Source organism: Streptosporangium sp. NPDC002607, assembly GCF_053592655.1.
This window is the reverse complement of sequence record NZ_JBSFWD010000016.1, coordinates 115,343-169,881: the sequence shown is the minus strand read 5'-3', so window position 1 is coordinate 169,881 and position 54,539 is coordinate 115,343. Positions and strand designations below refer to the sequence as shown.

The 54,539-nt window shown below is 68.0% G+C and carries 56 protein-coding genes, 4 tRNA genes and 3 pseudogenes (1 of these 63 cut by a window edge); 29 read left to right on the top strand and 34 right to left on the bottom strand.

The genetic code is table 11. The annotated features are described in order from the left end of the window. Positions 1–488 carry the 3' portion of a M14 family zinc carboxypeptidase gene (locus ACWD3H_RS20230; RefSeq protein WP_355567854.1) on the top strand. Its footprint begins 916 nt before the window's first position, so only the last 488 of its 1,404 coding nucleotides appear in the window; its start codon lies beyond the left edge, outside the window; its stop codon occupies positions 486–488. Between the two features lie 159 nt (positions 489–647). Continuing rightward, entirely contained in the window at positions 648–1,538 is an 891-nt protein-coding gene (locus ACWD3H_RS20225) for a MurR/RpiR family transcriptional regulator (protein WP_350958793.1), read from the top strand. Positions 1,539–1,567: 29 nt separating this feature from the next. Here ACWD3H_RS20225 and ACWD3H_RS20220 read toward each other — a convergent pair whose 3' ends face one another. Together ACWD3H_RS20220 and ACWD3H_RS20215 are read right to left on the bottom strand one after the other, a co-directional pair. After that, on the bottom strand, positions 1,568–2,215 hold the full coding sequence (locus tag ACWD3H_RS20220) for a response regulator (RefSeq protein WP_451956061.1): 648 nt from the start codon (positions 2,213–2,215) through the stop codon (positions 1,568–1,570). 4 nt (positions 2,216–2,219) lie between these two features. Further along, the gene (locus ACWD3H_RS20215; RefSeq protein WP_451956060.1) at positions 2,220–3,353 is read right to left on the bottom strand and encodes a sensor histidine kinase; all 1,134 of its coding nucleotides are present in this window, start codon (positions 3,351–3,353) and stop codon (positions 2,220–2,222) included. A 160-nt stretch (positions 3,354–3,513) separates the two neighbouring features. Here ACWD3H_RS20215 and ACWD3H_RS20210 point away from each other — a divergent pair, with 160 nt between their 5' ends. Beyond that, positions 3,514–4,227, top strand: a complete 714-nt coding sequence (locus tag ACWD3H_RS20210; protein WP_451956059.1) for an ABC transporter ATP-binding protein — start codon at positions 3,514–3,516, stop codon at positions 4,225–4,227. Further along, positions 4,224–5,045, top strand: a complete 822-nt coding sequence (locus tag ACWD3H_RS20205; protein WP_451956058.1) for a hypothetical protein — start codon at positions 4,224–4,226, stop codon at positions 5,043–5,045. The genes ACWD3H_RS20210 and ACWD3H_RS20205 overlap by 4 nt, the downstream gene beginning before the upstream one ends. A gap of 130 nt (positions 5,046–5,175) precedes the next feature. Here the strand turns inward: ACWD3H_RS20205 and ACWD3H_RS20200 are convergent, their stop codons facing one another. The 3 genes from ACWD3H_RS20200 to ACWD3H_RS20190 are packed head-to-tail and all read right to left on the bottom strand — an operon-like array spanning position 5,176 to position 7,459. Then, the gene (locus tag ACWD3H_RS20200) at positions 5,176–5,808 is read right to left on the bottom strand and encodes a maleylpyruvate isomerase family mycothiol-dependent enzyme (RefSeq protein WP_355567870.1); all 633 of its coding nucleotides are present in this window, start codon (positions 5,806–5,808) and stop codon (positions 5,176–5,178) included. Positions 5,809–5,834: 26 nt separating this feature from the next. Then, entirely contained in the window at positions 5,835–7,106 is a 1,272-nt protein-coding gene (locus tag ACWD3H_RS20195) for an RNA polymerase sigma factor (protein ID WP_451956057.1), read from the bottom strand. 5 nt (positions 7,107–7,111) lie between these two features. After that, a complete protein-coding gene (locus tag ACWD3H_RS20190; RefSeq protein ID WP_451956056.1) occupies positions 7,112–7,459 on the bottom strand; it encodes a YciI family protein in 348 nt (115 codons plus the stop codon). Between the two features lie 492 nt (positions 7,460–7,951). Here ACWD3H_RS20190 and ACWD3H_RS20185 point away from each other — a divergent pair, with 492 nt between their 5' ends. From ACWD3H_RS20185 to ACWD3H_RS20175, 3 genes are all read left to right on the top strand, one after another. Continuing rightward, complete coding sequence (locus ACWD3H_RS20185) at positions 7,952–8,146, top strand: DUF5999 family protein (RefSeq protein WP_451956055.1); 195 nt, start codon at positions 7,952–7,954, stop codon at positions 8,144–8,146. Next, positions 8,130–8,693 carry an ATP-binding protein gene (locus ACWD3H_RS20180; protein ID WP_451956054.1) on the top strand — a complete coding sequence of 188 codons (564 nt, stop codon included), beginning with the start codon at positions 8,130–8,132 and terminating at the stop codon, positions 8,691–8,693. Before ACWD3H_RS20185 ends, ACWD3H_RS20180 begins: the two co-directional genes overlap by 17 nt. Positions 8,694–9,214: 521 nt before the next feature. Further along, positions 9,215–10,564 carry a phytase gene (locus ACWD3H_RS20175; protein WP_451956053.1) on the top strand — a complete coding sequence of 450 codons (1,350 nt, stop codon included), beginning with the start codon at positions 9,215–9,217 and terminating at the stop codon, positions 10,562–10,564. 185 nt (positions 10,565–10,749) lie between these two features. Here ACWD3H_RS20175 and ACWD3H_RS20170 read toward each other — a convergent pair whose 3' ends face one another. Beyond that, complete coding sequence (locus ACWD3H_RS20170) at positions 10,750–11,220, bottom strand: MarR family winged helix-turn-helix transcriptional regulator (protein WP_355569203.1); 471 nt, start codon at positions 11,218–11,220, stop codon at positions 10,750–10,752. Between the two features lie 75 nt (positions 11,221–11,295). Here ACWD3H_RS20170 and ACWD3H_RS20165 point away from each other — a divergent pair, with 75 nt between their 5' ends. Further along, positions 11,296–13,389: an MMPL family transporter gene (locus tag ACWD3H_RS20165; RefSeq protein ID WP_451956052.1), complete on the top strand. Its 2,094-nt coding sequence runs from the start codon at positions 11,296–11,298 to the stop codon at positions 13,387–13,389. A 110-nt stretch (positions 13,390–13,499) separates the two neighbouring features. On the opposite strand, the gene ACWD3H_RS20160 is transcribed toward ACWD3H_RS20165, so the two are convergent. Both ACWD3H_RS20160 and ACWD3H_RS20155 read right to left on the bottom strand, forming a co-directional pair. Next, entirely contained in the window at positions 13,500–13,997 is a 498-nt protein-coding gene (locus ACWD3H_RS20160; RefSeq protein WP_451956051.1) for a hypothetical protein, read from the bottom strand. Between the two features lie 85 nt (positions 13,998–14,082). Then, a complete protein-coding gene (locus ACWD3H_RS20155; protein WP_451956050.1) occupies positions 14,083–15,213 on the bottom strand; it encodes a NucA/NucB deoxyribonuclease domain-containing protein in 1,131 nt (376 codons plus the stop codon). A 704-nt stretch (positions 15,214–15,917) separates the two neighbouring features. On the opposite strand from ACWD3H_RS20155, the gene ACWD3H_RS20150 reads away from it, so the two are divergent. The 3 genes from ACWD3H_RS20150 to ACWD3H_RS20140 all read left to right on the top strand — a co-directional run bounded on the left by ACWD3H_RS20150 (position 15,918) and on the right by ACWD3H_RS20140 (position 19,114). After that, the gene (locus ACWD3H_RS20150; protein ID WP_451956049.1) at positions 15,918–18,224 is read left to right on the top strand and encodes an ATP-binding protein; all 2,307 of its coding nucleotides are present in this window, start codon (positions 15,918–15,920) and stop codon (positions 18,222–18,224) included. A 267-nt stretch (positions 18,225–18,491) separates the two neighbouring features. Further along, entirely contained in the window at positions 18,492–18,716 is a 225-nt protein-coding gene (locus tag ACWD3H_RS20145; RefSeq protein ID WP_355625729.1) for a type II toxin-antitoxin system VapB family antitoxin, read from the top strand. Further along, positions 18,713–19,114, top strand: a complete 402-nt coding sequence (locus tag ACWD3H_RS20140) for a PIN domain-containing protein (protein WP_451956048.1) — start codon at positions 18,713–18,715, stop codon at positions 19,112–19,114. Before ACWD3H_RS20145 ends, ACWD3H_RS20140 begins: the two co-directional genes overlap by 4 nt. 308 nt (positions 19,115–19,422) lie before the next feature. On the opposite strand, the gene ACWD3H_RS20135 is transcribed toward ACWD3H_RS20140, so the two are convergent. The 4 genes from ACWD3H_RS20135 to ACWD3H_RS20120 form a co-directional block, all read right to left on the bottom strand. Next, positions 19,423–20,022 (bottom strand): methyltransferase family protein, encoded by a 600-nt coding sequence (locus ACWD3H_RS20135; protein WP_451956047.1) that lies wholly within the window; start codon positions 20,020–20,022, stop codon positions 19,423–19,425. Positions 20,023–20,278: 256 nt separating this feature from the next. Next, positions 20,279–20,821, bottom strand: a complete 543-nt coding sequence (gene lepB, locus ACWD3H_RS20130) for a signal peptidase I (RefSeq protein ID WP_451956046.1) — start codon at positions 20,819–20,821, stop codon at positions 20,279–20,281. A gap of 54 nt (positions 20,822–20,875) precedes the next feature. Continuing rightward, positions 20,876–21,337, bottom strand: a complete 462-nt coding sequence (locus tag ACWD3H_RS20125; protein ID WP_451956045.1) for a hypothetical protein — start codon at positions 21,335–21,337, stop codon at positions 20,876–20,878. 192 nt (positions 21,338–21,529) lie between these two features. Next, entirely contained in the window at positions 21,530–21,919 is a 390-nt protein-coding gene (locus tag ACWD3H_RS20120; protein ID WP_451956044.1) for a hypothetical protein, read from the bottom strand. 12 nt (positions 21,920–21,931) lie between these two features. Here ACWD3H_RS20120 and ACWD3H_RS20115 point away from each other — a divergent pair, with 12 nt between their 5' ends. Next, positions 21,932–22,465 carry a helix-turn-helix domain-containing protein gene (locus tag ACWD3H_RS20115; protein WP_451956043.1) on the top strand — a complete coding sequence of 178 codons (534 nt, stop codon included), beginning with the start codon at positions 21,932–21,934 and terminating at the stop codon, positions 22,463–22,465. Here ACWD3H_RS20115 and ACWD3H_RS20110 read toward each other — a convergent pair. Next, a complete protein-coding gene (locus tag ACWD3H_RS20110; RefSeq protein WP_451956042.1) occupies positions 22,426–23,754 on the bottom strand; it encodes an erythromycin esterase family protein in 1,329 nt (442 codons plus the stop codon). The genes ACWD3H_RS20115 and ACWD3H_RS20110 overlap by 40 nt on opposite strands. A gap of 115 nt (positions 23,755–23,869) precedes the next feature. On the opposite strand from ACWD3H_RS20110, the pseudogene ACWD3H_RS20105 reads away from it, so the two are divergent. Next, a pseudogene (locus ACWD3H_RS20105) lies at positions 23,870–23,974 on the top strand (bifunctional DNA-formamidopyrimidine glycosylase/DNA-(apurinic or apyrimidinic site) lyase); the annotation flags it as partial. Here the strand turns inward: ACWD3H_RS20105 and ACWD3H_RS20100 are convergent. Then, positions 23,928–25,121 (bottom strand): annotated as a pseudogene (locus tag ACWD3H_RS20100) (MFS transporter); the annotation flags it as partial. The pseudogenes ACWD3H_RS20105 and ACWD3H_RS20100 sit on opposite strands and share 47 nt — an antisense overlap. A gap of 91 nt (positions 25,122–25,212) precedes the next feature. Between ACWD3H_RS20100 and ACWD3H_RS20095 the strand changes: the two are divergent. From ACWD3H_RS20095 to ACWD3H_RS20080, 4 genes are all read left to right on the top strand, one after another. Then, complete coding sequence (locus ACWD3H_RS20095; protein WP_451956041.1) at positions 25,213–26,115, top strand: LysR family transcriptional regulator; 903 nt, start codon at positions 25,213–25,215, stop codon at positions 26,113–26,115. A gap of 108 nt (positions 26,116–26,223) precedes the next feature. Further along, complete coding sequence (locus tag ACWD3H_RS20090) at positions 26,224–26,703, top strand: hypothetical protein (RefSeq protein ID WP_451956040.1); 480 nt, start codon at positions 26,224–26,226, stop codon at positions 26,701–26,703. 236 nt (positions 26,704–26,939) lie between these two features. Continuing rightward, entirely contained in the window at positions 26,940–27,479 is a 540-nt protein-coding gene (locus ACWD3H_RS20085; RefSeq protein ID WP_451956039.1) for a signal protein, read from the top strand. 294 nt (positions 27,480–27,773) lie between these two features. Then, positions 27,774–28,808, top strand: coding sequence for a hypothetical protein (locus ACWD3H_RS20080; RefSeq protein ID WP_451956038.1), 1,035 nt, complete (start codon positions 27,774–27,776; stop codon positions 28,806–28,808). A gap of 211 nt (positions 28,809–29,019) precedes the next feature. Here ACWD3H_RS20080 and ACWD3H_RS20075 read toward each other — a convergent pair whose 3' ends face one another. From ACWD3H_RS20075 to ACWD3H_RS20065, 3 genes are all read right to left on the bottom strand, one after another. Beyond that, a complete protein-coding gene (locus tag ACWD3H_RS20075) occupies positions 29,020–29,844 on the bottom strand; it encodes an RDD family protein (protein ID WP_451956037.1) in 825 nt (274 codons plus the stop codon). Positions 29,845–30,236: 392 nt separating this feature from the next. Next, positions 30,237–30,611 (bottom strand): nitroreductase/quinone reductase family protein, encoded by a 375-nt coding sequence (locus ACWD3H_RS20070; RefSeq protein ID WP_451956036.1) that lies wholly within the window; start codon positions 30,609–30,611, stop codon positions 30,237–30,239. Positions 30,612–30,727: 116 nt separating this feature from the next. Next, positions 30,728–31,483 carry an SDR family oxidoreductase gene (locus tag ACWD3H_RS20065; RefSeq protein WP_451956035.1) on the bottom strand — a complete coding sequence of 252 codons (756 nt, stop codon included), beginning with the start codon at positions 31,481–31,483 and terminating at the stop codon, positions 30,728–30,730. Positions 31,484–31,553: 70 nt separating this feature from the next. On the opposite strand from ACWD3H_RS20065, the gene ACWD3H_RS20060 reads away from it, so the two are divergent. Together ACWD3H_RS20060 and ACWD3H_RS20055 are read left to right on the top strand one after the other, a co-directional pair. After that, positions 31,554–32,456: a LysR family transcriptional regulator gene (locus tag ACWD3H_RS20060; RefSeq protein ID WP_451956034.1), complete on the top strand. Its 903-nt coding sequence runs from the start codon at positions 31,554–31,556 to the stop codon at positions 32,454–32,456. 488 nt (positions 32,457–32,944) lie between these two features. After that, the gene (locus tag ACWD3H_RS20055) at positions 32,945–34,444 is read left to right on the top strand and encodes an IS110 family transposase (RefSeq protein WP_451956033.1); all 1,500 of its coding nucleotides are present in this window, start codon (positions 32,945–32,947) and stop codon (positions 34,442–34,444) included. A 28-nt stretch (positions 34,445–34,472) separates the two neighbouring features. On the opposite strand, the gene ACWD3H_RS20050 is transcribed toward ACWD3H_RS20055, so the two are convergent. Then, a complete protein-coding gene (locus tag ACWD3H_RS20050) occupies positions 34,473–35,051 on the bottom strand; it encodes a TetR/AcrR family transcriptional regulator (protein ID WP_203956329.1) in 579 nt (192 codons plus the stop codon). 92 nt (positions 35,052–35,143) lie between these two features. Here ACWD3H_RS20050 and ACWD3H_RS20045 point away from each other — a divergent pair, with 92 nt between their 5' ends. Next, on the top strand, positions 35,144–36,364 hold the full coding sequence (locus ACWD3H_RS20045) for an alpha/beta hydrolase family protein (RefSeq protein WP_203956328.1): 1,221 nt from the start codon (positions 35,144–35,146) through the stop codon (positions 36,362–36,364). Then, complete coding sequence (locus tag ACWD3H_RS20040; protein ID WP_451956032.1) at positions 36,361–37,041, top strand: VC0807 family protein; 681 nt, start codon at positions 36,361–36,363, stop codon at positions 37,039–37,041. Before ACWD3H_RS20045 ends, ACWD3H_RS20040 begins: the two co-directional genes overlap by 4 nt. A gap of 181 nt (positions 37,042–37,222) precedes the next feature. Here ACWD3H_RS20040 and ACWD3H_RS20035 read toward each other — a convergent pair whose 3' ends face one another. Continuing rightward, on the bottom strand, positions 37,223–38,134 hold the full coding sequence (locus tag ACWD3H_RS20035) for a hypothetical protein (protein ID WP_451956031.1): 912 nt from the start codon (positions 38,132–38,134) through the stop codon (positions 37,223–37,225). 199 nt (positions 38,135–38,333) lie between these two features. Between ACWD3H_RS20035 and ACWD3H_RS20030 the strand changes: the two genes are divergently transcribed. Beyond that, complete coding sequence (locus tag ACWD3H_RS20030) at positions 38,334–39,260, top strand: hypothetical protein (protein WP_451956030.1); 927 nt, start codon at positions 38,334–38,336, stop codon at positions 39,258–39,260. A 72-nt stretch (positions 39,261–39,332) separates the two neighbouring features. On the opposite strand, the gene ACWD3H_RS20025 is transcribed toward ACWD3H_RS20030, so the two are convergent. From ACWD3H_RS20025 to ACWD3H_RS20000, 6 genes are all read right to left on the bottom strand, one after another. Next, on the bottom strand, positions 39,333–39,509 hold the full coding sequence (locus ACWD3H_RS20025; protein WP_451956029.1) for a hypothetical protein: 177 nt from the start codon (positions 39,507–39,509) through the stop codon (positions 39,333–39,335). Between the two features lie 90 nt (positions 39,510–39,599). Next, on the bottom strand, positions 39,600–39,926 hold the full coding sequence (locus ACWD3H_RS20020) for a hypothetical protein (RefSeq protein ID WP_451956028.1): 327 nt from the start codon (positions 39,924–39,926) through the stop codon (positions 39,600–39,602). A gap of 113 nt (positions 39,927–40,039) precedes the next feature. Beyond that, positions 40,040–40,113, bottom strand: a tRNA-Phe gene (locus ACWD3H_RS20015). Positions 40,114–40,141: 28 nt separating this feature from the next. Then, a tRNA-Asp gene (locus ACWD3H_RS20010) sits at positions 40,142–40,216 on the bottom strand. 106 nt (positions 40,217–40,322) lie between these two features. Further along, positions 40,323–40,395, bottom strand: a tRNA-Glu gene (locus ACWD3H_RS20005). Between the two features lie 92 nt (positions 40,396–40,487). Next, positions 40,488–42,002, bottom strand: a complete 1,515-nt coding sequence (locus tag ACWD3H_RS20000) for a metallophosphoesterase family protein (RefSeq protein WP_451956027.1) — start codon at positions 42,000–42,002, stop codon at positions 40,488–40,490. Positions 42,003–42,037: 35 nt separating this feature from the next. Here ACWD3H_RS20000 and ACWD3H_RS19995 point away from each other — a divergent pair, with 35 nt between their 5' ends. After that, entirely contained in the window at positions 42,038–42,388 is a 351-nt protein-coding gene (locus ACWD3H_RS19995) for a metallopeptidase family protein (protein WP_355555754.1), read from the top strand. Between the two features lie 168 nt (positions 42,389–42,556). Next, on the top strand, positions 42,557–43,852 hold the full coding sequence (locus ACWD3H_RS19990; RefSeq protein WP_355555752.1) for an MFS transporter: 1,296 nt from the start codon (positions 42,557–42,559) through the stop codon (positions 43,850–43,852). Between the two features lies 1 nt (position 43,853). Here the strand turns inward: ACWD3H_RS19990 and ACWD3H_RS19985 are convergent, their stop codons facing one another. Next, the gene (locus ACWD3H_RS19985) at positions 43,854–44,282 is read right to left on the bottom strand and encodes a PspC domain-containing protein (RefSeq protein WP_350927700.1); all 429 of its coding nucleotides are present in this window, start codon (positions 44,280–44,282) and stop codon (positions 43,854–43,856) included. Between the two features lie 119 nt (positions 44,283–44,401). Between ACWD3H_RS19985 and ACWD3H_RS19980 the strand changes: the two genes are divergently transcribed. Next, positions 44,402–45,559, top strand: a complete 1,158-nt coding sequence (locus tag ACWD3H_RS19980; protein WP_451956026.1) for an acyl-CoA dehydrogenase family protein — start codon at positions 44,402–44,404, stop codon at positions 45,557–45,559. Positions 45,560–45,629: 70 nt separating this feature from the next. Here the strand turns inward: ACWD3H_RS19980 and ACWD3H_RS19975 are convergent, their stop codons facing one another. Beyond that, entirely contained in the window at positions 45,630–46,253 is a 624-nt protein-coding gene (locus ACWD3H_RS19975; protein WP_355555748.1) for a 3'-5' exonuclease, read from the bottom strand. 116 nt (positions 46,254–46,369) lie between these two features. Here ACWD3H_RS19975 and ACWD3H_RS19970 point away from each other — a divergent pair. After that, a tRNA-Lys gene (locus ACWD3H_RS19970) sits at positions 46,370–46,445 on the top strand. A gap of 235 nt (positions 46,446–46,680) precedes the next feature. On the opposite strand, the gene ACWD3H_RS19965 is transcribed toward ACWD3H_RS19970, so the two are convergent. Together ACWD3H_RS19965 and ACWD3H_RS19960 are read right to left on the bottom strand one after the other, a co-directional pair. Beyond that, complete coding sequence (locus ACWD3H_RS19965; RefSeq protein ID WP_451956025.1) at positions 46,681–46,926, bottom strand: hypothetical protein; 246 nt, start codon at positions 46,924–46,926, stop codon at positions 46,681–46,683. Between the two features lie 116 nt (positions 46,927–47,042). Continuing rightward, on the bottom strand, positions 47,043–48,101 hold the full coding sequence (locus ACWD3H_RS19960) for an integrase core domain-containing protein (RefSeq protein WP_451956024.1): 1,059 nt from the start codon (positions 48,099–48,101) through the stop codon (positions 47,043–47,045). A 162-nt stretch (positions 48,102–48,263) separates the two neighbouring features. Between ACWD3H_RS19960 and ACWD3H_RS19955 the strand changes: the two genes are divergently transcribed. Then, a complete protein-coding gene (locus ACWD3H_RS19955; RefSeq protein ID WP_451956023.1) occupies positions 48,264–48,737 on the top strand; it encodes a hypothetical protein in 474 nt (157 codons plus the stop codon). 84 nt (positions 48,738–48,821) lie between these two features. Here ACWD3H_RS19955 and ACWD3H_RS19950 read toward each other — a convergent pair. Then, positions 48,822–49,013 (bottom strand): annotated as a pseudogene (locus ACWD3H_RS19950) (MerR family transcriptional regulator); the annotation flags it as partial. On the opposite strand from ACWD3H_RS19950, the gene ACWD3H_RS19945 reads away from it, so the two are divergent. Beyond that, the gene (locus ACWD3H_RS19945) at positions 49,012–49,188 is read left to right on the top strand and encodes a TetR family transcriptional regulator (RefSeq protein WP_451956022.1); all 177 of its coding nucleotides are present in this window, start codon (positions 49,012–49,014) and stop codon (positions 49,186–49,188) included. The pseudogene ACWD3H_RS19950 and the gene ACWD3H_RS19945 sit on opposite strands and share 2 nt — an antisense overlap. Next, positions 49,164–49,628 (top strand): TetR-like C-terminal domain-containing protein, encoded by a 465-nt coding sequence (locus ACWD3H_RS19940; RefSeq protein ID WP_451956021.1) that lies wholly within the window; start codon positions 49,164–49,166, stop codon positions 49,626–49,628. Before ACWD3H_RS19945 ends, ACWD3H_RS19940 begins: the two co-directional genes overlap by 25 nt. Positions 49,629–49,709: 81 nt before the next feature. On the opposite strand, the gene ACWD3H_RS19935 is transcribed toward ACWD3H_RS19940, so the two are convergent. The 4 genes from ACWD3H_RS19935 to ACWD3H_RS19920 all read right to left on the bottom strand — a co-directional run bounded on the left by ACWD3H_RS19935 (position 49,710) and on the right by ACWD3H_RS19920 (position 54,502). Continuing rightward, positions 49,710–50,750, bottom strand: a complete 1,041-nt coding sequence (locus ACWD3H_RS19935) for an LLM class F420-dependent oxidoreductase (protein ID WP_451956020.1) — start codon at positions 50,748–50,750, stop codon at positions 49,710–49,712. Between the two features lie 19 nt (positions 50,751–50,769). Beyond that, on the bottom strand, positions 50,770–52,158 hold the full coding sequence (locus ACWD3H_RS19930) for an MFS transporter (protein ID WP_451956019.1): 1,389 nt from the start codon (positions 52,156–52,158) through the stop codon (positions 50,770–50,772). Positions 52,159–52,426: 268 nt separating this feature from the next. Continuing rightward, positions 52,427–53,323 (bottom strand): SDR family oxidoreductase, encoded by an 897-nt coding sequence (locus ACWD3H_RS19925; protein ID WP_451956062.1) that lies wholly within the window; start codon positions 53,321–53,323, stop codon positions 52,427–52,429. A gap of 615 nt (positions 53,324–53,938) precedes the next feature. After that, complete coding sequence (locus tag ACWD3H_RS19920) at positions 53,939–54,502, bottom strand: integrase core domain-containing protein (protein WP_451956018.1); 564 nt, start codon at positions 54,500–54,502, stop codon at positions 53,939–53,941. Positions 54,503–54,539: the final 37 nt, after the last annotated feature.

Here is a 54,539-nt window from a genome sequence, read left to right as displayed (position 1 = left end):
TCGAGGACTACCTCGGCACCGGTCGCTACGAGGGCAAGTCGAACCGTGAGGCGTTCCTGGTGGCCCTGGAGTACGCGGCGGACCCGGCGGGACACTCCGTGATCACGGGCAAGGCGCCGAAGGGCGCGGTTCTGACGATCACGAAGGACTTCGACCTGTGGACCGCGCCGATCCGGCAGACGAGCACTGTCCTCGACCCGCCCCAGGCGGTCCCCACCCACCTGGAGTCCAGCCTGGTCGCCCCGACCAACGGCAAGTTCACCTGGCACGTCAACCCGTCGGTGCGGCCGGTCCCGGCCTACACCGAGAACGGTGTCGTCGCCACCGGCCCGGGCAACTTCCTCCAGGAGAGCTGGACGCTCACCTGTGCCCGTCCGAACGGTGAGGTCCTTGAGACGGTGAAGGTCACCGTCGACAGGGGCGAGCAGGTCGATGTGCGGCTGCAGGAGTGCAAGACCCGCTTCAACGGCAACGGCCCGAAGCACTGAGCGCGCCCCGATAAGCCGGGCGGTCCCCTGTGGGGGCCGCCCGGCGCCGCTTTCGCCCCACACTCTTGAAGTCATGCGGCCAAAACCCGATCACCTTGCCCGCCGGGCGGTGAGAATCATCGCTGAGTCCGTCACTCCGCGGGGAAGGGAAGTTCAAGAATGGGGCACGCCAGAGAGACCGGCCAGCCGCTCGCCGTGCCGGACGCGTCGCGGATCGCCGCGAACCTGCGCGGGCTCTTCGACGACCACCGGCTCTCCCCCTCACAGCGCCGGATCGCGCGCTACCTGCTTGAGCACGCGCAGGAAGCCGTCTTCTTCACCAGTGCCGACATCGCCGAGCGTGTGGGCGTCAGCCAACCGTCGGTCACCCGCTTCGCCGCCGCGCTCGGATTCAGGGGGTTCCCCGAGTTCCGGGACGCGCTCCGCTCATCGGTGTTCGGCGGCGCACGGCCGGCGCTGCCCGCGGAGAACCTCAACGAGATCCAGGAGCTGGTCAACTCCGAGATCCGCGACCTTGAACGACTGCGGGACAGCCTCCGGGATCTGAGTCAGCTCCGGGAGGTGGCGGGTCAACTGGCCAGGTCGCGCCCTCTCCTCGTGATGGGACTTCGGATCTCCGCACCGCTGGCGCACCTGTTCGGCCATCTCGCGGAGAAGGTGCTCCCCGACGTACGGGTGCTGGACATCGCGGGCTCGATCGCGGAGGACCGGCTGAGCCGGGCGGCGGACTCCGGAGCCGAATGGGTGCTCGCCATCGGGTTGCCGCGCTACCCGCGCGAGCTGGAACAGGGGCTCACCTGGGCGCGTCGGGTCGGGCTGAAGATCGCCCTCATCACCGACCAGCCGGTGGGCCGGCTCACCGAGCTCGCGGACGAGGTCCTGCTCGCACCGGTGAGCTCTGATTTCGCCTTCGACTCCCACGCCGGTCCCACGGTTCTGTGCACCGCGCTGCTCCACACCATGCTGGACACCCTGTCCACCGAAGGACAGACCCGGCTGGAGTCCTTCGACGACAGCGCGACGGAACGCCAGATCTTCCTCCCCTACTGAAGACACTGAACGGGGTCGCTCATTCACGTTCAGCGGAGATCGGCGTCGCGCACCTTCATGGCGACCTGGACACGGTTGTCGGCCCCCAGCTTGGCGAAGATCCGGGTGATGTTCGCCTTCACCGTCGCGACGCTCATGTAGAGACGTTCGGCGATCTCGGCGTTCGAGCCGCCCCGGGCCACCTCGATCGCGACCTCGCGCTCGCGTTCGGTGAGCTTGGCCAGCTCCCGCTGCGCCTCCGCGCGCCGCGGTTCGTGCCTACCGGTGGCAGCGGCGATCACCTGGTGTGTGACGCTCGGCGACAGCACCGGCTCCCCTTTCGCCACGGCGCGGACCGCCTCGATCATCTTCGGTGGCGGCGTGTCCTTCAGCAGGAAGCCGTCGGCACCGAGCCGCAGGGCCCGGAGCACCATGTCGTCGGCGTCGAAGGTGGTGAGCACGAGGATCCGGGGCGGGTCCGGCCGGGCCAGCAGCAGCTCGGTGGTGGTCAGCCCGTCCTGGTTGGGCATCCGGATGTCCATCAACACGACATCGGGCCGCAGGTCACGGATCACGCCCATGGCCTGCAGGCCGTCCCCGGCCTCGCCGGCGAGCTCCAGGTCGGGCTCGCCACCGAGAATGAGACGCAGCCCGGTCCGTACCATCGGGTCGTCATCCACGATCACCAGTCGGATCACAGTGTCAAGCCTCCCATGGCAGCCGGACGTCGAGGACGAAGCGCCCGTTCTGGACGGCATGGCTGATGGTGCCACCGGCCATCCGGGTCCGTTCGGCCAGACCGACCAGCCCCAGCCTCCCGCCGGGGCCTGCGGACGTCCCGGCCGGCGCCGGGTTGCTCACCCGAATTCGCAGACCGTCACCCGGCCGCCCGCCGAGCTCGGCCGTCACCCGGCTGCCCGGCGCGTGCTTGCGCGCATTGGTGAGGGCCTCCTGCACGATCCGGTACGCGTGCCGGCCGGTCTGCGTCGGCAGCAGTTCCCGGTTGTCGATGGTGTCGTCCACCTCGACCTGCTGGCCGGCGGCGCGCACCTCGTCGAACAGGGCATCCACGTGGGCCAGGTTCGGCTGCGGGGCCTCCAGGGCGCCGTCGGACCGGAGCGTGCCGAGCACGCCGCGTAGTTCGTTCAGCGACTGGTGTGCGTTCTCCTGGATGGCCAATGCGGTCTCGCGGGTCTCCTCGGCAGTGAGGTCGGTCCGGTACGCCAGGCCGCCGGCGAGCATCGACAACAGGGAGATGCGGTGAGCCAGGACGTCATGCATCTCCTGGGCGATCTTGGCCCGTTCCGCCAGCTTGGCCTGCTCGATCCGCTGCAGCTGTTCGCGCCCCGCGGCCAGTGCCGCCTCTCGCTGTGAGACGGCCAGGTCACGACGCCCGCGCAGGTACAGGCCGAAGACGATCAGCCCGCCGAGGATGACGGTTCCGGTCACCACGGAGACGACGGTCGCCTGGTTGACGCCGTTCCAGCTGGAACGTGCCACCAGGCACAGCCAGGACACGACCGTGACCGGGATGAACTGGCGCCACCGACGATGCGTTCCCAGGGACACGTACGCGACCTGGGCGGGGCCGGTCGCCGTGGTGGAGAAAACGGTCAGCAGAGCGGTCGCCAGCGCGATCGGCCACGGCCGGCGACGCCGCCAGCGGATCAGAACCAGCCCGATCACGCCGAGCCCCACATCGGCCAGCGCCCATGCGAGCCGGTCACGGTCCCGGGAGACGATCACGACCAGGACGACGCCGTAGAACAGCATCGGCAGCACGGCACACAGGTAGCGCAGCGCGATGCCCAGCTGATTCTCCGTACGGTCGTCCACAGCCCACAGCTTATGGAGCAGCGGGCCGATGCCTTAGCGACCTGGGTCGATATCCAGGTGGCCACAGGTCGAGAACCGGGGAGAGGAATCCGGCCCCGCGTCCGGTGGCCCTCGACCTGGGTTCGATGGCCTGTGGCCGCACATCCGATGGACTGGATCCGTGATCGAATTCAGCCACGTCAGCAAGGTCTACAGAGGTGTCAAGGCACTCGACGACGTGTCCTTCGCCGTCGGAGCAGGGAGCATCACCGGCTTTCTCGGGCCCAACGGCGCCGGAAAGTCGACGGCCGTGCGCATCCTGGTCGGGCTCTCCCGCGCCACCTCGGGCTCGGCCACCGTGCTGGGCCGGCCGTACACCGAGCTGGACTGCCCGGGTTCCCAGGTCGGCACGCTGCTCGACGCAGGCGCCCAGCATCCCGGCCGCACCGGGCGGGAGATCCTGACCCTGGGCGCGATGACGCTCGGCCTGCCGAGGTCGCGGGTCGACGAGGTCCTCGACCTGGTCGGGCTGACCGGCCGGGAGAGCCGGCGGACTGCCGGCGGCTACTCGCTCGGCATGAGGCAGCGTCTCGGCATCGGTCACGCGCTCCTCGGCCGGCCCAGGGTGCTCATCCTGGACGAGCCCGCCAACGGTCTCGACCCCCAAGGCATCCAGTGGATGCGTGGGCTGCTCCGTGGCCTCTCCGGCTCGGGTTGCTCCGTGCTGCTCAGCTCGCACCTGCTGCATGAGGTGGAGCAGGTCGCCGACCACATCGTGATGATCGGCCGCGGCCGCGTCCTCGCCCAGGGCACCGTCGGCGAGCTCGGCCAGGGCCGGAGCCTCGAACAGACCTTCCTCGAACTGACCGCGAACGCCGACCGGAGCCCCGAATGACCTCCTCCCAGAAAGACTCGATGAACGGCACCAGGACGGACGACGCCAGGGGTGTCGGCTCGAAGAGCACGGACGTCCATCGGCCCCGGACACCGATTCCGTTCCGCCGGCTGCTGTCGGTCGAGACCCGCAAGCTCTTCGACACCCGCAGCAGCAAGATCATGACCGCGGGCCTGGCCACCCTGGTGATCGCGTCCATCATCGGTCGCGGCGTCGTCTCCGGTCCGGAGCTGCACACCTTGGTCGGCACCGCCGGAATCGGACTCGGGACCTTGCTCCCCGTGCTCGGCATCCTTACGGTGACCGGCGAATGGAGCCACCGCACCGCCCTGACCACCTTCGTGCTCGAACCCCGGCGCCGGCGGGTGCTGGCCGCCAAGTGCCTGCCGCCGTTGATCACGGCCGTGGCCGCCTCCCTGTTCGCGATGCTGGTCGCGGTGCCGGTGACGGCTGTCATCGCCGGTGTTCAGAACGTCCCGGCCGGCTGGGAGGTCGCGCCCCTCGCCCTGCTCGGCTGGACCGGGACGAACGTCCTCGTGGTCGCGATGGGGCTCGCCGTGGGCATGCTGCTGCTGAACGCACCGGCCGCGATCGTGATCTGCCTGTCGACCCCGATCCTGTGGGCCGTGGTCGGCAGGCTCGGCGCCGTCGGCGAGGTCTTGGTCGAGTGGTTCGACCTGAACACCACCGTCACTCCCCTGATGGCCGGCGACATGACCGGTGGCGACGCCGCTCGGCTGGCCGTGTCGACGATCTTCTGGATCGTCATCCCGATGACGGCCGGCGCGGTGCGCGTGATCCACAGGGAGGTGAACTGACCCAGCGCTGGGTGATCAGCCTGGCTCCGGCCCGGCTCTCCTTCGCCCACCCACCGGCTTCCGAGGTCGGCGGACCCGGACGCTCGTGCACCATGTTCAACCGTCGATACCCGCACCTCGACACGCGTGCCTACAGCGTGGCCGCGATTCGCTCGACGCCCGGCCCGGACAGGCCCGCGAGTCCGGCGGCTCGTCCGGTCGCCAGCAGGAGCAGGTCGGCCGCCGGCCCTCGAACCTCGTCCGGCCCCTCGCCCGCCGACCAGTCCAGGTCGGTGGCGACCGGCCGCGTGCCGCGGAAGCGCTTGCGGGCGCCGTAGAAGAAACTGCGCCAGACGTGATCGAGCGCCGCGACCGTCCGCTCCGCGGGCATCTCCCGCGCCCGCCCGAGCGGTCGCGCGATGTCCTGCCCGTGCACCAGCGCGTCGGTGAGCGGGTCCAACGGGGCGGAACCCGGCGCGCGACGAGGCGAGCCCGCCGTCTCGCGGAACTGCGCGATGAGCTCCGCGGGCCCGAACCGGGCCGCCCGTTCCCGTGCCAGGTCGGCCTCCATCCGCTCCCAGTCGCCGCGTGCCCGGATCATGCCCTTGATCGTGCCGAGGAGCGTGGTGCGCGTGGACAGCGTCAGGTGCGCGGCCACGTCGTGCACGGTCCAGCCGGAGCAGAGGGAGGCCGCCTTCCACTCGTGATCGTCGAGGTCATCGAGGAAGTCGGCGAGGCTGAGCCGTTCGGCCTTCACCCAGGCGAGGATCTCGTCACGGTCCATGTCCAACTCTCCTTGTTCTCCAACCGTCAGGTGTCGGCCGGACCTGCCGTCGTGACCGCGCTCAGCCTGCCCCGCAGGTGGGCACGTTCGGGTTCGGTGCCGGCCAGGTCGAGCGCCTCCCGGTAGGCCGCCGCGGCCTCTGGGAACCGGCCGAGCCGGCACAGCAGATCCGCCCGGGCCGCCGGGTAGGGGTGGTAACCGCGCAGTCGCGGCTCGGCTGCCAACTCGTCGAGCAGCGCCAGGCCCGTCTCCGGCCCGTCGCGCATCGCCACCGCCGCGGCCCGGTTCAGCGCGACGACCGGGGACGGCGCGAGAGCGAGCAGCACGTCGTAGAGCGCCACGATCTGCGGCCAGTCGGTGGTCGCGACGTCCGCGGCCTCGTCGTGCAGAGCGGCGATCGCGGCCTGAACCCCGTACAGGCCGGGTGGACCACCGGTCAGCGCGACGAGTACCAGGCCGCGGCCCTCCTCGATCATCACGCGGTCCCAGCGGCCGCGGTCCTGGTCATCGAGCAGCACGAGCTCGCCGCCCGGACCGCTCCGGGCATCGCGTCGCGCATGGACCAGCAGCATCAGCCCGAGCAGTCCGGCGACCTCCCGCTCGGCGGGTAGCAACCGGTGCAGGATCCGCGCCAGCCTGATGGCCTCCTCGGCGAGGTCGAGCCGCTGCAGATCCGAGCCCGAGCTGGCCGCGTACCCCTCGGTGAAGATCGAATAGATGACCTGGAGCACCCCCGGCAGGCGCTCCGGCAATTCGTCGGCGCCGGGCACCCGGAACGGGATGCGGGCCTCGCGGATCTTCTTCTTCGCCCGCACGATCCGCTGGGCCATCGTCGCGGGCGGGACGAGAAAGGCCCGTGCGACCTCGGACGTCGTCAGGTCGGCCAGGCAGCGCAGGGTCAGGGCCACGCGATCGTCGGCGGGAAGGGCCGGGTGGGCACAGGTGAAGAACAGTTGCAGCCGCTCGTCAGGAAGATCGCTGTTCGCGTCCGCGGATGGGGCGGGGTCCGCCCGATCCGCCTCCACCTGCAGGATGGCGAGCCGGGCGGCGTAGGCCTGGTCCCGCCGCAGCCGGTCGACGGCCCGGCGCCGGGCCGTCGTCAGCAGCCAGGCCCCGGGCCTGGCCGGAACGCCCTCGACCGGCCAGTGCACCAGCGCCGCCTCGACGGCCTCGGAGGCGACCTCCTCGGCGAGATCGAGATCACCGAAGCGGCGGACCAGGGAGGCGAGTAGCCGGCCGTGTTCCTCACGGAACATCGACTCCACGGACGATCTGGCACCGGCGGCCCGCTCGTCCATCGGGGTCAGACCTCGAACTCGGCGACCGGCCGCACCACGACCGATCCGCCGTCGCGCGATCCGGGGCAGCGGGCGGCCCAGTCGAGCGCGACGTCGAGGTTCGGTACGTCGATGATGTCGTAGCCGCCGAGGATCTCGCGGGTCTCGGCGAACGGCCCGTCCGTGGTCACGGTCCGCTCACCTGCCGGGCCGACCCGGACCGTCGTGGCGGTGGTCAGATCCTTCAGCGCGTGCCCGGTGACCCAGATTCCCGCCTCTTTCAGCGCCTTGTCATAGCGCGCCCACTCCTCGAAGTCGCACTGGTCGGCCCCGTCGGTCGTCGCGGCACCGTAGATCAGCAACATGTACTTCATGACCCGACTCTCTCTATGTCCTCGCGCGGCGGGTTGCCGTACAACATGACGACGAATGGGACACGGTCAGATCGACACATCTCCCGAAGTTTTCCGGCACCTTCCGCCCCGGCTCTCCAGGGCAGCGCCGCCTCCGTTCGCAGAACTCCTCTCACCACCGGGATGTTCCGAGAGACACCCCTGACCTAGGCAAACGATCTACCTGGCGACTCGGCGCGCGAACCCGAACCGTCCGTCAACGACAGGACAACGCAGAGTTACGAATCCAGGATGGCGGCAGGCCGCGGACGGCGTATTGCAGTTAGCGGGTATGCCGGGACTGCCGTTGGCACGGGGCCCGAATGGGTGCTGCCAGCGCAGACAACGGACGGCGGGCGCGGCATCGTAGGAAGCGAAAGCAGCTCACTGGACCGGAACGCCGGCGATGACCGTCAAGCCGGAGCCGGTGTCCTTCGAAAACTCCTGCGATCGTCAAGGATCGAGGTAACGGTCATGTGTCAGCACAAGCCTCCGTGCCCGCCCGCGAACGCCCCTGATCACGACGCGGCCCGCCTCGTGTCGTTCCATCCCGAACAGGGATGGGGGCTGCTCTGCAACGGTGTGGTGCTGTTCGACGACACCGGCGAGCTTCTGCCCGACGGGCGCAGCATCCCCGCTCACCGGGATTCCTATGCGCAGGCGGCCTGAACTCGCGTGCCGCCGGTGTCCCGCGGCACCCGGCTGGTCGGCCTCCCCGGCCCGGCCGGGGAACGGCCGTCCGGGGGGATGGCACCGGCTATGGCGGCTCCTTCGTGGACTCGGCGAGCCCGTGGCCCGAGCCGTCCGCACGGCGCGCATCCGGCGGGCCTCATGGACGCTGTCGCCCGACGTCTCGTCAACGCCCATGGCGCGGCATCTCGTCCGCGCCCAGCTCACCGACTGGGGATACGACGGGGAGAGCGACATCGCCGAACTGCTCGTCAGCGAGCTGGTCACCAATGCCCTGCTCCACGGACGGGGGGTACCGGTCATCACCCTTTCCTTCCGGGAAGGCACGCTGCGCTGCGAGGTCGAGGACGAGAATCCGGCCCTGCTCCAGGTGCGCGAGGAACCCGACAACGACGAGGACGGCCGCGGCCTGCTCCTCGTCGACATGCTGTCCCGTTCCTGGGGCACCGACCGCACGCGCACGGGAAGGCCCGGAAAGGCCGTCTGGTTCGAGTTGCCCGCCCACCCGGCGTGCCCGGCTTCTTGACCGGCCATCCGCGATGATGATCGACGGCTCGGGGACCACGGTGAGGGTCCCCCGGCTACCCGCCCTACGCCGGACGGCGCCGTACCCGAGGATACGATTCGCTGAGGCCAGGAGCGAAGCTCCCGCCGGGCGGTACAAGCTGGACGACAGTGATGCGGGCTGGGGTGTCGTCGGCGGGAAGGGGCCGGCGCTCGTCCTGTCGTTGAGTGACGGCCGACGGTTCGTCTACTCCACGCGCGAAGCGGAGACGGCGGCCGCGCTGGTCAACGGATGGCTGAGCAGGCAGCGACATTCGCCAGGGTCGCTCTGCACACCGGAGCCTCCGAAGAGGAAGCACTCGTCGCAGCCCGGAAGACGTTGCTCGCCATGCGAGCCTGAGTGGCAGCCTCCCGCCCCGATACCTCGCACTGCGGCATGGCCGCAGCCGACGACGTCCTCCCCACATGACGAGTTCCAGAGTTCAACTGGCAGCTATCCACCGGTCAGATCCGCGGCAATCTTCGTCGGGCACGCTCGAACACGTGACTCACATCCTGAAAGCCGCACTGTCGGTTGGCACAGTTGCCGCCGCCCTGCTCGCCGCCTCCCCCGCGGCGGCCTTTCCCGCCGTTGAGCATCGGGGCGACCCCGCAGTCGTGACGACGGACAACGAGACGCCTGCCCTTTATGACGACGAAGAGGGAGGCAACGCCTCCGGTGACGACCCCGCGATCTGGGTCCACCCGAAGGACTCCCACAAGTCGATCGTGATCGTGACCGCCAAGGAGGGGGGCCTGCGCGTCTACGACATGAAATCCCGGGAGCTCCAGTCACTGGCCGCGACCGAGGCCCCGCGGGCCGACACGGCCAAAGGCCGGTACAACAACGTCGACATCGCCTACGACATCACACTCGCCGGCCGCGTGGTCGATGTCGCGGTCGTCTCGGACCGCTACAACGACCAGCTCCGGTTCTTCGTCATCGACCCGGCCGGCGCCGCGGCGCGTACGCCGCTGACCGAGGTCACCGCGGCTGATCAGCGGTTCCTGTTCAACCCTGACCGTGAAGCCGTCGACGAGGAGCACACGGCGTACGGACTCGCCGTCTGGCAGCCGAAGCGCGGTGAGACGTATGCCGTCGTCACCCAGGAAGGTGCCACGACCCTCGCGACCGCGCGCATCGTCGAGATCGACGGCAAGCTCGGCTACACGAACGTCAGGAAACTGACGATGCCGAGCACCTTCAAGCTGCCGGACGGTTCGACCTGGTCCCCGTGTGCGGAGCCGGGCGTACTGCCGCAGTTCGAGGGTGTCGCGGTGGACCAGAAGTCGGGCGTTCTCTATGCCGCGCAGGAGGATGTCGGCCTGTGGCGGCTGCGGCTGCCGCTCGGCTCGGGCGGGCAGCCGACGCTCATCGACAAGGTCACCGACTTCGGCATCCACGACGCCTACGACAAGGAGTCCGAAGAGTGCCGGCCGATCGACCCGAAGGCCAAGGGGTTCGGCGGCAACCGGCTCACGGCTGACGCCGAGGGCGTCGACATCTACTACGGCCCGGGCTCGACCGGATACGTCATCGTGTCGAGCCAGGGAGACGACACGTTCGCGGTCTACGACCGGCAGGGCAAGAACGCTCCGCTGGGCAGCTTCCGGGTCAAGGGCGCCAAGGGAGCCGACGACGTCAACGGCTCCGACGGGCTTGCCGTGACGAACCGTCCCGTCGGTGACTACCGCCAAGGCCTGCTGGTCACGCACGACGAGCCCGAGACCGGGCCCGACGTCGACGACGAACGCGACGCCACGAACTTCTCCTATGTCTCGTGGGGTGAGATCGCCAACGCTCTGTCGCTCAAGGTGACCACGAAGGCCGGAAACGACCCGCGGTTCCGCTGAGGCGGACTGCCGCAGACCGATCGCGCGAATCAGGGACGCTCTCGGCTGACAAAGATCTCAATCGAAACGCCTCGGGGCATGGTCCCCGAGGCGTTTCCGTTTTCCGCTCGGTCGATCCCCGGTAGCCCCCGGAATCTCTGCAGCACCTCAACGCAACCGTTCGGCCCGCGCACTCGAAGACAAGGTCAGGAAGAACCCGACTCGGCTCGCAACACGCCAAGTTCCCCGTTCATAGCGTCGAGAAAGGCTGCCACGGTGCGCAACTCCTCCGGGCTGAAACGCCGCAGGGCGTTGTCCGTGCCACGGCCGAGCGGACCGAAGAAGGCCGCGGCGAATTCCTTCGCCGCGTCGAGGTAGTGCAGGTGGACCACGCGCCGGTCGTGCACGTCGCGAACCCGGCGGATGTGCCCGGCCCGCTCCAGCCGGTCGAGGCACGCGGTGACGGCACCCGACGTGAGGTTCAACTCCTCCCGCAGCCGACCTGGAGTGATCGGCGACGGAGCGTCAAAGATCTTCATGAGGGCCTGGACATCTGTGGTGTGCAGCCCCTGCTCGTGGGCGAACTCATGGGCGATGCGGTTGAACTCGGCGGTCATCCGGCGCAGTCGTACCGCGAAGGACTGCAGGTCGATGCCTACCTCGCTATCGCCGTTCATGCCGTCATGCTACATTAACTCAACAATTAAGTATCTCAATAATAGAGTTATATGACATCGCGGAAAGGTGATCTCATGGCGCGGCAACCGATCCGCTGGCTTGTTCCGGCACTGCTGGTGCTGGTCTGGCTGGCCGTCGGCGGAGGGCTGGGGCCGTTCGCCGGCAAGCTCACCGAGGTGTCCACCAACGACCAGGCCGCGTTCCTGCCACAGAGTGCGGAGTCGACGCGCGTACTGGAAGTGCAGGAGAGGTTCCGCCAGGGTGAGACGCAGCCACTCATCGTGGTGTGGACCGCGGACGGGAAGGACATCGCTCCCGAGCAGAGCGCCGCGGCGACCCGGACGCTCGCCTCGCTGCGCGGCACGGCGGGCGTCGTCGGGACGCCCACGCCCGCCATCGGATCGGACGACGGCCAGGCGCTGCGGGGCGTGGTCCAGCTCAGCCCCGACCTCGAGGGCTCGCTCGGGGAGACCCTGGACCGGATCGGCTCGGCGGTGGCGGTCGACGGCCTTCGGGCTCAGCTCGCGGGACCGGCGGCCACCCGGGCCGACCTGTCCGGCGCTTTCGCCGGGATCGACGGCCTGCTTCTCGGGGTGGCGCTGATCACCGTGTTGATCATTCTGCTGGCGGTGTACCGAAGCCTGCTGTTGCCGCTCGTCATCATCACCGGCGCGGTCTTCGCACTGGGCCTGGCATGCGCCGTGGTGTACCTCCTGGCCGACCGCGGCATCGTCCGGGTCGACGGCCAGGTGCAGGGCATCCTGTTCATCCTGGTCATCGGCGCGGCCACCGACTACGCGTTGCTGCTGACCGCCCGCTTCCAGGAGGAACTGGCCACGACCGGCGACCGCTTCGCCGCAGGCCGCGTCGCGCTGCGGCGCTCGTTCGAGCCGATCGTCGCCAGTGCCGCCACGGTGGCCCTGGCTCTGCTCGCGCTGCTGCTCAGCAACCTGACCAACAACCGCGCACTCGGCCCGGTGGGCGCCATCGGCATCGTGTGCGCCGCCCTCAGCGCGCTCACCTTCCTGCCCGCGGCTCTCGTCCTGCTGGGTCGCGCCGCCCTGTGGCCGGCGAAGCCGCGTCCGGCAGGCGCCGAGGCCCGCGGGATCTGGGGCCGGGTGGCCACCCTGGTCGACCGCCATCCGCGCCGCCTCTGGATCGCCACCATCCTGCCTCTCATCGGCCTCGCCCTCTTCGCGCCGCAACTGAACGCCAGAGGTGTGCCGCTGGACGAGACCTTCGTGAACGACGCGCCGTCGGTGGCGGCACAGGCGACGCTGAGCGAGCACTTCCCCGGAGGCTCGGGGCAGCCCGCGGTCATCGTCGTCCCCGCCGGGCGTGCCGCGGCCGTGGAGAAGACGGCCCATGGCGTCGAGGGCGTGTCCGACACCGCGGCGGTGACCCGGAGCGGACGACCGGGCGACACCCCCAAGATCGTCGATGGACTCGTGCTGGTGGAGGCGACGTTGAACGACGCGCCGGACGGCGACGCCGCCCAGGACACGGTCAAGCGCCTGCGTGCCGCGCTCGCCGCCGAGAACGGTGTCATGATCGGCGGGTACAGCGCCCAGCGATACGACACGACGGAGACCGCGAAGAACGACACGCTGCTCATCGTCCCGGTCGTCCTGGTGATCATCCTGCTCATCCTGATCGTCCTGCTGCGCTCGCTGGTGACGCCTGTACTCCTGGTGGTCACCGTGGCGCTGAACTTCCTGGCCACCCTCGGCGTCTCCGCGCTGGTCTTCACGCATGTGTTCGGATTCACCGGCAGTGACGCGTCCGTACCGCTGTACGGCTTCGTCTTCCTGGTCGCGCTGGGGGTGGACTACAACATCTTCCTCATGTCCAGGGTGCGCGAGGAAACCGCGCACCACGGGGCGCGAGAGGGTGTGCTGCGCGGGCTGGTCACCACCGGCGGGGTGATCACCTCGGCGGGCGTCGTGCTCGCCGCCACCTTCGCCGCGCTGGTGGTGATCCCCCTGGCCTTCCTCGTCCAGACAGCCTTCATCGTCGCCTTCGGCGTCCTGCTCGACACCCTGGTGGTGCGGTCCCTGCTGGTCCCGGCGCTGGTACGGGATCTGGACACGCGGGCTTGGTGGCCCAGCCGCCTGGGCCGTGCCGGGGTAGGGCAGACCTCCCGGGAACTGACCGGGGCGTCAAGGTGATACCCGGCGGGCGCCTGCCCCCGGCACAGCCCTCAGAAGGGCTGTGCCGGGGGCGGGGTGGTCGGCCGGTGGTGACGTGCGAGCCACCGGCCCGGTGCCGTGGCGGCCGGTCAGCTCCGGTCGATGTACCAGTTGCCGCAGAAGCTGCCGAGTATCGCGGTGCGCGCGCAGGCCCGAACCGCGTAGTGCCGCTGCTGGCTGGTGTTCCAGTTCATGACAAGGCTGCTTTCGGAGCTGGAGAACGGACCGCATTGCTTCCAGCCGCCGTTCGCGTTCACCTGCTCGGTGGTGGGGTACATGGGCAGGCTGCTGGGCATCCCGTTCAGGCTACGGTCGACCCACACCTGCTCGCCCGAGTAGCGAGGTGAGAGCCGGGCGTAGCTGTAGTTGAAGGCGCCGCCGTTCCACAACTGGAGGGTGCGGTCGCCCAGATTGGGGCTGGAACCGTTGACGACCTGGTAGTAGTCGGGAATCCCGGACTGATCGCACTCGGATGGGGTGGCGCTCGCGGCGGAGATCGGACCGGCGACCGTGAACGCCGCTCCGATGACCACGGCAAGAAGAGCCCTCCTGAACCGCTCCGAGGTCGTCGCGTTCGTGCTTGTCATGGCTGTCCTTTCATAGGCGGATCTACGTGACGGCCGGTCCGGTACCGGGCCCGGCAGGGGAACGTGAAGGGGGCGTACCGGCGACTCAGTTGGGATCGACCCAGAAGGCATCCCGGTCCAGCAGTCGCTGGTAGCGGACGAGTGCTCCGAACTTCCCTCCCGCACCCTCGTTCTCCGCCTCGGGGACCATGGCCCGGCTGAAGGCGCCGCCGCTCGTCCAGGCGCCCTCCCAGGTACGTGCCATGGGGTATTCGTCGCATGTCTGCCCTGAGGGACGGGGCAGCGAGTCGGGGCATGCCGTGTCCCGGTTCTTCTTGGCCTTGGCCGCGTCGGCCAGCCGGTGTAGGGGCGCGGTGCCGGGTGCCCCGGGAAGCCCACCGGCCTGCGCCGTCCTGATGTGAGCGCTGACCGCCGGATAGTCGGCCAGTCCGTTGAGCGTGGGGGCGAAACTCGGTATGACGCAGCCGGCGCCGCTGAGAATCCTGTCGCAGCGAATGTCCGGCGAGGGGTAGGGGCCCTGGGTGGGCGGGAAATAATTGATCACTTCCGTGTCCCCACCCGGATGCGTCAGCTGCAGCTCATAGGTGGTGTGAACGGTGCGTTGGCCACCTTGGGGCACGTTCACCAGATGGGGTACGGGTGGGGTCAGAGACTGGGTGGAACTGTCGGGCAGTGTGATCGCAGGGCCGAAGTCGCCCGCCGTACAGCCGACGGAACAACTGGCCACCAGGCGGAAGCTGATCGCGTCATCCGGGACCAGTTCCCCCTCGGAGAAGAAGCGGACGATCGCGAAGACATCGGTGAGTTCCAGGCTGTCGTAGAACATGCCGATGAAATGGATGTAGTTCACGGTGGTGCGGCCGAGCAGAAGCCCTGTGGTGGTGTCGTAGACGCTGACGGTCGCGTAGTTGATCAGGCAGGCGGCGAATCGCCTGGTCTTCCACGCGCTCTTCGACTGATCGTCAGGGGGGTCGATGCACCAGCCGGGCAGGGGTGGTGGGTCGGCGGCGGCGCTCGTCGAACTCAGGACCGATCTGCCGGGCCGTTGCGCCACCGGCGCGACACACAGCACCTTCCTCTTGCCTTGACGGGCGAGTGACGGGAATCGATCACGGATGTGATCGCAGCCGGTCTGCGTCATCACTGTGGTGGTGGCGTGCGCGCCGACACTCTGCGCCGAGACCGTCATCGACGCGCACAGCAATAGAACCGACACTGTCAGAAATGTGATTGCTCTCATGCGAATAGTGCTCATGGCTTCCCGTAGGGCTGTAGGGCCAAGAAGAGGGATGGCGGAAACGAACCCCGGCCCGGTCCGGAAGTAAGGCAGCGGAAACAGCTCTTCGGCGTGGCCGGAACTCCGGGGAGAGAGCCCAACGCCGTTCCGCGACATCAAGGCGGCCGGGCTTGGCGAACCCGTCCGCGGAACTCGGCGGCCGGAGCGGGCCGGGCCACCCGCTCCGGCCGATCACCGGACGTTTGCGATCAGCAGCTCACCGTGCGCTCGTACTGGCCGTAGTGCCCGGCTGTCAGGCGTGGCCGCCCGGCCCGATGGACCTGGAGCCGCCTCGTTGGGGTTGTCGATCACGACGTTCTCGTGACATGTCGTCCTGCCGTAGCCCACGTCGCCGCGCCGAGGGGCCGTATCCGACGGTCACCCCGCACGCCTCGCCGCCGGCCGATCGCCATGCCGATCGCGACGACCACGCCCGTCATGCGATCGTCGGCGCTGCCCCCGCGGCGAGCGCCGTCTTCGCGTGCGGAACGTCAACTTTCCTCCAGTGGTAGGACCGGTGAGGTCCCTCCAGCGAACCAACCGCGGCGGTCCGGCGGCAGGCGCTCGACCGGCGGTTAACCGGCGGTTAGGCTGCGAACGCCACGAACGTGATCGAATACCGTGGACCGGCGGGAAGGGGATCGATGTTCGGCAGCGTGCTGCGTGACTTCCGGATTCGGGCACTGCTCACGCAGGAGGAGCTGGCCGCCCTGTCCGGCATCAGCGAGCGACAGATCCGCGCGATCGAGTCCGGCCGCGTCGCGGTGCCCCGGTCCAGCACCGTCCGGGTGCTCGCCGACACGCTGAAGCTGTCCCCGGCGGACCGGGCCGCCTTCCAGCTCGCCGCGCAGCCGGACGCCGGACACCCACCGGCGCCCGCGCAGTTACCCGCCGACGTCGACGGATTCACCGGTCGCGCCGAGGCGCTGCGCGCGCTCGACGCGGCCACAGCCGCGGTGGTCACCATCTCCGGGCCCGCCGGAGTGGGCAAGACCTCACTCGCCGTGCACTGGTCTCACCTGGTCGCGCCGAGCTTCCCGGACGGCCGGCTGTACGTGGACCTGCGCGGCTTTTCCCAGCACACCACGGTCGATCCGGCCGAGGTGGTCCGCGGATTTCTGGACGCCCTCGGGGTGCCGCCCGACCGCGTCCCGACCGGCTTCGCGGCGCAGGTGGCGCTCTACCGCAGCCGGTCCGCCGACCGCCACCTGCTGGTCGTGCTCGACAACGCCCGCGACGCCGACCAGGTCCGGCCGCTGCTGCCGGCCGGCCCGGCCGCCCGCACGGTCGTCACCAGCCGCCGGCAGCTCACCGCCCTGATCGCCGAGACCGGTGCCGCCGCGCTGACGCTGGACATCCCGGACATCGAGGAGGCGGTCGAGTTGCTCAGCCACCGGCTCGGCATCGGCGCCCCGCAGAAGACCGACTCGAACACCCGGTCACCCGCAGCCGAGGCCGGGCCGCACCGTTCCCGGTCCGCGGCGGACACCGGTCGGCGCCCGGGGCCTGAGGTCGCGGACGGTTACGCCGTGGCCGCGATCGCGGCCGCGTGCGGACGGCTCCCGTTGGCGTTGGCGCTGGTCGGTGCGCGGGCGCGGCTGACCGGTTTCCAGCCCGAGGCGATCGCCGCGGAGCTGCGCCACCCAGGGGGCCGGCTCGCGGCCCTCGAGATCGACGCCGTGTTCTCCTGGTCCTACGATGCGCTGAGCCAGGACGCCGCACGGCTGTTCCGGCTGCTCGGGCTCGCCTCGGGTGCCGACATCTCGGTGGCCGCCGCAGCCGCGCTGGCCGGCCGGGCGCTGCCCGATGTCCGGCGGACGCTGGCCGAACTGACCCACGCCAGCCTGATCACCGAGCATGCGCCCGGCCGCTACCGGATGCACGACCTGCTGCACGCCTACGCCGGCGAGCGCGCCCGGGCCGAGGAGTCCGAGGCCGTGCGGCAGGCGGCGCTGACCCGGCTGCTCGACCACTACACGCACACCGCGTACCACGCGGAGCTGGTGCTGAATCCGGTGCGCGCGCCCATCCCGATGACCCTCGGCGCGCCTGCGGACGGGGCCGAGCCGAAACGCGTGTTCGACCTCCCGGCCGCCCTGGCATGGCTGAAGACCGAGCAGGCGGTGCTGCTGACCGCGCTGCGGCAGGCCGAGGAGGAGGGCATGCACCGGCACGCGTGGCAGCTGAGCTGGGCGCTGGACACATTCCTGAACGACCAGCGGCGCTGGCACGACGAAGGGGCGGCGTGGGCGGTGGCGCTGCGCGCGGCGACCGCCATGACCGACCGCCCGGCGGCGGCGCACGCGCACCGCTTCCTGAGCGCGGTGAACGGCCGGCTCGACCGGTTCGACGACGCGCACGCCCACATGCGGCAGGCGCTCGAGCTGAGCCTCACCGCCGGAGACCGGGCGGGCGAGGCGGAAAACCGCTTCGTGCTGTCCTACGTGTACTGGCTGCAAGGCGACAGCGAGCGTGCGCTCGACCAGGCCGAGCAGGCGTTGTCACTCTTCACCGAGTTCGACGACCCGCTCTGGGCGGGCAAGGCCAGCCTCGCGGTGGGCTGGTACCACTCCGAGCTCGGCGCCTACCAACAGGCGCTGCAGTTCCAGCTGCGAGCGCTGGAGCTACAGCAACGGGCGGGTAACCGGGCCAACGAGGTGGTCACCCTGGACACGCTGGGCCTGCTCTACCAGCGGCTGGGCGACCCGGAGACCGCGATCCGGCACTACGGGCGTGGCCTCCGGCTGGCCGGCACGATGGACAGCCCCGAATTACGGGCCCAGCTGCTCGGGCACCTCGGTGACGCGAGCGAGGCCACCGGAGACCCGCAGACGGCCCGCGAGCGCTGGCTGGAGGCGTACGAGATCTTCCGCGATCTCGGCCACCCTCAGGCCGGTGACCTGCGCCGCAAGCTCCAGTCGCCCGGCTCCCGGGCCGCAACCTGGAAGTAACGGAATGCCGACGGTGCCCCATCCACAAAGGCCTGCCGGCCGGGGCGGCAGGCCGCGTCCGCCATCTCCACGCCGACGAGCGGCTCGGCCCCGGTAATCCCCGGCCTGCGCCTGTCAGCATCACGTTGGCCACCCCCGGCAACCGACAACCCCGACCTCATGGCAAGAACCTGATCCTCGTCTTCGCGCTTTCAGGTTGCGAACAGCATCTCTGGATCAACGCCGCTGATATACTAATCTCAATTCGTATATATAGGCGGGGGCATCATGACCAAGACACTGATCGACCTCGATGACGAGGCCCTGGCCGAGGCCGCGAAGTTGCTCGGCACCTCGTCCAAGAAAGACACGGTCAACGCCGCCCTGCGAGAGATCGTTGATCGACGCAGGCGGGCAGCGGCCGTGGCTCGCATGCGGGAGATGGTGGCTGAGGGTGAGATCGACTTCTCAGCCATCGATAAGGGTGACAGCGCGCACCAGGCCGTGGCGTGACAGAGCGCTACCTCATAGATACCAGCGCCTTGGTCCGCTTCTACCGCGGCCAAGTCGGGACAGAGTGGGACCAGACGGTCTCTGCCGGGCTCGTCGGCATCTGTGAGCCTGTTAGGCAGGAGTATCTCCGAGCTGTTGGCGGCCGACCAGCCTTCTACGAAGCCGGCAATCTGCTCCAGGAGACCTTTCCGTACTACGTCATCCCCGAATCGGCCTGGGACGAGACGAGCGAGTTGCAACGCGATCTCGCTGACAAGGGGTGGCACCAGAGCGCCTCCCCGGTCGATCTCCTCATGGCGGTGACGGCTCGGCATCACAAGCTCACCGTGCTGCATGCCGACGCCGACTTCGACACCATCTCCCGCCTGACCGGGCAGCCGTCGCGCTGGATCAGTTGACAATCTTCAGGGTTCTCGGGCACGTCCTGTTCTGGCTGAGGCGGACCGGCCCGGGGAGAGCGCACGCTTTATATGACGTCACCTACCACGCGGGCGCCTTTCTTGGCACCCGTGCGACAGGTCGACAACGGCACGGCGGCCTGAACCGGGAAAGGGATGGAACCACCGTGCCCGCTCAGGAGCGGCCGGTCCCGGCGAGCGCCCAGCGTTGAGTGATCGCGGTCATCCTCGTCAGGGGCATCGTCTGATCGACCTCGTTGCGTGGAATGGTGTGCCGGATCTCACGCCGTCGGCGGCGGGGGGCGAGGTTACTTGAGGCGGCCGATGCCAGGCACGAACCGGCCAACGGCCGCGGCGTAGAGCAAGTAGTCCTCGCCGTGCACACGGCGCAGGTAGGGCTCCTCCACCCGGCGGACCAGCAACTGGTTGGCGATCACGACGGCGACCAGCCCGGCCAGGCCGACCGCGGTGGGCGCCATGAGGGCCAATCCGGTGCACGTGACCAGCACAGCGGTCAGGATCGGGTTGCGGACCAACCGGAAGGGCCCCGAGGTGACCAGCGTGGTCTGCTCGTCGGGGTCGACACCGGCCCGCCAGGAATCACCCATCACCAGCTGGGCGGCGAAGGTGGCGACCATCCCCAGGACCGCCAGCACCAGGCCGCCGACCTCGACCAGCGAACTCTCCACCACAGGCCCCAGTCCCACCAGGGCGGCGACCGGAGAGACCACGCCCAGGGCCAGAGCACCCATCGCGGCCAGCCCGTCGATCCGCCGTTGCACCGGATCACGCCGGGCTGCCGCACGCCTGTCACCGGTGTCACCGGTGCGACGTACCTGAACCCACGTGCGCACGCCACCCACGAGCACCAGGAACGTGATGAACAGGATCAAAGCAGTGATCGCCATGGCAGCCGGCCTCCTCCTGTGCCTCCGTGAAGCCCTTCTCGACAGGTACGTCGATGCCCGAGATCATCACGATGTGAGCTGGGTGACACGATTCTCCCGGCATCCCACGTCACCCGCCAGACGCCAGAAGATCTACAAGACAGGCCCTGACTGTCCGGAACCTCTGAAGCACTTCAAAGCGACAGGAGCGATCAGAGCACCGGTCCACACCAGCAGCCATGAGCACCGCGACCGTCGAACGCTTCATGAGCGGGTTCTACCTCGCGGTGCTGACATCGATGACTCCGATGACGTTGGACACGGGGACGGTGCCGTCGGCCCCCGCGCGATGGTGGCCACGCGAGTCACGAGAGACATCGCGATTGTCGCCTTGGACCCAGATACGTCCCTCCGGGATGACCATCGGCCCGAAGGTCAGATTCGAAGCCCGCTCGTTGGTCACATACGGTTCATCCACCGGCTTGCCGTCAACGACCATCCGATGCCGCAGGTCGCAGCAACCGACCGTGCTCCCTGGAACTCCGATGACTCGCTTGATCATGTAGCCACCGCTACCGCCCCACGACTCCGGGGGCAAAAAGGCGATGACGTCACCCGCCTTGGGCACGTACGTCCCGTCGGTCACCCGGCCGGTGACCACGTCACCCATCTTGAGCGTAGGCATCATCGCTTCGCTCGGTTCGCGGTAGGACTCTTTTCCGGTCATCTTGGAAATCAGCGGCTGAGGTATAACCGAGCAGGCGGAAGCCCCTACCACCACAAGCGAAACAATCAGGATATACAGCCCGCGAAACACCATTGCAGCATTATCTGAGCTAGACATCACTCGCGCCTCATCACGATCTCCTCGATGTCAACACCAGCCCCCGCCGCCGGTCATGGAAGAGGTCACGTCTACGTCGTACTCCTCGCCTTCCTCCTTCACGACCCACACAGAGAAGCCAACATCTCTACCACCAACGGACTTGACGAAGCAGCTCACCCCTTCACCGTCATCCCCCGGAGGGGGTTTCCAGCCATCCATGATCGCGGCGTCTCGATAGAAGGACAGCACATCGGCTACCGGGCCTGAAGAGCGATAGGACTGCAACACGTTCACTAGCCGGCCATCACCGTGGCAACCGGAGCTGCGTCCCCCCTGGGGCGTCGCGGTCGCCGGATGAGCATCGAGAATGCTGAGCGTGGTTAAGGAAGCGGCGAGCCGGTCATCCTCAGCGGTACACCCATCGGGAAGCATCAGGAAAGCGACAAGAGCGACCAAAGCAGCAGCGCCCCCTACGCAGACGACAAGCACCGCAATCGTCGAGCGCTTCATGGTCGGGAGCCTAGGTCCCTGCTTACTCACCGAACAAGCTTTTCTGTGGCCGTACACCCGGGGCATCTGCTTCTCTGACCTGGTGACTCAAGTGCTTGATTTGGTTGTGCGGTTCGCTGACAGACGCGGGTGGCTCCACCGGATACCGCACTTACGCGCGGGCGCGTGAGGCGCGCCACCGGCCCGAGAGACTCAGGCGTTCTTCCGCCAGATGAGGACAGCGGCGACGGCCAGCAACACGATCGCCGCTACGTCGATCCGCGCCACGCGCATCGTCGCGCTGTTGAGACCCGACGTGGAGTACGCGAGCAGCAGGAACGATCCCATGCTGATCGCCCCGGCCGTGACGGCGGGGATACGCAGCGACGAGATGAACGCCGCGCAGATCAGGGAGAGCCCGACGAGCCCCAGTAGGACGGCCCGGTGGCGCAGGAGCACCGTCAGGTCGGCGGAGTGAGCGCCGTCGACCGACACTCCGTACGCCGTCGTAATCTGGGACGGCGCGAACGCGACGAAGCCGGGGAGGAGGTTCACCGCCCCGGCGAGGAGAAGCAGAGCGGTCGCGGCGCGGTCAAGCCACATCTCAGTCCTTGTATGGGGAAAAGGGGCGATCGAAGTGCTGGCCAGCATGCCCGCATGCAACCAGCACCGCTTTCAGAAACGTGTCGTGATCGGGCTGCGCTGTGGTTGTGGCCCAGTCAGGCGCTGTACGTCGGCCTGTCCATGTCGGCGTTCCTCCGGCTCTTCCGAGCCCAGACGGGGACGACGTGCCGCCGCTACCGTCTGTGGGCGCGCATGCTACGGATGGCCACCCTGCTGGAAACATGGCCGGATCTGAGCACGGCGGCCGTGGAGGCGGGCTTCGCCGGCCCCTCCCACTTCAGCAGCGCCTTCCACGCGATGTCTGGTCCCCGGCCCAGCCGGCGACCACACCTGCTCACCGCGTACGCGTACACCCTGGGCTGGCACGCATCAAATAACGCGGCGAACTCCTCATCGTTCGGCGACTCTTCACCAGGTAATGGTCGAAGGCGGGCCTGTCTTACGGCAGCGGCACGGCTCCGGGTAATGGTGGAAGCCCGCGGCCATCAGGACAGCGGGCGTGCCGCCGTGGTCTCGTGCAGATAGATCAGCGCGTCGTAGGACTTCCCGAGCGAGACCATGCGCTCGGGCTCGGGCCAGAGCCTGCCGGCGTCACGCGTACGCCGCGGCCTGTCGAGCCAGGCGCGGGCCGAGGCGGACGTGGTGCGCATGTCCAGGAAGTAGTCGGACGGGCTGACCCGGCTCAGTGCATGGTTGTTGCCTCCCTTCTCGGGAGGCCCGACCGTGACGGTCCGCCACCGGCCGTTCGCGTCCTGCGCCCTGAAAGACCCCTGGCCGAAGGCGAGACCGATGGTGACATAGCGGGTGCCCAGCCGGTCGCGCAGGAAAGCGCCCTGCACCTTGGGGTAGAGCTTCGCGTCGTACGGCAGGTATGCCACGTGTGCGTTGTGGGCCGACAGGAGCATCTTCGCCCCCGTGTGCTCATGCCACCATGCGACGTTGTCAGCCATGATCTTGTCCCGGTACCGGAGAGCCTTGCTCACCTGCTCCGGGTCGTCGGTGTCGAAGGACAGCGCGGTGGCGCTCTGGACGATTGAGCGCGCGTTCTGCACGGCCCACGCGTACTTGTCCCGGTCCGGCCCCGGATGCCGTCGCAGCAGGTCCAGGGCCTGGCCGGCCTGGGACACCAGCGCTTCGCGCTCGGTCAGCGGCAGGCTCAAGAAGGCGTCGGCATCCCGCACGGCGCGCAGGTTCCGGTAGTGGGCATCGATCTCCGGCAGGAGGGCGGGCTGGTAACGCCGCACGTAGTCGGTGACCATCTTGATGAGCTGCCCGCCCACCGCCGGATAGTTGGCATCGTCGCCCATGAACTGAATCTTCCTCACGTGGTGCGTGTTGTAGCCGCGCATCCACCTGATGAGGTCCAGGTATTCCTGGACGGCCCACATGTCCAGCTTCCCGAACTCCTCCTTCATGATCTCTCTCGGGTTGCCCTTCCCATGGAGGACGTAGTCGTTCAGCCGCAGCCCGGCGCTCCAGCCCGCTTCGAGCGAGAACGTCGTGAACCCCTTCTCCTCAACGAGGTAGCGGAACACCCTGTGCTTCATCGTGAAGAACTCATGTGCTCCGTGCGTGGCCTCGCCCAGCCCCACCACCGCGGCCTCGCCCACCGCCCGGCCGAGCGGGCGAAGGTCACCCAGATCGCCGGACGGCGCGGTATGGCGCAGGGAATGGGCTTTGCGGCGCAGTTCGGGTACGGGATCGTGACCGCTTGCCGCCGCAGCGGGCGGTGCCAGGGCGGCCGTCCCCACGACCGCCAGCAACGCGGCGGCGAGGAATGAAGCGAGCCGGTGCTGACGGGATGCGCTCCGCATGCGTACTTCTCCTGGTGGATCGGGGTACTCCGTCCCGCCACAGCATGTCAGCGGGGCTGAGGCGAGCGCGATGCGGCCAGCAGGAAGATCGGTGATGTGGCCGGCACTACCGATCCGGTCGATACGGCCCTCCTCCCGCTGCGGCACCCCGATCAGGCGCGATCCTTTCATGAACCGATCGTCCTACTCCTGCCCGAGCCGCCGGCGGTGGCCGCGCTGACCACGGCGAGCGCCGCTCCCACCCACATCACCGCGGAGATCGACACGCTGTCCACGATCCGGCCGCCGGCGAACGAGCCGAGCGCGATGGAGACGTTGAAGGCACCGACGAAGAGCGCCGTGCCCATTTCGCCGCCGCCCGACCGCATGATCCAGAGCTGCAGGGTCACCCCCACGCCGCCGTAGCCCAGGCCCCACACCATGAGCACGATCAGGGGTAGGCCGACCAGGGGCAGCGCCGCCATGGAGAGTGCCATCAGCACGGCCAGCGTGACCAGGACCGGCTTGGGGTTCCTGGCCGCCCATGCGCCTGCCGCGAAGTTGCCGGCCACGCCCGCGGCGCCGTACAGGAGGAGGGCGGTGCTGACGAGAGCGGGGCCGGCGTGCGAGACCTGCTCCAGGAACGGCCGGACGTAGGTGTAGGCCGCGAAGTGGCCGGACACGATCAGGACGGTCAGGACGAGGACGACCCTGAGCCGGCCGGAGAGCCACGTGAGCCGTCCCTCCGACGCGCGGGCCGGGGCCTCGCGGGGCAACGGCTCGGACGCGCGGGCTCGGGGTTCGCCGGGCAGGGACGGCAGGGTGGTGGCCAGCAGCGCGAGTAGGGCCAGGGCCAGCACCCCCATGGCGATGAACGCGGTCCGCCACCCCGCGAACGACGAGATGAACGTCGCCAAGGGCACCCCCAGTACCGACGCCACCGACACCCCGGCCAAGATGATTGACGTGGCCCGCCCGACGGACCCTTCGGGCACCAGTCGCGGGCCGAGTCCGGCCGCGAAGGCCCAGAACCCGCCGATGCTCACCCCGGTCAGCACCCGGGCGGCCAGCATGACGGGGTAGTTCGGCGCGAACGCGCCCGCCAGGTTGGCCACCGCCAGCAGCGCCATCAGCCCCAGCAGCGTGATGCGCCGGTCGAGCCGTCGGGTGGTGATCGCCAGCACGGGCGCGGAGACGGCGGCGACCAGTCCGGGCGCCGACATCATCAGCCCGGCCGTCCCGTCGGAGACGCCGAGGGTGGCGGCGATCGAGGTCAGTAGGCCAACGGGCAGCATCTCGCTGGTCACGATGGTGAAGGTGCCCACCGCGACCGAGGACACGGCGAGCCAGCGCGCCCGGGGGGCGGCGGAAACATCAGTCATGGTCATGCCGGCCAGCTTTCTGCCGGCCACCAGCGGGAACAATGGCGAAGGTCGAAGGCTTGGTTTAGATGGACTAAGCGATCGGATGGAGGTGGGGGTGGAGTTCAGGGAGCTGGAGTGCTTCGTCGTGCTCAGCGAAGAGCTGCACTTCGCGCGTACGGCCGAGCGCCTCTACCTGTCACCCGGCAGGGTGAGTCAGCTCATGCGCTCGCTGGAGACCAGGCTCGGCGGCCGGCTCTTCCACCGGACCAGCAGGCGCGTGCGCCTCACGCCCCTGGGCGAACGCTTCCTGGCCGACCTACGCCCCTCCTACGACGGCCTCGCGAACGCGGTCAGCCGGGCCAAGGCGGCCGCCCGCGAGGTGACAGGCGTGATCAGGATCGGCTTCCTGGCCACGCCCACGGATGTCGTCACCGGCAGCGTGCGTGCCTTCGAGCGCTGGTACCCGGGGTGCGAGGCGGAGCTGGTGGAGATCCCGCTCTCCGACCCCTTCGGCAGGTTGCGGGCCGGGCAGGTGGACATCGCGTTCACGCTGCTCCCGGTGGACGAGCCCGATCTGGCGACGGGTGAAGGACTGAACCGGGTCTCGTACCAGCTCGGTGTCTCCTCGCACCACCCGTTGGCCGCCCGTGCGAGCATCGGCGCGGAGGAGCTGGCCGGCGTATCCCTGATCGGCCTGGACGGCCCGGCTCCGCGCACGTGGCGCGAGCGTGTGGCGCCGTCCGCAACCCCTTCCGGCCGTCCCATTCCCCTGGCCGGTACGGTGGCCACCAGCCAGGAGGGACTGACCCAGGTGGCGCTCAACCGGGGCGGCATGTTGCTCTGCACTCCCACGGCGGCTCACCACGGGCGCCCGGATGTCAGCTTCGTCCCCGTCACGGGGTTGCCTCCCTCGATCCTCGGCCTGGCTTGGGTGAAGGCGGCGGAGACGGCGGCGATCCGGGCGTTCAACGAGGCGGCCGTCGGGCACGCGCTCGGGGTACCGACCTTGAAAGGCTGAGGTCACATTCGGCACGGGCCGGTCATGGCTCTCGATTTCCCTGGCTGTACGCCGGAGATATGAGATATCCAGGCAGCGGAGGACTGTCGGCTCGGGCGCGGCTGCAACGTGCCGCGCTTCCGCAAGTCCCGTGGCGAAGAGCTCCTGTCCACCCTCCTTGACCTGCAAGAGCCCGGCCAGATAAGACTCAGTCTGCGCGAATCCTTCGACGTCATCTGCGGCGGCCTTGCCGTACGCCTGCGGGACCGGCCACCCCTCTGGCGCTGGCTTCTCTACCGAACCCTCTTCGTGCGACTGCCGTCGAAGTACCGCATGTGGGCCCGCGACGACATTCACCGGCGCTTCTACATCTTCCGCCGCTACTACGGCCCGCTAGGGACGATCGCCTACGCCGCGGGGCTGGTCATCGTCATCTTCTTCGACGAAGAACCCTTCAGAGCCTTGGGAATAACGCTGGGCCTCGGCCTCGGGTACCTCATGCGGGGTATTGGTGCCCAGAAAGTCCGGAGGAGGGAGCTTGCGAGGTACGGCTTCGGCCCCGACGGCTCTCCCATCCGTCCTCGGCCAGACAAGGAACGCTCTCGGTAACGGCGTTCGGCAAGGCCCGACGGAGAAAGGCCGCGGCAGCCGATCATTCCGGCACCGTACAGCGGCACCGAAGTCAGCGATCGTCACGACCCCTGTCGTCGCCGACATCTTCTGATCCGTATGGAAGGGCGGATGCTCGTCGGGTCTATGATTCCCGAATGTCTCTTAGGTCCGCTATACCGCTTCTGCTGGCTGTTGGTCTCCTTGCCGGCTGTGGGGTGGCTCAAGAGAGCAACGTGGACAGAATTGCCTCTCCGAAATCGGCCGCCTCGGCGGTAGAGACGATCCAGGGACGCTGGTGGACCTGGGCGGCCTCGGAAGGCGAGAGCACGAACCCTGTGACGGACACGACCGGGGAGTTCTGCGACCGGAACCAGCCGGAGGATGTGTGGTTCCTCGCCGGAACCTTCGGCGGCACCTTGCAGCGGACGTGCAAGGTGCCCGCGGGGCGGCCGATGGTGTTCCCACTGGTGAATCGGGTCTGCTCCGAGGCGGTGTGCAAGGAGTTCATGGCCACCGCCGAAGGCAGAGCCACCCTCGACGGTAAGCCGGTCACGCCTGAACGGATGGAAGACGACAACGTCGCCGTGACCGGTGTGGCGGGCAACCCTCTGACAGGCGAGGAGGGAACGGCCACATCCTACGCTTGCGGCATCTGGGTGCGTCTCCAGCCGCTGCAGCCTGGCCGTCACACACTGACCGTTCGTGGATCCTCCGGCGACTTCCGCACAGGCGTTGATTACACACTCATCGTCGAGGCCGAGCAGCAGGCATGAGTGCACCCTGAGATTTCGATGAGTGGTCGGTGAGGCCCAGCGGCTACCGCTCCGCCTACAACTGGGGCAATGTGGCCCGCAATAGGGATGATTGTCCGTTTTTCAGGCGGACCAATCACCCTGTTCGGATGCCGAATGCCGTGGTCAGAGGGTGGTGGACGGTAGCCGAAGTGAGTCCGCGCGTGGGGACGTTGCTGTCAGGGTTGCTGTCGCCACTCTTCCGGGGGCCTGACGGCTGTCCACTACTCTCGCCTGAGTTGATCTGTTTTCGGGGGCGAAGACGGAGAGGGCGCCATGACTCGGGTACCGGAGGCGGGGACGCAATCCCCTGTAACGGCGGCGTTCCGCTTCGGCGCAGTCCTGGCCGCGTCGGGGCCGGTGATCTTGACGACCTTCGATGTCGGCAAGCAGAGTTTCGGCTGGTTCTGTTCCGCGACGGGCTCCGCTCCCTCCGCGATGGAGGGTCCCTACGCACTGGAGAACGCGCCGGGAGGGCTGCTGTTCTGGGGCGTTCTCCTGCTGCCGGTCGTCGTGGCCGGCCTTCTCCTGCGCGGGTCCCGTCGGGCCATGCTCTCTGCCGTCGCTGTAGTCGGCACCGTGCTCGCGTTTGGGCTCGTCACCGCGTTTCTCCTGCCGGGCCCCGACCCGTGCACCGGGCAGGAACGTGCGGTCGTGCCGCCCTGGCCCCTGATCGTCTGCTACCCGGTGGCTGCGGGGGCGCTGCTCCTCGCGGCCCGATCCCCCCTGCCCAGGAGACGGTACGGGATCATCCTGTGGGCGGGCGCCATTACCGCGGCGGCGTGGGCGGCGATGTTCCACCGCTTCACGGTCACATACGACAGGTTCCTCGTAGTCAGCTACGTCCTCGTCGAGGTTCCGGAGTCACCCTGGGACGGCCTCGCCTGGTGGTCCGGTGACGCCGACAGGATCGGCCTGCCGGTCGTTCTCGTCGCATCGGCGGCGGCCGCGACAGCCACCGCTTCCACCCGATGGGGACGCTCAGCCGGCACCGCGGCCGCGGCTGCTCTTCTCCTCTTCCCGCTGCTCGACGTCGCGACGTACACCAGCCAGTACAGCGGCGACTTCCAAACACCTTTCGCCGATTCGGTGCGATGGCCCCTGCTTCTCGCAGCCATCCTCGTCGCATCAGCCACGTGGAGTCCCCGGATGCGGATCTCTTGGGCCGGGACCGTCCACCTAGCTCGAAGCCTGATCCGCGGACAGTCGAAGAGCATGATCGCCGGACGGACGAAGAATCTCGCCGTCGCAGTCGTGATCGCGGCCGCCACCGTCTGGCTGATCGTTTCGTCCTTCACGCCGACACGGTAGGAGCACAACGACACAGGTCCCCGGCCCGGAGCGGCATCTACGCCCAGAGCACTTCATTACGAGTTAAGGGACGATCGTCCAGGACCGTCCACAGCCGTCTTCCGGGCCTGATCGGACAAGCTCTGTGAGGTCTCTCAGTCCACAGTCGTCCAGGGCCGTCCAGGCCTGTGGTTAGCATCCGCGTTAGCAAGATCACGCAAATGATGTCGGGTCAGGTCTGCGGCTGAGCGTTCTTCACCCGGTCGCGCACCACCGCGGCGCCCAGCCAGCGGTCATGCAGAACACGGCCATCAGGATCAAGGAGCATCCACAACCCGCCCGCGAGAAGACACCACAACCCGACGTCGGGGACGAAAGCGAGGAGGGGGAAGACCAGCGTGCGGAGCGCGGTCCTGCCCGCGCTCAGCCGTCCACCCGTCCGCACGGCGATGACCCGAACACCCAGCAGCCGCTTGCCCAGCGTCCGCCCCCACAGAGCGTGCTGCACCCAGAAGTAAAGGAACAACCCGCCCAGGATGGTCAGTCCCACGGGCTTCACGCTGCCCCGGAACACGTACGCTTCGGCCCACTCCAGAAGCCCGAATCCCATGCGAACCTCGATGTCGATGTCGATCAAGAGCCAGGCCACCCCCACGACAGCGCTGAAGACCGCAACAACGATCAAATAGTCGACCAGGGCCGCCACCGGCCGACGCCACACCATCCCGGCCTGTGACTCGCCCGGCTCCCCCGCGGCGGCGGACCGCATCGCCCGCGACGCGGCGAACACCAGCGCCGCGGCCACCAGGAGACACAGCTGGGTGATCCCCCACCCACCGGCCGCCCCTCTGAACCAGCCGGCGCTGAACAGCGAGATCGTCTCATCGCAGCTCCTCCGATAGCTGTACAACGAGGCGAGCGGTTCGATGACCGCGATCAGGACGAGGAGCCCCGCCACCCGCCGGCCCGTCACCCCGGGGTCCCTACGGCCGAGACACGCCATGAGGCCGAGCAGGACCACGAGGGCCGCAACCACCCAGTCCTCCGCGATCTCCATAACCGCTTCAAGATCACGGCGCAGCGGGGCAAGCGGTGACAGCGTCGATTCACCGCTGTACCGGCATACGGAGCGGGAGGAATACTTCCGGCTCATGGTGGCCGACGTTGTCGTCAGCGTTGTCGTCAGGCTCCGTCTCCCTGAACTGACCTTTGCCCAGCTTCCATGGCCAGTTCGAGATTGTTCACAGACATCCGCAGGTGTACGGAGGACCTGCTTATAAACCCTGGTCCTTGATCAATCTCCATTAGCGTTCCACCACGCTCGGAGACGGCGTTAGAACTTGCATTAGCAAGATCGGGCGCAGTGGCGAAGCGTTGTCGTACCCATGGGCTACACCCACACCGACGAATGGCTCTCACATAAGCGTTGGTAATGCGCGACCCCAACAATCAGCCGCGGGTCGCCCGATCGAGAAGGTCCAGGCGGAAGACGGGGTGGTCGTCGGGGTCGGGGAGGTGGTCGAGGAGGCGGCGCACCTCTCCGGTGCCCCAGCGGGACCGGTAGGCGGCGACGACCTCTTCGCGTCGATCACCGGCCAGTTCCACGGCCTGGTATCGGTCTCGGTGGCCGCGTCGGCTGATGGTGCAGTGGCCGGCAGCACGAAGGTTGCGCACCCATTCTGTTTGGCCCCGCACCGATACCAGGTAGCGGGCGTCGGCGAGTTCGACGACGTTCACAGGAACCCGTTGGAGGGCGCCCGTGGTGCGCCTTGGAACGTGCAGGGTGCTGGCCGCCCCCAGCCATCGGACGAGCGGATTGATCATATGGACGGTAAACCAGCCCGGCCGTCGGTAGCGCGGTGTCATGCGATCGCCTCTTGGGGTCATGGCCTGGCATTGTCGGTCGACATGTCCTGGGCACGTCGGCAGCACTGGAGCGCTCACCACGGCACCTGGCCATGGTCGTTGAACAGGCCGCCGGTGGGTCCGTCAGGTCCGAGCGTGGCAAGCCGTACCGCGATCACGGCGCCGTGCGCAGCGGTGCGGTCGGAGGTGAAACCGCTTTGCCCTATCAGATCGGTGTCGCAACGGCCCGGATCCGCAGCATTGATGAGAATCTTGGTGTCGCGCAGGGCTTTGGCGTATTGCACGGTCAACGCGTTCACGGTGGTCTTCGACGGCCCGTATCCCAGGAACGCCGGCACCTGAGCGAGCGGGCCGTCCGGGTCGCTCATGAGGGCGAGCGATCCGACGCTGCTGGAGAGGTTGACGATGCGCGCCGCGGGTGAGCGGGTCAACAGCGGCAACATCGCTTCGGTTACCCGGATCACCCCCAACACATTGGTGTCGAACACCTCGCGGACGGCGTCCACGTCAGCGCCGGCGGGGGCCTGATCTGCGCCGCCGCTGATCCCGGCGTTGTTGATCAGGACGTCGAGGCGGCCGAACCGGTCGTCGATGTGCACGGCAGCCGCGTCCACCGATGGAGCGTCGGTGACGTCCAGCGCGACCGGCCAGACGTCGCCGCCGGCCAGTCGCAGGGCGGCGACGGCCTCGTCACGTCGGCGCGGATCCCTCGCTCCCACCAGCACCGTCATCCCGAGCGCCGCGAGCTGCCGGGCGATCTCCAACCCGATGCCCTTATTCGCCCCTGTCACCAGGGCGACCTCGCCGTGGTGGCTGATTTCATCGGTCATGGCTCGATCTCACCAATCCGATCGACGATCGGGCCAACACCAACTCCGCCCCAACCGATACCCTGCCGGTATGGATCCACTGGAGGTCCGCGAACTGCGCTACTTCATCGCCGTGGCCGAAGAGCTTCACTTCGGCCGGGCGGCCGAGCGCCTCGGTATCGCCCAACCGCCGCTATCTCGCGCGATCCAACGGATCGAACGCCGCCTCGGCGTCACGCTGCTGGAACGCAGTAGCCGCTCGGTCCAGCTCACGCCGGCCGGTGAGACTCTGCTGCGCGAGGGCCGAACGGCGCTGGCCGCAATGGCGCGTGCCGCGCGGTCCGCGCGACGGGCCGGCGAGCCGGAACCTCAGCTGGTCGTGGCGATGAAGGCGGCCGGTGATGGCGGTCTCCTGCCCGACCTGCTCGCCACGTATCGCGCCCAACACGCTGACGTCCACGTCGATGTGCATATCTGCGGCGCCGGAGAACAGGCGAGCCTGCTACGCGACGGCCGCGCCGACGTGGCGTTCATGCACAGCCCGCAGCAAGACTTCGCCGGGCTCGACACCATCGACCTCCTCGTCGAGCACCCGGTCGTGGTACTGCCCCGGCATCACCGCCTGGCCGGGCGAGACCGCCTGTCCATGGCCGACCTGTCCAGCGAGACGATGCCCATCTGGCGCGGCGCGCAGCCCGCCGACGCAGTCGGCCCGCAGGTACGCGACACCGGTCAACTCGCCCAGCTCATCACCTGGGGCCACGTCGTGGCGCTGCTGCCCGAATCCGTCCGTGACCACCTGCCCCGCAGTCTGGTGTGCGTACCGGTCCTCGACGCCCCCACCACCACGCTGATGCTCGCCTGGCCAGCGGGCAGTCGATCGCCGCAACTCGCCGCATTCGTCCATGCCGCAATCACCGCTGCACGCCAGCCAACCTCCGGAACCCAACCGAACGCCGCCCGCCTCGGATGTGAGCCTCCCCTCGCAACGTAGCGGCATCGCCTTAGGCCAGCACTCCATGAGAGCGCCCACTGCTCACGATTCTGAAGGTGCAACCAAGCCCTGTGATGGCGGTCCTATTGGCCAACCTCAAGTTCACCCCGCCTGACATCACGAAGAACTGACGTTGCCGTCCGTTGGTCGTCAATGCCAAACACGAACGCCCCGAGCGTAGTCTGCTCGAGGCGTTTGGGCTTCTCAGTTGCTGTGGTCAGGGGCGGGGTCGAACCGCCGACCTTCCGCTTTTCAGTCCATGTTGTCGCTGGCGCTGACGCCCCCCGGGCGTGAAAATCGGGAGTGGTTGCCCGCCGACGTCGTGTTCCGCCTGGTGCCGGTTCGAGGCCGTTTTTCAGTCTGACGCGGGAGCCGCTCGAGGGGCCCCCGACTGTCGCTTCGAGCACGTGAGCCCGGCTCTCCACTGTCCCCGACGGCTCCCCGGGCAACCACCCCCATCCGCCCCCGGGAGCCAAAGAGGCATCGCCATGGAGGACACCACCCACGAACCACTCGAACTCATCGACCGCGTCGCGGCCATCGACATCGCCAAGACCACTCTGATGGTGTGCGTGCGCGTCCCGCACGAGGAGCGACCTGGCCGGCGCCGTCAAGAAGTCCGCGAGTACTCCACGCTGATGTCCTCACTGCTGGACCTGGCCGACTGGCTGCGCTGCCAAGGCGTCACCCTGGTCGCGATGGAGGCAACCTCCGAATACTGGAAGCCCGTCTACTACCTGCTGGAAGCCGAAGGGTTCACCTGCTGGCTGCTGAACGCCAAGCACGTCAAGAACGTCCCCGGCCGCCCCAAGACCGACAAGCTGGACGCGGTCTGGCTGGCCAAGGTCGTCGAGCGCGGCATGTGCCGTCCCAGTCTGGTGCACCCCAAACCGATCCGGCAGCTGCGGGACCTGACCCGCTATCGGCGCACCCTGGTGCGCGAGCGCACCCGCGAAAAGCAGCGCGTGGAAAAGCTCCTGGAGGACGCGCAGATCAAACTGTCCAGCGTGATCAGCGACGTCTTCGGCGTGTCCGGCCGGCAGATGCTCGCCGCGCTGATCAACGGAGAACGCAACCCCAGAGTGCTGGCGCAGATGGCACGCGGAGCCATGCGCGCCAAGATCAGCGTGCTGGAAGAGGCCCTGACCGGTCACTTCACCGACGAGCACGCCTTCCTCTGCCAGCTGATGGTCGGCCGCATCGACGACCTGACCGCCAAGGTCGAGCAGGTCTCCGCCCGGATCGCCGATCGGATCGCCCCGTATGCCGCCGCGGCGGCCCAACTGGATGAGATCACCGGGGTGGGCGCCATCGCCGCACAAGAGATCATCGCCGCACAAGAGATCATCGCCGAGATCGGGGTGGACATGAGCCGCTTCCCCACCGCGGCCCACCTGGTGTCCTGGGCCAAGTTCGCGCCCATCGACAAGAACTCCGCCCGGCGCAAGAAGGGTGGCTCCACCGGCAAGGGCAATCCGTGGATCGCCGCCACCGTCGGGGAGATCGTGGCCACCACCTCCCGCTCCAACACCTTCCTCGGCGAGCGCTACCGGCGCCTCGCCCGACGCAGGGGCCGAAAACGCGCCATCGTCGCCATCGGCAACTCCGTACTGACCGTCATCTGGCACCTGCTGTCGAACCCCGAGGCCCGCTTCACCGAGGATGCTTCCGTAAGGGGACGTTGCTGTCATTGCTGCTGTCACCTACAACGTCCGCAAGGTCGCCACCGACTACCACGCCCACCACCACAAACCCATCAGCCGCGACACCCTCCGCGCCCGGCTCGGCGTGTCCAACCAACTCGCCTCCGACCTACTGCGCCACCTACGGACCGCATCCGACCCCACCTAGCGAAAAGGAGAACCCACATGACCGACAACCGCGCCGCCTCTACGTCTCGAAGTAACGCCCACCTGAGCAAGCGAGGCCGCGTGTCTTCCCAGACACGCGGCCTCGCTGCTCGTACGGGGACATTCCCGGGGCCGTGAACTCTGCCACGGGCGAGAACGACGGCGTTCATTTCTTCTCGCTGAGGGCGAGCAGCCTGTCCACCAGTGTCCGGGCGTGGTGCGCGTTGGTCGGCCGTTCGAAGAACATCGCGTGGAAGTACAGCGGTGCGAGGATGACCTCCAGCAGCTCCAGCAACGTGGGGGGGTTCTCCCCGCGATCCCTGGCGCGGTCGAGCATCTTCTGGAGCTGCGTGCCTCGCTCCAGAAGATAGACATGCTTGGAAGGCTCTCCCTCCGGGCGCGCGCCCACCAGGGCGGCACGGAGGAAGACGGGACCGAGGGGGCCGGCCACGTCCTCGGCCACCTGGACCGCGTAGGCCTCCAGGTCCCCACGGAGCGTCCCGGTGTCGGGAACCGGGGACGAGCGCGTGAGCTGCTCGGTCACCACGTCATCGACCAACGCGCCCAACGTGCCCCAGCGCCGGTAGATCGTGGCCTGGTGGACTCCGGATCGCTCCGCCACCTGCGCGATGCTCAGATCGTCCCAGTCCGCCTCGTGGAGCAGGTCGAGGACGGCCTCGCATACGGCCGTGCGGACGCGGGCGTTACGCCCCCCGGGCCGGCGTACGGGTTCCTGTGCTGCCATGGCCGACATCTTAACGCGAATAGTCTTGCTTTAAGCGCGTCGCCGCGCTAACTTCCCCTTGAAGCGAATAATTTCGCATTAAGGGGACGGGCGTGGATGCGCTGATCTTTGAGAAGGACGTCACGTTCTGGTACGAGACGCTGCGCTTGCTCGGCCACATCGCCTACGGCGGCGCGGACTTCGGTGAAGTGATCACCACCGCACAGCGGATCACCGAGAGTGACTACGACAGCTGGCACAAGGAGTGGCGGGCGACGGCCGACCGCGTCGCCGGCGAAGCTCGGCGGAGCCTGGCGGCCGGCCACGAGGTCAGCGCGCGTGACGGGTTGCTGCGGGCGTCCACCTACTACCGCTCTGCCGAGTTCTTCCTGCACGGCGACCCGTCCGACCCGCGCGTCGACCAGTCCTACGCGCTCGGCGTGGAGTCGTTTCGCGCGGCGGCCCGGCTGTCGGACATCAGGATCGAACCGGTGCTGATCCCGTACGCGCACACCGCTCTCACCGGCTACCTCTACCGGGCGGGCGACAGCCGTACACCCCGGCCCACCATCGTGATGCACAACGGCTTCGACGGCAGCGCAGAGGAAATGCACTTCTTCGGCGCGGCGGCGTTCGCCGAACGCGGCTACCACGTCCTCACCTTCGACGGCCCCGGGCAGCCTGGGCCGATGCACCGCGAAGGGTTGGTGTTCCGGCCAGACTGGGAGAAGGTGGTCGGCCCGGTGCTCGACTACCTGCTCGCGCTGCCCGAGGTCGATCCTGAGCGGGTCGCGCTGCTGGGCGCCAGCATGGGAGGACTGCTGGCGCCACGCGCCGCCGCCTTCGAACCGCGGATCAAGGCGCTCATCGCCTTCGACGGCGTCTACGACATGGGGGCGATCGTCGCGGGCCACTTCGGCGAGGACCGCGATCAGGCGCGGGCCGTGCTGGGCGCCGAGTCCGCGCCCGAGGTCGACGAGATCATTCAAGGCCTCATGGCGAACGACCCCGTCATGCGGTGGGCCTTCACCCACGGCATGTGGGTCACCGGCGCCCGGTCACCGCGCGGGTACGCGGCCAAGATGCTCGACTATCACCTTCGTGACGGCATCGCCGAGCGGATCAGGTGCCCCACCCTGGTCTGCTCGGCCCCCGGCGACTTCGCCTTCCAAGGCCAACCCGAGGCGCTCCACGATCACCTGACCTGCCCGAGAACCTTCCTCGAGTTCACCGCCGAGGAGGGTGCCGACGCCCATTGCCAATCAGGCGCCCAGCGACTGGCCATGGCCCGCATCAGTGACTGGCTCGACGAGACCTTCAGGAGTGAGAAATGAGCCGTTCGGGTAACAACCAGATCGTTTCGGTCGTGCTGTGGGACGTGGTGCCGGTGATCGGCACCTACTATGTGTGCCGCGCGCTGAGCGTGAGCGAGTACGCCGCCATGCTGACGGCGGCGAGCGTCGGATTCCTGCGGGTCGCCTACGTCGCCGTCCGGCAGCGTCGCTTCGATGGATTCGCCGCCTTCATGGGCGTCGTCTTCGGCGTGGGAATGATCCTCTCCTTGCTGACGGGAGACGCGAAGTTCCTCCTGGCCATCAAGTCCGTCACCACCGCGGTCGCGGGCCTGATCTTCCTGGGTTCCTGCGTCGCAGGCCGTCCCGCGGCCTTCGCCGTGGCGAAGCGCTTCGGCGCCGAAGACGCGGACACCGCGCGGCGCTGGGACGTCCTGTACGCGGCGGAGCCGATGTTCCGCCGGACCTACCTGGTGATGACCCTCGTCTGGGGAATCGCGCTTCTGGTCGAGTCGGCCGTCCGCCTCCCCCTGGTCTACTGGCTGCCGACCGATGTCATGGCCGGGCTGTCGTCGATCCTCCTGGTGGCGACCATCGGCCTGCTCGGAGCATGGAGCGCCTGGTACGGCAAGCGCGGCGAAGAGGCGGCGAAGAAGGCCTCCAGTTCGGAGGCCGGCTCCCGGGACGCGGTTCCCGCCAGGACACTGTCCGACGACTGAGCCGCGAATGATGACGGGGCCTGGGAGGACACGGCGGACGCGGGGCCACCGCCGAGGCAAACGGTGGGGCAGATGTGCTGGCGTCTGGGGACGTGTCCTACTTCGGTTGATGCTTGACAGTGCGGCTTCGGCTGATGCTTTACACCCCTTCGGCCGGTCTGCTTTGGATGATGCGTGGCCGTCACGTCAGGTGCACATGCCAGGAGTGGGATGAGGGATCGAGCAGGTAGAGGGCGTGTGCCCTGCTGACGATCCGGTGGCGGCCGAGTGGCCTGCCACCTGGCATGGTGAGGGTTGCCTCCTCCTCCAAGAGGACGGCGTCATCGGTCAGGCGACATCGGTGTAAGCGGTCGTGATGCCCCCTGCTGGCGAGGAAGGTGACCTGGTCGCCATGTACGGCGAGCCCGTGTGCTCCCTTCACGGGTGTGTCGCGGACCGTCAGCCGGCCGCCGGTATGGATTTCAAGCAGGGAGAACGCTTGGTAGTAGTAGGCCCATGCGACGCCGTCGGTGACGTTGAGCGCGTAGCAGTCGGCGATGGGTTCTTTTCCTGGGGGAGGCTGATATGCCCACTGCTGGTTGCCGCCGGTGTCCCAGCGGGCAAGGCCGGGCGCGCTGATGGGGTCGGTGTAGATGGCCTGGTCGAAGTAGCCGGTCCATACATTGTGGCGCTGATCGGCAAGGAGGTGTCCGACCTGGCCGATCGGGAAGCTACGGCGTGGCCGCCCGTCGCGGCCGTAGATCTGGGCGTTGGCAGCCGCTGAAGCGGGCGTACGGTGCCAAGCCGCGGTCCCGGTCAGCAGGAAGCGGCCGTTGGGCAGGGCGTCGAGCTTGCTGACCAACAGGTGGACGTCATGGAGAACGAGTTCGCTCGCGGTGCTGTTCTTGTCCATGACGAGCAGAGCGTCGTAGGGCTGCTTTCGGGGCAGCGCAGTGAGCCTTCCGTTCCCGGAGAGGTCATCCGGTAGCGCGTCCGAGCTGTCAGACAGCAGCCACAGTGTCCGGCCGTACGCATCGACCGTGCTGGCCAACACTTTGAGACCGCGGTACTCACGCGGCAGCCGGGCGTACTGCTGCAGAGCCACCTCTTTCAATGTGTCACCTCAGAGACGAGAAGCAGTGAGTCGCGATGATCCCCGCGCAGCACACCTGCTCGGGGGTTGCAGAGTTCCCCTGACTGTTCTACTTCGGTTGATCCTTTACAGGCAGCCTCACGCCTCATCCCATTCACCTCGCGCCCGGACAGGGACCAGCGAAGCGAACCGATCGACCGGGAATCGACGTCTATGAACTGTGAAGCTTTCCACTTCGATCGGTCTCGGCCTCGCGGCGGCCGGGGCGTGCGTGGCGGCCGTGGTGTTCTCGGGAGCGATCAGCGAGTCATCGCCCGTACCGGCCACCTGCCCGCAACGCTGGGGCGGCAACGACATCGGTGGCTGGGTACCCGCCGCCGCCGACATCGACGGCGTGGAGGAGTCACTCGTCCCCGGCTCGCCGGTGAAGGCCCTCATCTGCGCCTATCCCGGGGACAACGCGCATCCGGGTGGTGAGCGGCTGGCCGGTTCGCGAACGCTGACGGATCAGGCGGCGGCGATGGCCCGTGACCTCGCCTACCTCCCGGTGACCACCACCCCCGTAGACCGTCCGTGCACGCTGATGGGGGGACCGATGACCAACTACCTCATCCGGTTCGCCTACCCCGACGGCCGCGCCCTGTGGGTGGGCAGCGCCGAGGAGGTCAACCACTGCGTGAGGACCACCAACGGCACGGCCGGCAGCAACTCCTACGCCGGGCCCGCCATCACCACCGCCTACAAGGACGGAATCTGGCAGCCCGCACCGCCGGACGACCCCTGCCGGGGCCCCGGCGACCGCCGGGGCCAGGACGAGCTGATGGTTCCCGGACGACCCGGCCGCCTCACCGTGTGCAGGGACGCCACGTACGTGAGGCCGCCCTACCGGAAACGGCACGGCAGGGACATCGCCCGCGCCCTGGCCGCGACACTGAACTCTCTGGACACCGTACCGAGCCAGAACACATGCCAAGGACTCGGAGGCGCTAACGAACGCGGCATCCGACTCATATTCGACTATCCACAAGGACCCGCCGCTGCGGTAACGATCTCGATGAACTGCGTCCCCGCCATCAACAACGGCCTGCTCCAGGCCGACCTGGACGACCGTGCCCGCGACCAGATCCTCCGCCTCGCCCCATCGTGACGATGGAACAAGTAGGCGAACCCTGATGATCTTGAGCGCATAGCAACTGTCATGATGCCCCCACCTGGTGCTTCACCGGTTGTCGCTGAGCGGCCCCCCGTGGTCGCGGGTCAAGCCGACGAACACCAGGGCTACTTCGATCTCGCCGATACGCCGCGGACCCAGGCCCCAGATCTGATCGGGGTGTCCTGTCCGCCAGCGGCTGTTGTGGCGGACGATGGTCAGCCGTTCTTCTCTGTCTGTCCCCACGTAGTCGGCCCACTGATTGATCCGGTCGGGCCTGGCCGTACGCCAACGCTCCCAGACATGTCGTGCGTCGGAGGAGGGGCTATCCCATCCTCAGAGGGCGACCAGGTCCACCCGTTCACGGCTGAGCGGCGAGGGTCGCCAGTCGATGATCTCGCCCATCCAGAAATCCGCGAGCGGATTCCCTGCCGTATCGAGCATCCGGAGCGCCTCCAGCCCCAGCGGGTTCCTCTGGCGGTAGCGCTTGGATCCGCTGAGGTAGGCACGCATCTGCTGGGAGGGAAGGCAACCCAGGATTTCGACGGTCACAAGTTCGTCGTCCTCCAGTGCCTCGGCGAAGACACCTTCGGCATCAAGGCAGGAGCCACAGATTTGCTCATCTTTGTCAAACAGGAGAAATTTCGGCTGGACATCATCCACGTGTCTCACGCTCACCGGTAATCGGATGACGTTGCTGTCAGGGGTGCTGTCACTGGAGATCAAAAAAGCCCCGAACGGTATTCGTTCGGGGCGTTTGTACTGCTCAGCTGCTGTGGTCAGGGGCGGGGTCGAACCGCCGACCTTCCGCTTTTCAGGCGGACGCTCGTACCGACTGAGCTACCTGACCTTGGTGGTGGATCGAACACCTACCTGAGCGGTCCTGACGGGACTTGAACCCGCGACCTCCACCTTGACAGGGTGGCGAGCACTCCAAACTGCTCTACAGGACCTTGCTTGGCTGGGGCTTTTGTCCCCGGCCTTTCTGGCTTTGCCAGCCTACCAGTTCTTCGGAGGTCTTCGACCTGCCGTTTCCCTGGCGAGCCTTGGCTCTACCGGTGCCCCCAACGGGATTCGAACCCGTGTCGCCGCCTTGAAAGGGCGGTGTCCTAGGCCACTAGACGATGGGGGCTCGGGACTCGCGTCCCGTTCCTTCGCCGTGCTCCGCTGGAGACCTCTGAAGCATAGGGGACTTTTGCCCCGTTGCCAAAGCGGCTTTCCGGCCTACGGCGTCGGTGTGACGGTGATGGACCCCGTTGGAGACGGGGCAATCGTCGGCACAGGAGAAATTGTACGGCCAGGCTCGGTCTCAACGTGACGCTGGATCTGAACCGACTGCTCACCGAGCCCTCCCAGGGTGATGTCGTCCCAGGCCCTCAGGCGGTGCGTGTCGGCGTCGAAGTACAGAACCGAGGCCGCGACAGGGGTGGGTTCGTCGTGTTCGAGGGCTCGCAGCCCGGCGCCGCCGGTGGACCCCTGGACCAGGAGGCGGCTGCCGGAGGGCAGCAGTTCGGTGGATCGCTCGTGCGAGTGGCCGGTGAGGATCATCGGAGCCGCGCCGGAGAAACCCTTGGCGATCGTCGGGTCGTGGACGGCGATCAGGTCGACCTGCTTGGGGAGCCGGGCCAGCTTTGCGGCGTGGGAGCGGCCCAGCGCGTCGAGGGATTCGAGGTTGGAGTCGACGGAGACGGACTTGTCGGGGGTGAACCGGGGGTCGCCCAGGCCGTAGACGCGCAGCCCCGCCACGGTCTTGGCCGAGTCGTCGAGGACGACCGCGCCCTTCTGCCTGCTTACGGCCCGCTGGGTGGTCATGGAGTCGTGGTTGCCCCTGACGAAGACGTACGGGACGCCGAAAGTGCCGATCTCCTCGACGAACTTGTCCTCGGGGCCGGTGCCGTGGTCGGTCAGGTCGCCGGTGTCGATGATCGCGTCGATCTTGAACTGGGTGGTGACCGAGCGGATGAGGTTCCAGGCGATGGGGCTGAGGTGGATGTCGGAGACGTGCAGTATCCGGATCGAGGTGGGGTCGGCGTCATAGACCGGCAGCGCGGAGACGACGTCGTAGAGCTGGGAGACGTTGTTGACGAGCTTGGCGAGCTGGACCCGGTAGGACTCGAACCTGGTCACGATCGACTCGGCGTCGCCGACCAGCGTCGGAGCGCCTGCCAGCAGGCCGGTGTACTTGGGTTCCACCACGGAGTCCGGCCGGAAGGTCAGGGCGACGGCGGCGCCCGTGCCGGCGATCGCGACGGCGACGCCCAGCGTGCCCGCGAGGGCAGGTCCTGGGCGGCGGAAGACGATCAGGGACGTGACCAGGGCGCCCGCCAGGCCGCAGAAGGCGGCACGCACGATCAGCGTCCTGACTCCGTTGCCCAGTTCCTCCTCCAGGAGCGCGGGGAGCCGGTCAGCCGAGAACCTGGGGTCGTCCAGGAACCCGCGCGCCCGGTCGGGGTTGATGTTCTCCAGGGTCACCCGGAGGCCGACCGGGGCGTTGTGCGTGTCGAACAAAAGTGTGCCGAAAGGGTGAGCATCCAACACGGTCTCCCCGGTCCACGAGGGCTCGGCGGACAGGCCGAGCTCCACCGGACCGACATTGGACCGTACCGCCCCGCCGAGCATGATGCCGAGCCACGCACCCGCCAGTGCGACGGCGGCGACGGCCGTGGTGCGGGCGATCCGCCTGCCCGCGCGACCGGTGGCGAGCCGACGGGTCCTCTGGGTCCAATCAGCGAATTTCATGGGCCTCCACCTCGCCCCGGGAACACCGGGGCAGAATGACAGGTGTGATCGAGATCTCGCGGGAGAAGTTTGAGGAGCTTGTGGCCGAGGCTCTGGACACCATTCCCCCCGAGCTGACGAAAGTGATGGACAACGTGGTGATCGTCGTCGTCGACGACCCGCCCGAACCAGATCTTCTGGGTCTTTACACCGGCATTCCCCTGACCGAACGTGGCGACTGGTACGCAGGAGTGCTACCCGACCGGATCGAGATCTACCGCAGGCCGATTTGCTCGATCTGCGAGACCGAGGAGCAGGTCATCGAAGAAGTGCAGATAACGGTCGTCCACGAAATCGCCCACCATTTCGGCATCGACGATGACCGGCTGCACGAGCTGGGCTGGTAACTAGCCCCGCACAACACATCAAAACCCCCGTTCCTGAAATATCACAGCTTATCATTACGGTTTGCATGCGCTTGATTGCTTTCGGTTGCGCGTCGGCCCTGCAGCAGGCACCGTAGGTTACACAGTGAACACCCACAGTCAGTGTGCCTGCGAGCTCAGCGGAGTCCTATGGCGGCGACCAAGTCCGGCCGACTACCCGGGCGGCACCGCCGTCCGGCGGAACGCCAAGCGACCTACGGCGAGGTCATCGCCATCGGCGAGTTCCGCGCGCTCTGGATCGGCCAGGGGCTCTCCCTCCTCGGCGACCAGCTCTCCCGGGTGGCGCTGTCCGTCCTGGTCTTCGAGCGGACGGACTCGCCCCTGGCCACGGCGTCGGTCTATGCCCTGACCTACCTGCCACCGATCATCGGCGGGCCGCTCCTCGCGGGACTCGCCGATCGCCACGCCCGCCGGCGCATCATGCTCGTCTGTGACGTGCTCAGGGCCCTCCTGGTCGCGCTCATGGCGATCCCCGGCACCTCGTTCGCCATGCTGTGCGCGCTGGTCTTCTGCGTGGTGCTGCTCAGCGCGCCGTTCTCGGCGGCGCGGGCGGCGCTCCTGCCGGAGCTGCTCACGGGCGACCGCTACGTCGCGGGCTCCGCCCTGCAGAACATGACCAATCAGGGCGCGCAGATGCTCGGCTTCGCCGCCGGCGGCTTCCTGATCATGGGAATGGGGCCGTACCGCGCGCTGGCCCTGGACGCGGCGACCTACCTGGCCTCCGCGCTCATCATCGTCTCGGGCGTACGGCGGCGTCCCGCCCCCATCTCCGCCGACGAGAGCCGGCCCTCGATGTGGACGATGACCCGCGCCGGCGCCAGGCTGGTCTTCGGCGACCCCCGGCTACGGACGCTGGTGCTCTTCGCCTGGCTCTGCGGCTTCTACGTGCTCCCCGAGGGGATCGCGGCCCCGTACGCCGGTGAGCTGACCGGAAATCCCCGGCAGCTCTCCCTGGTCACCGGTCTGCTGATGGGGGCCATGCCCACCGGTACCGTCGTCGGCGCGTTCCTGTTCAGCCGCTACGTCAGCCCGTCGAACCGGCTGCGGTCGATGGGCTGGATGGCGATGCTGACCTGCGCACCGCTGATCCTGTGCGCGGCGCGGCCGCCGCTGCCCGTGGTGCTGCTGCTCTGGTTCGTCTCGGGGCTGGGCGGGGCCTACCAACTCGCGGCCAACGCCGCGTTCGTACAGTGCGTCCCCGCCGAGCGGCGGGGACAGGCATTCGGGCTGGTCCAGTCGGGCCTGCTGGCCTCCCAGGGCGTCGGGATCCTGGTAGGCGGGGCCGCGGCCGACCACCTCGGCCCCGAGATGGTGGTGGCACTGGCCGGCGCGACCGGACTCGCCGTGGCGGCCGCGCTGGCCGTGCTCTGGAGGGCATCCCGCAGGGAGATCATCGAGAGGGTTCGCGCCGAGGCGAACTCCTGACTCACCCCTGGGTGCGGGGGTCGTCGCTACGCGGCGGCACCGTGCCGTACGGGGCCGAAGGGGGCTGGGGAGCCTGGTAGGGGGGATACTCGGGGGCCTGCTGGTGCGGAGCGCGGTGCTGGCTGGTGGCCTTGGCCCAGCCCTGCTCGGCCTTGGTCTTGGCGTCCACCCAGATCGGGTTGTCCTTGTTCTTGTCGATCAGGTCCTGGAGGACCGACCTGTCCTTGTTCTCCTCGGGCAGGAGCACCCAGCCGATCGCGTAGACCGCCACCCCGAGACCACCGAAGAAGGTGGCGACGGCGAGGGCCGCGCGGATGATGTTGGGGTCCACCCCGATGTAGCGTCCGAGGCCGGAGGCCACACCGGCGATGATGCGCCCGTCCCTGGTTCTGCGGAGCTGCTTGACGCCGGAAAAGTCGTTTTCGTTCATGTATTAAGACTGCCCCGTGGCGGGTCCTCATCACATCGGGACTTCCCCTGGCGCAACCCTGACATCCACCCTGTTCGGCCCGGCAATACCCTGACAGGGCCGAACAGAGAGGAAAACCCATGGACGACCTCCTGCGTATCGACGACACGCTCTCCGAGGAGCAGCGACTCATCCGCGACACCGTGCGGGACTTCGTCGCGGACCGGGTGCTCCCTCATATCGGCGACTGGTTCGAGGAGGCCACCTTCCCCGCCCGCGAGCTCGCCCCGGCGCTCGGCTCGCTCGGCGTGCTGGGCATGCACCTTCAGGGGTACGACTGCGCGGGCCTCGACGCCGTCTCGTACGGGGTGGCCTGCCGCGAGCTGGAGGCGGGAGACTCCGGACTGCGGTCGTTCGTCTCCGTGCAGGGCTCGCTCGCGATGTTCCCGATCTGGAAGTACGGCTCCGCCGAGCAGAAGGACGAGTGGCTGCCCCGGATGGCCGCGGGCGAGGCGATCGGCTGCTTCGGCCTGACCGAGCCCGACCACGGCTCCGACCCGGCCGGCATGCGCACCCACGCCAAGCTGGACCCCTCGGGCGACTGGATACTCAACGGCGCCAAGATGTGGATCACCAACGGCTCGATCGCCGACGTCGCGGTGGTCTGGGCGCAGACCGAGGACGGCGTCCGCGGCTTCTTGGTGCCCGCGGACACCCCTGGCTTCACCGCCCCGGAGATCCACCGGAAGATGTCCCTGCGGGCCTCGGTGACCTCGTCGCTCTACTTCGACGACGTCCGCCTGCCCGCCTCAGCCGTGCTGCCCGGGGTGCGCGGCCTGAAGGGCCCGCTGTCCTGCCTGTCCGAGGCGCGCTTCGGCATCCTGTGGGGCGTGGTGGGGGCCGCCCGCGCCTGCCTGGAGTCCGCGGTCGACTACTCCACCTCCCGTATCCAGTTCGGCAGGCCCATCGGCGGCTTCCAGCTGACCCAGGAGAAGCTCGCCTGGATGTACGTCGGGGTGGGACAGTCACAGCTCACCGCGCTCCATCTGGGCCGCCTCAAGGACGCGGGGACCCTCACCCCCCGCCAGGTCAGCTTCGGCAAGCTCGCCAACGTCCGCGCCGCCCTGGACATCGCCCGCCAGGCACGCTCCATCCTGGGCGGCAACGGCATCACGCTGGAGTATCCGGTGATCCGGCACATGAACAACCTGGAGAGCGTGCTGACCTACGAGGGCACCCAGGAGATCCACACGCTCGTGCTCGGTGAGGCGCTGACCGGCATCCCCGCCTACCGCTGACGCTTCCGCATGCGTCCGAAGGTCCCGCAGGGCCCTGACACGCGCTCTGCCCGTGTCCGGCGCGCTCGGGCTACCTTCGGCGGGGGTGGCGCTGGGGCAGGCCGCAGGAGCGCCACTCGGGGGCCTGGGCCGCCCGCTCCAGCTTCTCCGCCCAGGAGACTCCCGTGCGCAGGTAGAACCGGAGCAGCTCGGCGGTGGCGCGGGCGTCGGCCAGCGCGGCGTGGGCCCCGAGGAGCGGGATACCCGCGCGCTCGCAGCAGGCGGCGAGCGTCCACCTGCCGTCGGGGATGAAGCCCGGTGCCAGCCGCTGCGTGCACAGGGTCTCGGTCACCCACTCGCTGCCGGGCAGGTGCCGCAGGAAGCGCAGGTCGAAGGAGGCGTTGTGGGCCACCAGGACCCGGCCGGCGATCCGCTGCCAGACCTCGTCCAGCAACTCCTCGATCACCGGCGCGCCCGCGACCATCGCGCCGGTGATGCCGTGGACGTGCACGGCCCCGGTGCCGCGCCTCGGATTGACCAGCGAGTGCCACTCGTCGACGGTCTCGCCCTGGGCGTTCAGCGAGATGAGCGCTATCTCGCAGATCCGGTCGCCCCTGGAGGGCGAGAAACCCGTGGTCTCCACGTCGACCACGACATACCCTTGCCGCGTGGAGACATGTGCACTGCGGGCGGGCTCAAGCCCCGAGCTCGTCATGCCCGCCACTCTAGGAGCCGCTCCCGCCCTCCACCTGCCGTTCCGCAAACAGGTGACCGCGAATGGGCCTGGCGACGGACGTTAGTGGACACTATCCTCGGTACGCTGTCACCTGCGGGGCGTTAGCTCAATGGTTAGAGCTGCGGACTTTTAATCCGTAGGTTCTGGGTTCGAGTCCCAGGCGCCCTACCACTCGCGAGCAGGAACGTAGGCTCTGACCTGGGCCTACGTTCCTGACGATCTTTCTCCGACTATGCAGCCGTCTGCCACCGGTCCCGGAATATACGCGGAATGGGATCGACGACGTTCCCCCGGGTCAGCTCAGAGGTTCCGGAAGCTCGCGGAGCGATTCCGGGGCCACGGTAGCCGACACGACGAAGGACCCCGAGGGCTACCCGGAGTCCTTCGTGTCCTGCTGTTGAGAATGTCACGTCGTGAGCACTTCCAAGATCCGCTTGTTGGCCACCTCGTGCTGGCCGTCGATGCACTTGGCGTAGACCTTGAGAAGCACGTCCACTCCGTGCCCCGCCCGCTCCGCCACCTCCGGCGCGTGGACCCCCGCGTTCAGCCAGAGCGAGACCGCCGCGTGCCGCAGGTCGTACGGCCTACGCGCGAGCGGTGAGGCGACCTGGTCAGGCGTGAAGGCGTAGGACCGGGCCTGCTTCCAGACCATCGAGACCGTGGAGCCGGGGAAGGTCTGGCCGGTACGGGTTCGAAACAGCCGTGAAGGGTGTCAATATTCGGCCGATGCTGTTGACCTGCGGTTCCGCTGCTGATCCGGGTCGGTGTTCAAGCGGGGCGTCGGTACTCCTTGATCAGACCTCCGAGGACGTCGTGGCGTTGGATCGAGCCGATCGGTAGCAGGATCACGTTTGGTTCGTCGCCGGGTGCGTGAAGGTCCAGGGATCTGTGCGGTCGTCGATCGTTGTAGTGGGCGGCGTACTTGGCCAGTACAGTCCGTAAATGCTGTTCTCCGAAGATCAGCATTCGATCGGTGCATTCGGATCGCACTGTGCGTACCCACCGCTCGGCAAATGCGTTCGCTCGAGGCGCCCGGGGCGGGATCTTGGTCACCTTGGTGCCGTTGTCCGCGAGGACAGCATCGAAGACCCGCGTGAACTTCGCGTCCCTGTCGCGGATCAGAAATCGGATTGCGGTCGCACAGTCGCCCAAGTCGATGAGGAGGTTACGGGCCTGCTGGGCTACCCAGGCGCCGTCCGGATTGGCGGTCACCCCAAGGACATGCACCATTCGGGTGCCGACCTCCACGACGAACAGGACGTAGAGCCGGCGCAGGGTGACGGTATCGACGGAGAAGAAGTCGCATGCCAGCGTGCTGGCGGCGTGGACGCGCACGAAGTCCCGCCACCGATCGTCGTGACGCCGGGGTGCCGGCCCGAGGCCGGCACGCTTGAGGATCCGGCGGACCGTTGAACCACTCACCCGATATCCCAGGCGCTTCAGTTCACCACGGATCCGTTCAGAGCCCCAGGATCGATTTTCTGTGGCCAGGCGTTCGGTCAGCGCCACGATCTCAGGATCGGTCGACGGGCGACCTCGTTTGGGGTAGGTCCACTTCCGGGTGACCAGGCGGCGATGCCAGCGCAGGAGCGTGCCCGGCGTGACCAGCCGGTGCGCCCGAAGCGCTTTTGGCAACCCGCGGGTCAGGGCTGACAAGATCGCCCGGTCCGGCCAGGACAATCGCGGTTGTCCGGTTTGACGACGTAGTACCGCGATTTCGTGACGCAACACCAGGATCTGCAGGCCCTTGGAGGCGTCACTGCGCGCCAGCAGGCACAGCCAGCCGACCACCCGACAGAAGATCAGATATACAAGACGGAACACCACAGGCGTCGAGGATGCCCAACACCAGCCACCGCATCAGCCCAGGTCGCCAGCCAGAGCCGAATAATGACACCGTTCAGGCTCACTCCGATGTCCTTCGCATCGAAATAGTCCAGAGCAGACAGGGTCCGTTCACGGCTGCACGACACTCTGTCACGAAGGGGGATGGAACGCGTCTACGCCTACTTCCGCAGCAAGGAAGCCCTCTATGAACATGTGGCGTCGATAGAGCTGGCCGCCGCCGAGGCTATCCATCTGGACCCGGCCGACCTGCCCTCCTACGCCGCCCAGATGTTCGACTATCTCACCGCCCACCCCGACCAGCATCGGTTCATCGCCTGGGGCCGCCTCGAACTCGCCGCCGAACGCTCAGGCGAGGAGCCCGGCCCCTACCGGGAGGCCATCGTCGGCAAGCTGGAGCGGATCCGCCGCGCGCAGCAGGACGGCCTCCTCGATGCGACCTGGGACCCGATCGACATCGTGGCCCTGGTGTTCCAGATTGCCCACACCTGGAGCGACCAGGCAGAACTCGCTGCCCTCGCCCCCCACGCCGCCGCCGACCCCACCCGGGCCGCCCGTCGCGCCGCCGTCATCCGCGCTGTTACCATCTTGTTCCCTCCCGCCCAGCCCACCACCTGACATACGCCCCGGCCACGTCGGGAACGGCCGCAGCCCGGCTGTGGCCGCCACCTTGGCGACCGTGACCCGCCGGGCCAGGATCTCCTGAATGTCCTCGAGTCCGATGCCAAGCTCACGCAGCGTCCGTACCAGCTCGAACCGGGCCACAGCCGCCGCCTCGAACAGCCGATATACCCGCCCGCCGACCAGCCCTACCGCACCGGTACCGGAAGGAACGGCGACATCGCGACGCGGTGTGGCCAGAGGCCCGGATGTTGTCTGGCAAAATGAGCCCATGACTGGACGAGGTCGCCCGCCGGACCCCGACCTGGAAGCCCGGGTTCACGCTGCGGCGCTCGACCTGTACGGCGAGGTCGGCTGGGCGGGATTCAGCCTCGACCTGGTGGCGCGCCGGGCCAGGGTGGGCAAGGCGGCCCTCTACAGCAGGTGGGGCACAGCAAGGAGAAGCTGATCGTCGATGCGCTGGCGAGCCTCTGCGGCAAACAACCTCTCCAGTATCAGTCGGGATCGCTGCGGGCGGACCTGATCAGCATGGCCAGGTACATCCTCGACGGCTATTTCGAGCGCCGGGGCCTGGTCGTCCTGCGGGCCCAGGTCGAGGCCAAGGTCTATCCCGAGCTGTTCGGTCAGGCGCTGGAGCGTCACCAGCGCGAGAGCATGAGGATCGGCCGCTCGATCGTGGTGAGCGGCATCGACAGCGGAGAACTGCCCCAGGGGACGTCCCCGGCGCTCGTCCTGGACGCGGTCGCGGGGATCCTCACCAACCACGTCCTGTCGACACCGATCAGCCAGATGCCCGCCCTGATGGAGCGCAGAGACAAGTACGTCGAGGAGACCGTCGACTTCGTGCTGTCCGCCGTCGGCTACCGGCCCGCAGATCAGAACGCCTGACCGCTTCACTCGTTCACCCGCTGACCGTGCGGTGCGGCGGCACGCGTGGGGGCGGGCCACCGCACCGCACGGATGAGGAGGTCAGGAGGCGAGTTCCCGGACCCGCTCGATCAGCCGCACCCGTTCCTCGTGGGTACGGCCCAGCGGGTTGACGGTGACCGTGGTGACGCCGGAGGCCTTCATCGCGGCCAGACGGTCGCGGACGAAGCCCTCGGAGCCGATCAGCGACATGTTCTCCAGCAGTTCGCGCGGCACAAGGGCGGCGGCCTCGTCCTTCTTGCCGGACAGGTACAGCTCCTGGATCTGCTCGGCCTCCTTTTCATAGCCGTAGCGCCGGGTCAGGTCGTTGTAGTAGTTCCTGCTCTTGGCGCCCATGCCGCCGATGTAAAGGGCGGTCATCGGGCGGCCGAGATCCAGCGCGTCCGCCACGTCGTCGCCGATGGCGAGGCTCGCCTGGGCGACGACGTCCAGCTCGCCCAGCGCCGGGTCGCGCTTGGCCGTGCCGGCGGCCAGCGCTCCGCCCCACACGTCGGCGGCTTTCTCCGGCAGGTAGAAGACGGGCAACCAGCCCTCGGCGATCTCGGCGGTGAGCTCGACGTTCTTGGGACCGATGGCGGCGATCAGGATCGGGATGCGCTCGCGGACGGGATGGTTGATCAGCTTGAGCGGTTTGCCGAGGCCGGTGCCCTGCCCTTCGGGGAGCGGGAGGGTGTAGTGCCTGCCGTCGTGGATCACGGGCTCCCGCTTCCACACCTTGCGGCAGATCTCGACAACCTCACGGGTACGGCCCAGCGGGTCGGTGTACGGCACGCCATGGAAGCCCTCGATGACCTGCGGGCCGGAGGTGCCGAGGCCGAGGGTGAAGCGGCCGTCGGAGACGTGGTCCAGGCCGGCCGCGGTCATCGCGAGCAGGGCAGGCGTGCGGGAGTAGATCGGCAGGACGCCCGAGGCTATCCGCACCCGCGTGGTCATCGCCGCGATGTAGCCCATCTGGCTGACCGCGTCGAAGCCGTACAGCTCGCCCACGAACACGCTGTCGAGGCCGGCTTTCTCGTAGTCGGCCAACTCGGCCACGGTGTCCTTGAAGCCACCCGTGTAGTTCAAGCTCATGCCGATCCGCATCGCGGTTTCCTCCTTCGACTCACGCAGCCTGCGCGGCCGCGCGTGCGAGGCGGGCCGCCTCCACCTTCGCGGCGTCGCGTTCCGGATTCACCAGCAGCGCGAACAGCGCTCCCCCCACGATGGCGATGCCGCCCATCAGCATGAACACGCTGGTGTAGCCCTGGGCGAGCGTGCCCGCCGACCGGGCGTCGTCGAGGATGAATCCTGTGATCCACGGCCCGGCGGCGGCGAGGAAATGGTTGGCGGCGAGGCCGATCAACAAGACGCTCGTCCGCTGTGCGACCGGGGTTATCTGCACGAGAGCCGGATTCGCCACGGCGTAGATGCTCATGGCCAGCCCGTAGCCCATCATCAGCAGGGCGATCGGGAGCACCACTCCGGAGGCGAGGGGCAACACGACGAGGAAGACGCCGCCGAGCGCGAGCAGCACCCCGCCCCACAGCCCTCGGGCCTTGCGGGTGGGTGTGCCCCGCCTGATCATCCGGTCGCCCAACCCGCCGTTCAGGTACAGGAACAGCATCGCGGCGATGCTCGGCACGCCGAACAGCGATCCCGCCGTCACCGCGGAGAATCCCAGCCCTACCTGGAAGTAGGACGGGAGCCAGGTGAGGACGACGACCCCGAGCATCTGCGCCGCGGTGGACGCGGCCACGTACCCGATGAAGGTGCCGGTCGCCAGGATGGACCGTACCGGCGCACGCGATCCCGCTCCCTGCTCGGTCGTTCCCTGCTCGCCCAGTCCCTGTGTTGTCGCCGTTTCGGTCTCGGCCTTGCCGTACGGCCCCACTCGGCCGATGAACAGCCAGGCCAGCCCCCAGACGAAGCCCAGGATCGCCACTGCGAGGAAGCCCGCCTGCCAGCTGTAGGCGGCGATGATGAAGGCCAGTGGCGGGGCGAAGATCAGTTTGCCGAACGAGGCTCCCGTGGTCAGCACCGCCGCGGGCAGTCCGCGCCGGTCGTTCGGCCACCACGAGTAGGCGACCGCGTGCGATACCGGCAGGGCAGGGGCATCCATCGCGCCGAGCATGAGCCGCGTCGCCAGGAGCAGCCCGCCTGACGCGACGAAGAAGATGGGTAGCTGGAACAGCGACCACACCACGACGAGGGTGAAGAGCGTGCCTTTGAGGGGCAGCCGATCGGCCACGAAGGCGAACAGCAGCGCCGAGACCGGGCCGAGCAGCCCTCCGGCGCTGGCGATGGCGCCGAATTCGGCGGCGGTCAGCCCGAGGTCCGCCATCGCCGGCTGCGCGACGAGCCCGAGAATCGCCTTGTCCAGATATGAGATCAGAGTGCATCCGAGCAGCATGAAAGTTACGGCCCAGGCCATGACCGGACGGTGCTTCGTCGCGCTCGCTTTGGTGTCCGTCGTGTCCGGTTCGCGCTGCGGCTGAATACGCTCGCTCACCATGATGGCTCCTTCTAAAGAAGATGTCGCAAACCACGCGTGCGGCTCGAAGGCCAACAGCGCGTGTGTGAAATGGGGGGAGAATGCGGCCAGGCGTCGGCCTCTGATGGCGATGCGGCCTGGAACGCCGGATTCGGACTGGGGGGTGTGCTCGCTCAGCAACGATGAGCAGGTGCCGGCTGCGGCTCTATCGGGCCCTGTCCACAATGGTGCTCATGCGCGACAACTTGTGATTTCCCGGGTCGTCGATGGCGGTCTCGGGAGAGAAGGGTCAGGAGTTGAGCTGGGGGGCGAAGAGGCTCGGGGGAAGTCCGTCGGCGACCGGGCGGAAGCTGCGTTCCACGAGGTCGGCGAACTGGTCGAACTGCCACGGGCCGGTGCTGGTGATCTGGCGGATGATCTCGGGGTTGTTGTAGAGGCCGACCTCGTAGCCGGCGGCGGCGACGGTGCGGCCGGTGAGCCAGCCAGAGCGTTCGCCGGCCAGGTACAACGCGATGGGCGCGATGTTGTCCGGGGACATCCGGCTTTCGACCGGCTTCCCGGTGTCCGGGTTGTTGAGGCGCCTGTCGTCGGGGATGGTGGCGGTCAGGCGGGTGGCCGCGCCGGGGGCGATGGCGTTGGCGGTGACGCCGTAGCGGGCCATGGCCTGGGCCAGGGAGTAGGTCAGGCCCACGATGCCCATTTTGGCCGCGGCGTAGTTGGGCTGGCCGGGCGAGCCCTCCAAGCCGGAGAGGGAGGTGAAATTGATGATCCGGTAGTTGCCGGCGGGGTTGCGCTGCTGGCGCCAGTAGGCCGTGGCGGGGCGGATGGTGCTGTAGTGGCCTCTGAGATGGACGCGGATGACGGTGTCCCAGTCCTCCTCCGTCAGGTTGAAGATCATGCGGTCGCGGAGGATGCCGGCCACGTTGACCAGCACGTCGAGCTTGCCGTACCGGTCGAGGGCGGTGTCGACCAGTCGCTGGCCGGTGGCGGTGTCGGCGACGTCGCCGTCGTCGGCCACGGCCCGGCCGCCGGAGGCGTTGATCTCCTCGGCGATCTCGTGCACCGGTCCCTTGTCACCGCCTTTGCCGTCGGGGGTGGATCCCAGGTCGTTGATGACCAGGGACGCGCCCTCCCGCGCGAATGCCCGCGCGATCGCGGCGCCGATGCCGCGGCCACCGCCGGTGATAATGGCGACCCTGCCGTTCAGAACGCGTCGGAACTGAGGTCTTCGTCGGTTGTGACGGGGTGCTCGCGCGTGAAGAGACGTATGCCGTCAGGCGTGGTGTTGGTCACTGTCGTGCTCCGGTCGATGGATGTGGCAACGGAGCGCGCCCCACTCCGTCATGGTGGTCTAGAAGCGAAATGTATACATAATGCTTCTTTAACCTAGAATATACAGCGTGGCCACCATGTCAAGATATCCTGCGAGATTGGCGACTGCTGCTGCACCAGGCGGCCATCCTTGGTGGTTATCCCAGGTGGGAGGCATCCCGAGAGCTATACAGGAACCCGGGCGGGGCCCGCTGCGTTCCTCTCGGAGCATCGTGCGTTCACGGCAATCCGAAATCCTCAGGTATACATGGCGAGCAAGGCTCATCGAATACGGCGGGTGACCAGCCATGCGTAGATGGCCTGCCCCAGGCCAATGAGGAGTATGGCGATCGCACCCACCAGCACCCACCGGGTGCCGAGATACTCGGCGGCCAACCCTGAAGGGTGTCAATATTCAGCCGATGTTGTTGACCTGCGGTTCCGCTGCTGATGCGGGTCGGTGTTCAAACAGGTCTTCGGTACTCCTTGATCAGACCTCCGAGGACGTCGTGGCGTTGGATCGGGCCGATCGGTAGCGGGACCACGTTTGGTTCGTCGCCGGGTGCGTGAAGGTCCAGGGATCTGTGCGGCCTTCATCGTTGTAGTGGGCGGCGTACTTGCTCAACACGGTCCGCAGATGCCGTTCCCCGAAGATGATCATTCGATCAGTGCATTCGGATCGCACTGTGCGTACCCACCGCTCGGCAAAGGCATTCGCTCGAGGCGCCCGGGGAGGGGTCTTGATCACCTTGGTGCCGTTGTCCGCCAGGACATCGTCGAAGACCTGGGCGAACTTCGCGTCCCGGTCGCGGATCAGAAATCTGATTACGGCCGCACGGTCGCCCAGGTCGATGAGGAGGTTACGGGCCTGCTGGGTTATCCAGGCGCCGTCCGGATTGGCGGCCACGCCAAGGACATGCACGATTCGGGTGCCGACCTCCACGACAAAGAGAACGTAGAGTCGGCGCAACACCAGGATCTCCATGTCCTTGGAGTTGTCACTGCGCGCCAGCAGGCACAGCCAGCCGACCACCCGACAGAAGATCAGATACATAAGACGCAACACCACAGACGTCGAGGATGCCCGACGT

What these genes read in the sequence shown, in the direction of transcription:
- ACWD3H_RS20225 (WP_350958793.1), top strand. Translation starts at nt 648, where the DNA reads ATGGGGCACGCCAGAGAGACCGGCCAGCCGCTCGCCGTGCCGGACGCG.
- ACWD3H_RS20205 (WP_451956058.1), top strand. Translation starts at nt 4,224, where the DNA reads ATGACCTCCTCCCAGAAAGACTCGATGAACGGCACCAGGACGGACGAC.
- ACWD3H_RS20200 (WP_355567870.1), bottom strand. Translation starts at nt 5,808, where the DNA reads ATGGACCGTGACGAGATCCTCGCCTGGGTGAAGGCCGAACGGCTCAGC.
- ACWD3H_RS20195 (WP_451956057.1), bottom strand. Translation starts at nt 7,106, where the DNA reads ATGGACGAGCGGGCCGCCGGTGCCAGATCGTCCGTGGAGTCGATGTTC.
- ACWD3H_RS20190 (WP_451956056.1), bottom strand. Translation starts at nt 7,459, where the DNA reads ATGAAGTACATGTTGCTGATCTACGGTGCCGCGACGACCGACGGGGCC.
- ACWD3H_RS20185 (WP_451956055.1), top strand. Translation starts at nt 7,952, where the DNA reads ATGTGTCAGCACAAGCCTCCGTGCCCGCCCGCGAACGCCCCTGATCAC.
- ACWD3H_RS20180 (WP_451956054.1), top strand. Translation starts at nt 8,130, where the DNA reads ATGCGCAGGCGGCCTGAACTCGCGTGCCGCCGGTGTCCCGCGGCACCC.
- ACWD3H_RS20170 (WP_355569203.1), bottom strand. Translation starts at nt 11,220, where the DNA reads ATGAACGGCGATAGCGAGGTAGGCATCGACCTGCAGTCCTTCGCGGTA.
- ACWD3H_RS20165 (WP_451956052.1), top strand. Translation starts at nt 11,296, where the DNA reads ATGGCGCGGCAACCGATCCGCTGGCTTGTTCCGGCACTGCTGGTGCTG.
- ACWD3H_RS20160 (WP_451956051.1), bottom strand. Translation starts at nt 13,997, where the DNA reads ATGACAAGCACGAACGCGACGACCTCGGAGCGGTTCAGGAGGGCTCTT.
- ACWD3H_RS20150 (WP_451956049.1), top strand. Translation starts at nt 15,918, where the DNA reads ATGTTCGGCAGCGTGCTGCGTGACTTCCGGATTCGGGCACTGCTCACG.
- ACWD3H_RS20145 (WP_355625729.1), top strand. Translation starts at nt 18,492, where the DNA reads ATGACCAAGACACTGATCGACCTCGATGACGAGGCCCTGGCCGAGGCC.
- ACWD3H_RS20135 (WP_451956047.1), bottom strand. Translation starts at nt 20,022, where the DNA reads ATGGCGATCACTGCTTTGATCCTGTTCATCACGTTCCTGGTGCTCGTG.
- lepB (WP_451956046.1), bottom strand. Translation starts at nt 20,821, where the DNA reads ATGGTGTTTCGCGGGCTGTATATCCTGATTGTTTCGCTTGTGGTGGTA.
- ACWD3H_RS20125 (WP_451956045.1), bottom strand. Translation starts at nt 21,337, where the DNA reads ATGAAGCGCTCGACGATTGCGGTGCTTGTCGTCTGCGTAGGGGGCGCT.
- ACWD3H_RS20120 (WP_451956044.1), bottom strand. Translation starts at nt 21,919, where the DNA reads ATGTGGCTTGACCGCGCCGCGACCGCTCTGCTTCTCCTCGCCGGGGCG.
- ACWD3H_RS20115 (WP_451956043.1), top strand. Translation starts at nt 21,932, where the DNA reads ATGGGGAAAAGGGGCGATCGAAGTGCTGGCCAGCATGCCCGCATGCAA.
- ACWD3H_RS20110 (WP_451956042.1), bottom strand. Translation starts at nt 23,754, where the DNA reads ATGCGGAGCGCATCCCGTCAGCACCGGCTCGCTTCATTCCTCGCCGCC.
- ACWD3H_RS20080 (WP_451956038.1), top strand. Translation starts at nt 27,774, where the DNA reads ATGACTCGGGTACCGGAGGCGGGGACGCAATCCCCTGTAACGGCGGCG.
- ACWD3H_RS20075 (WP_451956037.1), bottom strand. Translation starts at nt 29,844, where the DNA reads ATGGAGATCGCGGAGGACTGGGTGGTTGCGGCCCTCGTGGTCCTGCTC.
- ACWD3H_RS20070 (WP_451956036.1), bottom strand. Translation starts at nt 30,611, where the DNA reads ATGATCAATCCGCTCGTCCGATGGCTGGGGGCGGCCAGCACCCTGCAC.
- ACWD3H_RS20065 (WP_451956035.1), bottom strand. Translation starts at nt 31,483, where the DNA reads ATGACCGATGAAATCAGCCACCACGGCGAGGTCGCCCTGGTGACAGGG.
- ACWD3H_RS20060 (WP_451956034.1), top strand. Translation starts at nt 31,554, where the DNA reads ATGGATCCACTGGAGGTCCGCGAACTGCGCTACTTCATCGCCGTGGCC.
- ACWD3H_RS20055 (WP_451956033.1), top strand. Translation starts at nt 32,945, where the DNA reads ATGGAGGACACCACCCACGAACCACTCGAACTCATCGACCGCGTCGCG.
- ACWD3H_RS20050 (WP_203956329.1), bottom strand. Translation starts at nt 35,051, where the DNA reads ATGGCAGCACAGGAACCCGTACGCCGGCCCGGGGGGCGTAACGCCCGC.
- ACWD3H_RS20040 (WP_451956032.1), top strand. Translation starts at nt 36,361, where the DNA reads ATGAGCCGTTCGGGTAACAACCAGATCGTTTCGGTCGTGCTGTGGGAC.
- ACWD3H_RS20000 (WP_451956027.1), bottom strand. Translation starts at nt 42,002, where the DNA reads ATGAAATTCGCTGATTGGACCCAGAGGACCCGTCGGCTCGCCACCGGT.
- ACWD3H_RS19995 (WP_355555754.1), top strand. Translation starts at nt 42,038, where the DNA reads ATGACAGGTGTGATCGAGATCTCGCGGGAGAAGTTTGAGGAGCTTGTG.
- ACWD3H_RS19990 (WP_355555752.1), top strand. Translation starts at nt 42,557, where the DNA reads ATGGCGGCGACCAAGTCCGGCCGACTACCCGGGCGGCACCGCCGTCCG.
- ACWD3H_RS19985 (WP_350927700.1), bottom strand. Translation starts at nt 44,282, where the DNA reads ATGAACGAAAACGACTTTTCCGGCGTCAAGCAGCTCCGCAGAACCAGG.
- ACWD3H_RS19980 (WP_451956026.1), top strand. Translation starts at nt 44,402, where the DNA reads ATGGACGACCTCCTGCGTATCGACGACACGCTCTCCGAGGAGCAGCGA.
- ACWD3H_RS19975 (WP_355555748.1), bottom strand. Translation starts at nt 46,253, where the DNA reads ATGACGAGCTCGGGGCTTGAGCCCGCCCGCAGTGCACATGTCTCCACG.
- ACWD3H_RS19965 (WP_451956025.1), bottom strand. Translation starts at nt 46,926, where the DNA reads ATGGTCTGGAAGCAGGCCCGGTCCTACGCCTTCACGCCTGACCAGGTC.
- ACWD3H_RS19955 (WP_451956023.1), top strand. Translation starts at nt 48,264, where the DNA reads ATGGAACGCGTCTACGCCTACTTCCGCAGCAAGGAAGCCCTCTATGAA.
- ACWD3H_RS19945 (WP_451956022.1), top strand. Translation starts at nt 49,012, where the DNA reads ATGACTGGACGAGGTCGCCCGCCGGACCCCGACCTGGAAGCCCGGGTT.
- ACWD3H_RS19935 (WP_451956020.1), bottom strand. Translation starts at nt 50,750, where the DNA reads ATGCGGATCGGCATGAGCTTGAACTACACGGGTGGCTTCAAGGACACC.
- ACWD3H_RS19930 (WP_451956019.1), bottom strand. Translation starts at nt 52,158, where the DNA reads ATGGTGAGCGAGCGTATTCAGCCGCAGCGCGAACCGGACACGACGGAC.
- ACWD3H_RS19920 (WP_451956018.1), bottom strand. Translation starts at nt 54,502, where the DNA reads ATGTATCTGATCTTCTGTCGGGTGGTCGGCTGGCTGTGCCTGCTGGCG.